At 72.0% G+C, this 57,671-nt stretch carries 42 protein-coding genes and 2 pseudogenes (1 of these 44 running past the window's edge); 25 read left to right on the top strand and 19 right to left on the bottom strand.

The features are described 5' to 3' along the window. Positions 1-588: 588 nt before the first annotated feature. The gene (locus tag P3T29_RS12135) at positions 589-1,473 is read right to left on the bottom strand and encodes an LLM class flavin-dependent oxidoreductase (protein ID WP_280716376.1); all 885 of its coding nucleotides are present in this window, start codon (positions 1,471-1,473) and stop codon (positions 589-591) included. Between the two features lie 401 nt (positions 1,474-1,874). Here P3T29_RS12135 and P3T29_RS12140 point away from each other — a divergent pair, with 401 nt between their 5' ends. The 3 genes from P3T29_RS12140 to P3T29_RS12150 all read left to right on the top strand — a co-directional run bounded on the left by P3T29_RS12140 (position 1,875) and on the right by P3T29_RS12150 (position 5,756). Then, on the top strand, positions 1,875-3,710 hold the full coding sequence (locus tag P3T29_RS12140; RefSeq protein ID WP_280716377.1) for a DUF1003 domain-containing protein: 1,836 nt from the start codon (positions 1,875-1,877) through the stop codon (positions 3,708-3,710). 154 nt (positions 3,711-3,864) lie between these two features. Continuing rightward, the gene (locus tag P3T29_RS12145; RefSeq protein ID WP_280716380.1) at positions 3,865-4,464 is read left to right on the top strand and encodes a cadmium resistance transporter; all 600 of its coding nucleotides are present in this window, start codon (positions 3,865-3,867) and stop codon (positions 4,462-4,464) included. Between the two features lie 104 nt (positions 4,465-4,568). After that, positions 4,569-5,756 (top strand): 8-amino-7-oxononanoate synthase, encoded by a 1,188-nt coding sequence (locus P3T29_RS12150; protein ID WP_280716381.1) that lies wholly within the window; start codon positions 4,569-4,571, stop codon positions 5,754-5,756. A 16-nt stretch (positions 5,757-5,772) separates the two neighbouring features. Here P3T29_RS12150 and P3T29_RS12155 read toward each other — a convergent pair whose 3' ends face one another. Both P3T29_RS12155 and ligD read right to left on the bottom strand, forming a co-directional pair. Then, positions 5,773-6,858 carry a PP2C family protein-serine/threonine phosphatase gene (locus P3T29_RS12155; protein WP_280716382.1) on the bottom strand — a complete coding sequence of 362 codons (1,086 nt, stop codon included), beginning with the start codon at positions 6,856-6,858 and terminating at the stop codon, positions 5,773-5,775. A 73-nt stretch (positions 6,859-6,931) separates the two neighbouring features. Further along, the gene (gene ligD / locus P3T29_RS12160; RefSeq protein ID WP_280716384.1) at positions 6,932-7,939 is read right to left on the bottom strand and encodes a non-homologous end-joining DNA ligase; all 1,008 of its coding nucleotides are present in this window, start codon (positions 7,937-7,939) and stop codon (positions 6,932-6,934) included. A 68-nt stretch (positions 7,940-8,007) separates the two neighbouring features. On the opposite strand from ligD, the gene P3T29_RS12165 reads away from it, so the two are divergent. The 5 genes from P3T29_RS12165 to P3T29_RS12185 all read left to right on the top strand — a co-directional run bounded on the left by P3T29_RS12165 (position 8,008) and on the right by P3T29_RS12185 (position 14,048). Beyond that, positions 8,008-9,069: an ATP-dependent DNA ligase gene (locus P3T29_RS12165; protein WP_280716385.1), complete on the top strand. Its 1,062-nt coding sequence runs from the start codon at positions 8,008-8,010 to the stop codon at positions 9,067-9,069. Positions 9,070-9,185: 116 nt separating this feature from the next. Further along, the gene (locus P3T29_RS12170) at positions 9,186-11,129 is read left to right on the top strand and encodes a Xaa-Pro dipeptidyl-peptidase (protein WP_280716386.1); all 1,944 of its coding nucleotides are present in this window, start codon (positions 9,186-9,188) and stop codon (positions 11,127-11,129) included. Between the two features lie 235 nt (positions 11,130-11,364). Next, on the top strand, positions 11,365-12,393 hold the full coding sequence (gene tdh / locus P3T29_RS12175) for an L-threonine 3-dehydrogenase (RefSeq protein WP_280716387.1): 1,029 nt from the start codon (positions 11,365-11,367) through the stop codon (positions 12,391-12,393). 125 nt (positions 12,394-12,518) lie between these two features. Next, on the top strand, positions 12,519-13,712 hold the full coding sequence (locus tag P3T29_RS12180) for a glycine C-acetyltransferase (RefSeq protein WP_280716388.1): 1,194 nt from the start codon (positions 12,519-12,521) through the stop codon (positions 13,710-13,712). A gap of 114 nt (positions 13,713-13,826) precedes the next feature. Beyond that, on the top strand, positions 13,827-14,048 hold the full coding sequence (locus tag P3T29_RS12185) for a hypothetical protein (protein ID WP_280716389.1): 222 nt from the start codon (positions 13,827-13,829) through the stop codon (positions 14,046-14,048). A 10-nt stretch (positions 14,049-14,058) separates the two neighbouring features. Here P3T29_RS12185 and P3T29_RS12190 read toward each other — a convergent pair whose 3' ends face one another. After that, positions 14,059-15,597, bottom strand: a complete 1,539-nt coding sequence (locus tag P3T29_RS12190; protein ID WP_280716390.1) for a DEAD/DEAH box helicase — start codon at positions 15,595-15,597, stop codon at positions 14,059-14,061. A gap of 287 nt (positions 15,598-15,884) precedes the next feature. Continuing rightward, entirely contained in the window at positions 15,885-16,088 is a 204-nt protein-coding gene (locus P3T29_RS12195) for a cold-shock protein (RefSeq protein WP_280716391.1), read from the bottom strand. A 216-nt stretch (positions 16,089-16,304) separates the two neighbouring features. On the opposite strand from P3T29_RS12195, the gene P3T29_RS12200 reads away from it, so the two are divergent. Further along, complete coding sequence (locus P3T29_RS12200; RefSeq protein WP_280716392.1) at positions 16,305-17,222, top strand: LysR family transcriptional regulator; 918 nt, start codon at positions 16,305-16,307, stop codon at positions 17,220-17,222. Between the two features lie 53 nt (positions 17,223-17,275). On the opposite strand, the gene P3T29_RS12205 is transcribed toward P3T29_RS12200, so the two are convergent. Further along, positions 17,276-17,560, bottom strand: a complete 285-nt coding sequence (locus tag P3T29_RS12205; RefSeq protein ID WP_280716393.1) for a DUF427 domain-containing protein — start codon at positions 17,558-17,560, stop codon at positions 17,276-17,278. Between the two features lie 213 nt (positions 17,561-17,773). Between P3T29_RS12205 and P3T29_RS12210 the strand changes: the two genes are divergently transcribed. Beyond that, positions 17,774-18,673, top strand: coding sequence for a Gfo/Idh/MocA family oxidoreductase (locus P3T29_RS12210; RefSeq protein ID WP_280716517.1), 900 nt, complete (start codon positions 17,774-17,776; stop codon positions 18,671-18,673). Here the strand turns inward: P3T29_RS12210 and P3T29_RS12215 are convergent. Next, complete coding sequence (locus tag P3T29_RS12215) at positions 18,661-19,674, bottom strand: phosphatase PAP2 family protein (RefSeq protein ID WP_280716394.1); 1,014 nt, start codon at positions 19,672-19,674, stop codon at positions 18,661-18,663. The genes P3T29_RS12210 and P3T29_RS12215 overlap by 13 nt on opposite strands. A 508-nt stretch (positions 19,675-20,182) precedes the next feature. Next, positions 20,183-20,425: a chaplin gene (locus tag P3T29_RS12220; RefSeq protein ID WP_280716395.1), complete on the bottom strand. Its 243-nt coding sequence runs from the start codon at positions 20,423-20,425 to the stop codon at positions 20,183-20,185. Positions 20,426-20,734: 309 nt separating this feature from the next. Between P3T29_RS12220 and P3T29_RS12225 the strand changes: the two genes are divergently transcribed. Further along, positions 20,735-22,303, top strand: coding sequence for an APC family permease (locus P3T29_RS12225; protein WP_280716396.1), 1,569 nt, complete (start codon positions 20,735-20,737; stop codon positions 22,301-22,303). 9 nt (positions 22,304-22,312) lie between these two features. Here P3T29_RS12225 and P3T29_RS12230 read toward each other — a convergent pair. After that, positions 22,313-22,540: pseudogene (locus P3T29_RS12230) on the bottom strand (antibiotic biosynthesis monooxygenase); the annotation flags it as partial. A 112-nt stretch (positions 22,541-22,652) separates the two neighbouring features. Beyond that, positions 22,653-22,790 (bottom strand): annotated as a pseudogene (locus tag P3T29_RS12235) (RNA-guided endonuclease TnpB family protein); the annotation flags it as partial. Between the two features lie 195 nt (positions 22,791-22,985). Between P3T29_RS12235 and P3T29_RS12240 the strand changes: the two are divergent. From P3T29_RS12240 to P3T29_RS12280, 9 genes are all read left to right on the top strand, one after another. Further along, positions 22,986-23,543, top strand: a complete 558-nt coding sequence (locus P3T29_RS12240) for a DUF1629 domain-containing protein (RefSeq protein WP_280716397.1) — start codon at positions 22,986-22,988, stop codon at positions 23,541-23,543. Between the two features lie 268 nt (positions 23,544-23,811). Next, the gene (locus tag P3T29_RS12245) at positions 23,812-31,992 is read left to right on the top strand and encodes a toxin glutamine deamidase domain-containing protein (protein WP_280716399.1); all 8,181 of its coding nucleotides are present in this window, start codon (positions 23,812-23,814) and stop codon (positions 31,990-31,992) included. A gap of 192 nt (positions 31,993-32,184) precedes the next feature. Next, complete coding sequence (locus tag P3T29_RS12250; protein WP_280716400.1) at positions 32,185-33,870, top strand: DUF1446 domain-containing protein; 1,686 nt, start codon at positions 32,185-32,187, stop codon at positions 33,868-33,870. Next, positions 33,867-35,465: a carboxyl transferase domain-containing protein gene (locus P3T29_RS12255; RefSeq protein WP_280716402.1), complete on the top strand. Its 1,599-nt coding sequence runs from the start codon at positions 33,867-33,869 to the stop codon at positions 35,463-35,465. The genes P3T29_RS12250 and P3T29_RS12255 overlap by 4 nt, the downstream gene beginning before the upstream one ends. A 27-nt stretch (positions 35,466-35,492) precedes the next feature. Next, a complete protein-coding gene (locus P3T29_RS12260; RefSeq protein ID WP_280716403.1) occupies positions 35,493-37,421 on the top strand; it encodes a biotin carboxylase N-terminal domain-containing protein in 1,929 nt (642 codons plus the stop codon). Positions 37,422-37,543: 122 nt separating this feature from the next. Beyond that, the gene (locus P3T29_RS12265; RefSeq protein ID WP_280716404.1) at positions 37,544-38,707 is read left to right on the top strand and encodes an acyl-CoA dehydrogenase; all 1,164 of its coding nucleotides are present in this window, start codon (positions 37,544-37,546) and stop codon (positions 38,705-38,707) included. An 86-nt stretch (positions 38,708-38,793) separates the two neighbouring features. Then, on the top strand, positions 38,794-40,374 hold the full coding sequence (locus tag P3T29_RS12270) for a 4-coumarate--CoA ligase family protein (RefSeq protein ID WP_280716405.1): 1,581 nt from the start codon (positions 38,794-38,796) through the stop codon (positions 40,372-40,374). Positions 40,375-40,453: 79 nt separating this feature from the next. After that, complete coding sequence (locus P3T29_RS12275; RefSeq protein ID WP_280716406.1) at positions 40,454-41,107, top strand: TetR/AcrR family transcriptional regulator; 654 nt, start codon at positions 40,454-40,456, stop codon at positions 41,105-41,107. 187 nt (positions 41,108-41,294) lie between these two features. Further along, the gene (locus P3T29_RS12280; protein ID WP_280716407.1) at positions 41,295-42,773 is read left to right on the top strand and encodes a selenium-binding protein SBP56-related protein; all 1,479 of its coding nucleotides are present in this window, start codon (positions 41,295-41,297) and stop codon (positions 42,771-42,773) included. Between the two features lie 16 nt (positions 42,774-42,789). Here the strand turns inward: P3T29_RS12280 and P3T29_RS12285 are convergent, their stop codons facing one another. Next, positions 42,790-43,584 carry a methyltransferase domain-containing protein gene (locus P3T29_RS12285; RefSeq protein WP_280716408.1) on the bottom strand — a complete coding sequence of 265 codons (795 nt, stop codon included), beginning with the start codon at positions 43,582-43,584 and terminating at the stop codon, positions 42,790-42,792. 206 nt (positions 43,585-43,790) lie between these two features. Between P3T29_RS12285 and P3T29_RS12290 the strand changes: the two genes are divergently transcribed. Then, complete coding sequence (locus P3T29_RS12290; RefSeq protein WP_280716409.1) at positions 43,791-46,349, top strand: SpoIIE family protein phosphatase; 2,559 nt, start codon at positions 43,791-43,793, stop codon at positions 46,347-46,349. Positions 46,350-46,384: 35 nt separating this feature from the next. On the opposite strand, the gene P3T29_RS12295 is transcribed toward P3T29_RS12290, so the two are convergent. The 6 genes from P3T29_RS12295 to P3T29_RS12320 all read right to left on the bottom strand — a co-directional run bounded on the left by P3T29_RS12295 (position 46,385) and on the right by P3T29_RS12320 (position 51,929). After that, complete coding sequence (locus P3T29_RS12295; RefSeq protein WP_280716410.1) at positions 46,385-47,911, bottom strand: MFS transporter; 1,527 nt, start codon at positions 47,909-47,911, stop codon at positions 46,385-46,387. Continuing rightward, positions 47,908-48,462 (bottom strand): helix-turn-helix domain-containing protein, encoded by a 555-nt coding sequence (locus tag P3T29_RS12300; RefSeq protein WP_280716411.1) that lies wholly within the window; start codon positions 48,460-48,462, stop codon positions 47,908-47,910. Before P3T29_RS12300 ends, P3T29_RS12295 begins: the two co-directional genes overlap by 4 nt. 167 nt (positions 48,463-48,629) lie before the next feature. Continuing rightward, on the bottom strand, positions 48,630-49,022 hold the full coding sequence (gene sepF, locus P3T29_RS12305; protein WP_280716412.1) for a cell division protein SepF: 393 nt from the start codon (positions 49,020-49,022) through the stop codon (positions 48,630-48,632). Positions 49,023-49,291: 269 nt separating this feature from the next. After that, positions 49,292-49,801, bottom strand: a complete 510-nt coding sequence (locus tag P3T29_RS12310) for a DinB family protein (protein WP_280716413.1) — start codon at positions 49,799-49,801, stop codon at positions 49,292-49,294. Positions 49,802-49,880: 79 nt separating this feature from the next. Further along, positions 49,881-51,191: an ABC transporter substrate-binding protein gene (locus tag P3T29_RS12315; RefSeq protein ID WP_280716414.1), complete on the bottom strand. Its 1,311-nt coding sequence runs from the start codon at positions 51,189-51,191 to the stop codon at positions 49,881-49,883. A 126-nt stretch (positions 51,192-51,317) separates the two neighbouring features. Further along, the gene (locus P3T29_RS12320) at positions 51,318-51,929 is read right to left on the bottom strand and encodes a hypothetical protein (RefSeq protein ID WP_280716415.1); all 612 of its coding nucleotides are present in this window, start codon (positions 51,927-51,929) and stop codon (positions 51,318-51,320) included. 186 nt (positions 51,930-52,115) lie between these two features. Here P3T29_RS12320 and P3T29_RS12325 point away from each other — a divergent pair, with 186 nt between their 5' ends. Genes P3T29_RS12325 through P3T29_RS12340 form a run of 4 tightly spaced genes read left to right on the top strand, consistent with a single transcriptional unit; the run spans position 52,116 to position 56,252 of the window. Further along, positions 52,116-52,697 carry a hypothetical protein gene (locus tag P3T29_RS12325; RefSeq protein WP_280716416.1) on the top strand — a complete coding sequence of 194 codons (582 nt, stop codon included), beginning with the start codon at positions 52,116-52,118 and terminating at the stop codon, positions 52,695-52,697. Positions 52,698-52,703: 6 nt separating this feature from the next. Then, on the top strand, positions 52,704-54,677 hold the full coding sequence (locus P3T29_RS12330; RefSeq protein ID WP_280716417.1) for an ABC transporter permease: 1,974 nt from the start codon (positions 52,704-52,706) through the stop codon (positions 54,675-54,677). After that, positions 54,674-55,441 carry an ATP-binding cassette domain-containing protein gene (locus tag P3T29_RS12335; protein ID WP_280716418.1) on the top strand — a complete coding sequence of 256 codons (768 nt, stop codon included), beginning with the start codon at positions 54,674-54,676 and terminating at the stop codon, positions 55,439-55,441. Before P3T29_RS12330 ends, P3T29_RS12335 begins: the two co-directional genes overlap by 4 nt. Beyond that, entirely contained in the window at positions 55,431-56,252 is an 822-nt protein-coding gene (locus P3T29_RS12340; protein WP_348532818.1) for an ATP-binding cassette domain-containing protein, read from the top strand. The genes P3T29_RS12335 and P3T29_RS12340 overlap by 11 nt, the downstream gene beginning before the upstream one ends. Here P3T29_RS12340 and P3T29_RS12345 read toward each other — a convergent pair. Both P3T29_RS12345 and P3T29_RS12350 read right to left on the bottom strand, forming a co-directional pair. Next, positions 56,151-56,825: a VTT domain-containing protein gene (locus tag P3T29_RS12345; RefSeq protein ID WP_280716419.1), complete on the bottom strand. Its 675-nt coding sequence runs from the start codon at positions 56,823-56,825 to the stop codon at positions 56,151-56,153. The genes P3T29_RS12340 and P3T29_RS12345 overlap by 102 nt on opposite strands. Positions 56,826-56,900: 75 nt before the next feature. After that, positions 56,901-57,671: the 3' portion of a deoxyribonuclease IV gene (locus P3T29_RS12350; RefSeq protein WP_280716420.1), read on the bottom strand. 171 nt of this gene lie beyond the right edge of the window; only the last 771 of its 942 coding nucleotides appear in the window; the start codon falls outside the window, past its right edge; the stop codon is at positions 56,901-56,903.

The following is a 57,671-nucleotide window of genomic DNA, read 5'->3' on the forward strand; positions in this document are numbered from 1 at the left end:
CGCGGCGATCCGTTCCGCGATCTCGGACTCCACCATGAACCGGATCGTAGGCGGCGACGAGCCCGCGACGCCGAGGAACCGGAGAAACCGACCCGACCCTCCCCGTCAGACGATCAAGGCCGCAGACTCCCGCCCACGGCCAGCACGAGCACCCCGGAGAACAGTCACACCAGCCCCTCTGACCAGCACGTTCGAAGATGGCGACGCTTCCATGTGCTCCTCCGGACCTCAAGTTCCACCCGGTTCCGACCAGCCGTGCGGGACAATCTACCGATCATGCTTCAAGAGGGTCAGAGCGGGCTGCCGTTGGCTTTCGCCGTTCGCCGTTCGCCGTTCGCCGTTCGCCGTTCGCCGGACAACGGGACGACTGATGGTTTGCGGCTGACTGGCAGTGAGGTGATCGGCTGGTAGTTGTCAGCGGCTTCGCGCCCGTGAGCTGCGGGGAAGTGAACCTCTTCCCGTCTGCCTCCTCGGGACAGCGTGTCGCCATGAGAGCGTCCTCCCCGAACGGTCCCGCCGTCTCGCCATAGGCGCCCGCCCGGTGGGCGAAGGCACCGGGCTGAGCGCCGGTGGTCTCCGGCGCTTGACTCAACCCAGCTGTGCCAGGCCCTCGGTGGCGATGCGTTCGAAGACGGTGAGGTCATTGGCGAAGACCGAGTCGGGGACCGGCCAGTGCAGGACGAGCTCGGTCATACCCAGTTCACGGTAGGTACCGGCCCAGTGGACGAAGGCGTCGAGGGAGGTGAGGGGGCGTTCGGCGGTGAAGCCCTGAACGAGGACCTTGGCGAGTGAGTCGGGGGTGCGGCCCTCGGATTCACAGGCGGTGTGGAGTCTCGCCAGCTGCGTAGCGATCACGGCCGACGCGCGCTCGGCGGGGACGTCGGGGTCGGCCGGATCGCCGCAGGTGACCCAGCCCTGGGCGTGGCGGGCCGCCACCCGCAGCCCCCGGGGGCCGGTTGCGGCGATGTGGAAGGGGACGCGCGGGCGTTGGATGCAGCCGGGGATGTTGCGGGCCTCGGCAGCCGTGTAGTGGTGACGCTGCTCCGTCGTCGCATCTTGGGTGAGGAGTCTGTCGAGGAGGGCGACGAACTCGGCGAAGCGGTCAGCCCGTTCCGTCGCAGACCACGCCTCCTGGCCCAGCACCGTCGTATCGAAGCCCGGCCCGCCGGCGCCGATGCCGGCCGTCAGGCGACCGCCCGAGATGTCGTCAAGGGTCAGCAACTCCTTGGCCAGGGTGACGGGGTGCCGGAAGTTCGGCGACGCGACCAGGGTGCCGAGGCGGATCCGCTCGGTCGCGGTCGCTGCGGCGGTCAGGGTGGGGATCGCGCCGAACCAGGTGCCGTCCCGGAAGGACCCCCAGGACAGGTGGTCGTAGGTGTACGCGGCGTGGAAGCCGAGCTCCTCGGCGCGCTGCCAGATCTTCTGCCCTTCGCTCCATCGGTGGATGGGAAGGATCACTGTGCTGAGGCGCATGCCGCCGACCTTATCCCGGCGAACCCCGCCGAACCCCGCCGAAGCCCTCGCCTAAGCCCCCGTCGATCCCCCGGCCCCGGCGGCGGAGCACTGGCTGCGAACAATGGGTTTTCCCAGTTGGAGGGCAGACAGGTCGGTCTGTGTCGCTGCCCATGGCCGATCCGATCAGGAGGGCAGATCCGCCTGGTGACCGCCCGGTGACCGACCGTCAGTTGCCGTGCGGACATTCTCGGGACTCAGGCATGGGAGTCTTCCGGAACCCCCGCCTCGGAAGTCCGCCGGTGTTAGGTTGCACGCTGACGACCCGTCCTCGCCGCCCGCGCCGACCCTACGGCCCGGGTGCAACCGGCCCCGGCTGCTGCCGCGTTCGGTGAACGGCGTGGACCTGCCCGAGGAGGAATGTGAGCAGCGCCGGCCAGGTGAGCGATCTGCCGCGACCGGTGACGGTCGTCGACGAGCAGGTCGGTGTGAACGGTGCCATCGCGGCCGCGCTGACCCGATGGGTGGGCTCGATGCCCGCACTGTACGCGGCACTTGTCGTCGTCGGCGGGTGGATGGCGCTGGCGACCTGGGGTCCGCTGCATCAGGCCGATCCGTATCCCTTTCCCTTCCTGCTCTTCCTGGACAACGTGGCGCAGCTCGTCCTGTGCCTGGTGATCCTGGTCGGCCAACGGGTGCTCGGCGCGGCCGCCGACAGCAGGGCGGTGCAGACCTACGAGAACGCGGAGGCGATCTTCGCGCAGGTGGCGGACCTGCAGGGGCACCTCGACCGGCACGACCGGGCGCTCAGCCGTGGGGTCAGCATGCTGGAGTCGAGCCCGCATCCGTGGATCGAGCGGCACCGGGTGCAGCCGCCACCCCAGGCCATCGACCACGCGGTGACCCTCAACGGCCGGATCGCCGCCTGGCTGACCCAGCGACTGGGCACCGTGTGGGCCTTCTACCTGGCCGCCGGGACCCAGGTGATCTGGATCGGCATGGCGCAGCTGGGCGTTCAGCGCTTCGACCCGTACCCGTTCGCCTTCATGTCGTTCCTGTCGACCCTGGCCCAGCTCATCTTCATGATCGTGATCATGGTCGGTCAGGACGTCCTGAGCCGCGCCGGCGACCGCCGCTCCGAGCAGACCTTCCTGGACGCCGAGGCCATCCTCCACGAGTGCCGGCGGATGAAGGCACGGCTGACGGCACAGGACCGGGTCATCGACAGCCTCACCGGCTACACCACCACCCAGGTCACCGAGCACCTCGCACGGGCCATCCACGAAACCTACGGCAGTGCCGTCGGCGAAGCCGGCGGGCAGGCCGCCGACGCCCACGGTCAGCTCCTGGCCAAGGGTCAGGTCCCGGACGGCGCCCGCCCGCCCGGTCCCTGGGACGAGCTGCCCGAGGAGTTCAAGGAGTCCAACCGCGCCCAGGCGCGGCAGATCGGCGAGAGGCTGGCCGTGATCGGCTGCCTCATGGTGCCGACCTTCAATCCGGAGCACTGCTTCACCTTCGACGACGACGAGGTGCGGCTGCTGGCCCGGCTGGAGCATGAGGACGGCATCGGCGGGCAGACATCAGGTGCGGTCGAGCGCGAGCCGGGAGCGGACGGGGGCACGATTGGGGTCCCCCCGGCCGAAGGCAGGGGGAGCGAACAGGCGACCTGGGAACAGCTGTCCGACGAGGCCCGGAGGGCGAACATGGAGGCCGTGCGGCGCATCCCGGCCGTGCTGGCCCGTGCGGGCTTCCAGGTGCTGCGCGACGGCAGCGGTGCGCAGGACGGCCCCAGGGAGGCTGACTTTCTCGCCGACGAATGGGACACCCTCCAGCGGGCGCTGATGGCCTCCGGCGTGCTGGTGGCGCTCGCGGAGGGCGTCATCGACCCCGAGGAGCTCTTCGCGCTGGTCAAGAAACTGCGGGAGACCAGCATCACGCATCCGCAGCGCTTCATCCGCGATCTCACTGCGGCCTCCGCCTTCGACACCGGCGCACCGGCCGGCATCCGGTACGCCGACTACCAGGGCCCGGCGCTGGAGGTGATCCGCTCCGCCACCGCCATCGTCGCCCGGGTCGCGCCGGCGCAGCTCGACGACTTCCGCACGCTGTTGAACGAGATCGCCGCGACAGTTGCCGACGCGAACAAGGAAGGCGGCTTCTTCGGCCTGGGTGCCCAACGCCGCTACGGCAACGAAGCCACCGCCATGGCCGCAGTCAGCAGGGCGACCGGGCTGGAGGACGCGGGGCGATCCGGTTGAGCGGGCCGCACAGCGGGATCGCCCCGCCGACCGTCGCCGGTTTCCGCACGGTCATGGGCAACAGGTGCCACGCCCGTCATCCCCGTCACGTCTGCCACACCTGTCACGCCTGCCACGCCCGCCACGTCTGGCACCGGGTCGGAGGGCCGGACATATGACGGCGTCCCTGCTCGCGGCCGCCGTGCTCGCCTTCCTCGGCACCACCGTCGACGACCTCATCGTCCTGACCGCGCTGTTCATGGCCCGCCGCAGCCGAGGCAGCCCGCGCGCCGTCGCGATCATCGCCGGCCAGTACGCCGGGTTCGGCGCCGTCCTCGGCCTCGCCCTGCTCGGCGCGGCCGGCCTGCGGATCCTGCCCGACCGATGGGTCGGGCTCCTCGGGCTGGTCCCGATCGGCTTCGGTGTCTGCGGGCTGTGGCGCCTACGCGGCGATCCCCAGCACATCCCGCCCGCCCCGGCCTCCACCGCGCCCCGGATCGCGATCATCGTGTTCGCCAACGGCGCCGACAACATCAGCGTGTTCACACCCCTCTTCCGCACCCTGCACGCGACCGGTTCCCTCCTGGCCACCGCGCTGTTCCTGGCACTCATCGGCCTCTGGTGCGGCGTCGGAGCGCTGCTGGGCGCCCACGGAGCGCTGGTGGCCGGCCTCGGCCGGGTCAGCCACTGGCTCATACCAGCCGTCTTCATCACCGTCGGCGCCCTCATCCTGATCCTCAGCGGCACCCTCAACGCCGCGAGCCGGCCGCTCTGACCAAGGGCGCGTCCCGGCCAGCCGTCCCCGCGCGGGTGTGCCCGTGCGGGGTGTGCCCGGGCGCACATTGCCCGGCCCGGGGGACGGGTGAGAGAGTGCGGACCATGGTCCAGCCCTCCGTGCTCCCGCCCGAGCAGACCCTCGGCCCCGCCGCCGTCTTCGACTGGCTCGACGAGGCGGCCGAGCTGCGCGCCGGCGCCGGGCTGACCCGGACTCTGCGCAGCCGTCCCGCCGACGACCCGGTCCTCGACCTGGCGAGCAACGACTACCTCGGGCTGGTCCACCACCCCGCCGTCACCCGGGCCGCCGCCGACGCCGCGCTGCGCTGGGGCGGCGGCGCCACCGGCTCCCGCCTGGTGACCGGTACCACCGCGCTGCACACCGAACTCGAAGTCGAGCTTGCCGAGTTCTGCGGGGTGGAGGCGGCGTTGGTCTTCTCCTCCGGCTATGCGGCCAACCTCGCCGCGCTCACCGCGCTCACCGACCCGGACACCCTGATCGTCTCGGACGCGTACAACCACGCCTCGCTGATCGACGGCTGCCGGCTCTCCCGCAGCGCCGTCCACCGCGCCCCGCACGACGACCCGGACGCCGTCCGCGCCGCCCTCGCCGGGCGCGTCCAGCCCCGGGCGCTGGTGGTCAGCGACACCGTCTTCTCGGTCGACGGCAACGCCGCCCGGCTGCCCGAGCTCTCCGCCGCTGCCCGGGCGTGCGGCGCCGCGCTGCTGGTGGACGACGCGCACGGCCTGGGCGTCCTCGGCCCCGGCGGCCGGGGCGCGCTCGCCGCCACCGGGCTGGCCGGGCAGCCCGACACCGTCGCCACGGTGACCCTCTCCAAGTCGCTCGGCTCGCAGGGCGGCGCCGTCCTCGGCCCTCGCCGGGTCATCAGCCACCTGGTCGAGACCGCCCGCACCTTCATCTTCGACACCGGCCTCGCGCCAGCCGCCGTCGGCGCGGCCCTCGGCGCGCTGCGCCTGCTGCGCGCCGAACCGCACCGGGCCGACCGTGCCCGCGAGGTCGCCCGGACGCTCGCCGCCGAGCTCACCGCCGCCGGCCTGCGGGCCAGCGAGCCGGACGCTGCCGTGGTCTCCGTCCGCGCCCCCGGCCCCGAGGCGGCCGTCGCCTGGGCGGCCGCCTGCCGCACCGCCGGTCTGGCCGTCGGCTGCTTCCGCCCGCCGTCCGTCCCGGACGGCATCTCGCGGCTGCGTCTGACGGCCCGTGGTGACCTGACGGACAGTCAGATCACCGACGCGGTAAGGATCATCGCGGCGACCGCACCCGCAGGAGCCTGACGCTGCGGGTGTCGGGTCAGCTCTCCCGCCGGACGGCGAGCAGCGCCGAGTCGTCGGTCGTGCTGCCGCCGGTGTACGCCCGGACATCGGCCAGCAGGTGGTCCAGCAGCGCCCCCGGGCCGAGTGCCGGGGCGTCGGCCAGCCGCTCGGCGAGCGGGTAGAAACGCCCGGCCGCGTCCCGGGACTCCGAGAGCCCGTCGGTGTAGAGCAGCAGCAGATCGCCGCGCCGGAGCGTCAGCGGCTCCGCGTGGTACGTGCCGCCGGTCAGGGCCAGCAGCCCGAGCGGCGGCGCGTACCCCGTCGGCTCCAGCGCGCTCACCCGGCCGGTGCGGCTCAGCAGCAGCGGCGCCGGATGCCCGCAGTTGACCAGTTCCGCGTCCGCGCCGCCCTCCGCCTTCGGAACCTTCGGAATGCCGACCAGCACCGCCGTCACGAACCTCTCGTTGTCCGGCCGGCGCGCCAGCGCGGCGTCCAGCCGTTCGGCGACCCGCGCGAGATCCGGTTCGGTGCGCGCGGCCTCCCGGAAGACCCCGAGGACGTCGGCGGCAGTGTCCACCGCGCTCAGGCCCTTGCCTTCCACGTCCCCCAGCAGCACGCGTACGCCGTACCGGGTCTCCAGCACCTCGTACAGGTCCCCGCCGATCCGGGCCTCCGCCGCTGCCGCCGCGTACCGGACGGCGATCCGCAGTGACCCGAGGCGCGGCGGGACGGGCCGCAGCAGCGCCTGCTGCGCGGCCTCCGCGACGGACCGGACCTGTCTCAGCTCGCGCTCCCGCGAGGTGACCACGACGACGTTGGCGGCACTGGCCAGCGTGACGGACACGATGGCCGCCAGGGCGGCGACGTGCACGGCGGTGGACACGTCGGGATTGACCAGCGCGAGCAGACCCGCAGCGAGCGCGGCCAGCACCCCGGCGACGAGCGGGACGCGCACGTTACGCGTCCCGGACCCGGCCAGCACCGGCACGCTCGCCAGCACGGGTGACACGGTCGTCTGCGGCCCGGTCAGCAGGTCCGCCAGGACGGCCGCCGTGAGCAACAGGTACGCGGCGAACAGCAGTCCGCGCGACCGCCGGGTCTCCCGGGGTGACTCGTTCTCCACGCTCCGGCCTCCTGCCTCCCCGCCCCCATCGTTGCGGGCACGGCGTACCACGGCGGCGTACGACGGTGGCCGGTCAGTGCTTGCGGGCCCGGCTCGGCTGGACGCGGGTCGGCTCGCCCGCCATCTTCGGGTGGTCCGGCGGGTACGGCAGATCGCTGACCCCGTCGTCCCGGGCCTGGCGTTCGCCCAGCTCCAGCAGGGTGTCCAGGCCGAAGGCGTGCTTCTCGAGGTCCGCGTGCACGTCGCCCAGCTCGGCGAACCGGGCGGGGACGGTCCGCAGGTCGAAGTCGGCCGGTACCACGTCGTCCAGCTCCTCCCAGCGCAGCGGCGTCGAGGCGGTGGCCTCCGGGCGGGCCCGCAGCGAGTAGGCCGAGGCGATGGTCCGGTCCCGGGCCATCTGGTTGTAGTCGACGAAGATCCGCTCGCCGCGCTCCTCCTTCCACCACGCGGTGGTGACCTTGCCGGGCATCCGCCGCTCCAGCTCCCGGCCGAGCGCGATCACCGCGTGCCGCCCGTCCGTGAAGGTCCAGCGCGGCTCCACCGGGACGTAGACGTGCAGCCCGCGCCCGCCGGAGGTCTTGGGCCAGCCGCGCAGCCCGTGCTCCGCCAGCACCTCGCGCAGCTCGTGCGCGACCTTGACGGCGTCGCGGAAGTCGGTGCCCGGCTGCGGGTCGAGGTCGATGCGCAGCTCGTCCGGGTGCTCGGTGTCGGCGCGGCGGACTGGCCAGGGGTGGAAGGTGAGGCAGCCGAGGTTCACCGCCCAGAGCACGGCGGCCTGCTCGTTCGGGCAGATCTCGTCCGCCGTCCGCCCGCTGGGGAAGGCGATCCGGGCGGTCGGCAGCCACTCCGGCAGGCCCTTGGGCGCGCGCTTCTGGTAGAACCACTCGCCGGTGATCCCGTCCGGGAAGCGCTGCAGCGTGGTCGGCCGGTCGCGCAGTCCGCGCAGGATGCCCGGCGCCACCGCGAGGTAGTACTCGGCGATGTCGCGCTTGGTGAATCCGCGCTCCGGGAAGTACAGCTTGTCCGGGTTGGACAGCCGCACCGCGCGCCCGTCCACCTCCAGCTCCACAGCTCCTGCCATGCCCCTCACGCTAGGCCGGGCGGGCGCCGTACGCGCGTTCTGCCCGCGCTCGGCCTAGCGTGAAAGCCATGGACCTTCCCGTCATGCCGCCCGTCGCACCCATGCTCGCCAAAGCGGTCCCCGAGATCCCGCCCGGCCTGCAGTACGAGGCGAAGTGGGACGGCTTCCGGGCGATCGTGTTCCGGGACGGTGACGAGGTCGAGATCGGCAGCCGGACGGGCAAACCGCTCACCCGGTACTTCCCGGAACTGGTCGCGGCCGCCCTCGCCGAACTGCCCGCCCGCTGCGTGGTGGACGGCGAGATCGTGATCGCCCACGACGGACGGCTGCACTTCGAGGAGCTGTTGGAGCGCATCCACCCGGCCGCCTCCCGGGTCAGGACCCTCGCCGAGCGGACCCCGGCCTCCTTCGTCGCCTTCGACCTGCTCGCGCTCGACCGCACCGACCTGTCCGGGCGGCCGCTGTCGGAGCGCCGGGTGGCCCTGCTGGAGGCGCTCGGCCCGGCCCGGCCGCCGGTGTACCTGGCCCCCGCCACCACCGACCTCGGGCTCGCCCGGACCTGGTTCTCGCGCTTCGAGGGCGCCGGCCTGGACGGCGTGGTCGCCAAACCGCTCGACCAGCCCTACCGACCGGGCCAGCGGACGATGTTCAAGGTCAAGCACGCGCGAACGGCGGACTGCGTGCTGGCCGGCTACCGCGAGCACAAGAGCGGACCGGTGGTCGGCTCGCTGCTGCTGGGCCTGTACGACAGCGCGGGACAGCTGCAGCATGTCGGCGTCTGCGCCTCCTTCCCGATGACCCGGCGCCGTGAACTCGCCGAAGAGCTCCAGCAGTTGCGCCTGGACGAGCTCAGCGGGCACCCCTGGTCGGCCTGGGCCGACGAGACCGCGCAGGCCACCAGCCGGCTCCCCGGTGCGCAGAGCCGCTGGACGGGCGGCAAGGACCTCTCCTGGGTGCCGCTGCGCCCCGAGCGGGTCTGCGAGGTGGCCTACGACCACATGGAGGGCACCCGCTTCCGCCACACCACCCAGTTCCGCCGCTGGCGCCCCGACCGCACCCCGGAGAGCTGCGGCTACCAGCAGCTGGAGGAGCCGGTGAACTACGACCTGGCCGAGCTGCTGCGCCCCTGAGCGGCCGCTGCCGGGCGGTGCAGCCGCCGGATCACGTCCCTTGATTTTCCTCCGATTTGTCGGCGATGCGTCAAAACCCTTCTATGGCGCGGCTGATCGAACTACCTTCAGCTGTTGTGACAATCCTTCGAATACGTTCGCTCGCCATCGTCGCCACTCTGCTGGCCGCGCTCACCGTGTCGCTGACCGGCCCCGCGTCCGCGTACGCCGCCGGTACCGCCGCCGGCCCGGTCCGGAACGGCGTCAGCCAACCCGTCTACTCCTACGCCAAGGCCGTCCGGGAGACGGTCTGGGTCGACACCGGCCTGGACGGTGCCGGCGACGGCCACACCGACCGGGTGGCGGCCGACATCATCCGGCCGAGCGAGCCGGCCGCCGCCGGGCTCAAGATCCCGGTCATCATGGACGCCAGCCCGTACTACGCCTGCTGCGGGCGCGGCAACGAGAGCCAGCTGAAGACGTACGACGCGCAGGGCAGGCCCGTACAGTTCCCGCTCTACTACGACAACTACTTCGTCCCGCGCGGCTACGCCGTGGTGCTGGTGGACCTGGCAGGCACCAACCGCTCCGACGGCTGCGTGGACGTCGGCGGACCGTCCGACGTCAACTCGGCCAAGGCGGTGGTCGACTGGCTGAACGGCCGGGCCACCGGGTACAGCGCCCGTACCGGCGGCGCCGCCGTCAAGGCCGGCTGGACGAACGGCTCGGTCGGCATGATCGGGAAGTCCTGGGACGGGACGATCGCCAACGGCGTCGCCGCGACCGGTGTGCGGGGCCTGAAGACCATCGTCCCCATCTCCGCCATCAGCTCCTGGTACGACTACTACCGCTCGGACGGCGCCCCGCTGTACAGCGGCACCCCCGCTGACCTCTCCGCCGTGGTGGAGACCCCCGCCACAGTGGCCCACTGCGCCACCGTCCAGCAGCAACTCGCCGCCGGGGCACCGTACAACGGTGACTGGACGGCGCTCTGGCAGCGCCGCGACTACGTCGCCTCGGCGGCGAACGTGCGGGCCAGCGTGTTCGTGGTGCACGGGATGCAGGACCTCAACGTCCGGGACATCAACTTCTCCCAGTGGTGGTCCGCGCTGGCCCGCACCGGCGTGGACCGCAAGATCTGGCTCTCCCAGACCGGCCATGTCGACCCCTTCGACTTCCGGCGCGGACCCTGGGTCGACACCCTGCACAGCTGGTTCGACCACTACCTGCTCGGCGTCGACAACGGTGTCCAGCGCGGACCGGTCGCCGACATCGAGCGGGCCCCCGACCAGTGGACCCAGGACCGGACCTGGCCCGCGCCGGGAACGGTGACCAGCACGCTGGGCCTGAAGCCCGGGGCGCTCACCACCGGTGCCGGCGGCGGCACCGCGAGCTTCACCGACAACCCGGCGCGCGGCGAGAGCGACTGGGCGGCCGACGTCGACCGCAGCACCCCGGACAAGACGGCCTTCACCACCGGCCCGCTCACCCGTGACCTGCGGATGTCGGGCGGCGGTTCGGTCACCCTGACGGTCACGCCGTCCACCCCGAGCGCGCACCTGAGCGCGGTGCTGGTCGACCTCGGACCGGCGGCCATCCGCAACTACCTGGGCACCGGCGAGGGCATCACCACCCTGACCACCCGCTCCTGCTGGGGCCAGAGCACGGCCGGTGACAGCGCCTGCTTCCTGGACACCGCCGCCGACAAGTCCCAGGTGGACTACACGGTCTTCAGCCGGGGCTGGGCCGACCTCGGGCACTACGCGGGGCTGGGCCGGACGGTCGCGCTCACCCCGGGCAAGGCGTACTCGATCACCTTCGACCTGGCCGGGACCGACCACGTGGTGCCCGCCGGACACCGGCTGGCCCTGATCGTGGCCGGGACGGACAACGGGCTGCTCGATCCGCCCGCCACCGACCCGACGGTGAGCATCGACCTGGCCCACTCCTGGGTACGGCTGCCCCTGGTCGGCGGACCTGGTCAGCTGCCGCAGCCGGTCCGCCGGAACCCGGCAGCGGTGTTGCGCGGGCCGGTGGCCGGCCGTCCCGGGACCGTCGCCCGACCTGACACTTTCCGGTAGCGCGCGGTACCGGATCCCCCGTACGGGTGGCCCACGGCACGGCGCGTGGGCCGCTCGGGCGCTGCTCGGGCAGGATCGTGAAGCCCAGCTGTTGGCGCCCTTAAGAATTCCTCGATGGACCGGACCGGGCATCACCAGGCAGATTGCAGGTGCCCGGTCCGGCAGGCGCCGCACGCCGGGTCACCTTGGCCTGCCCACACCAGGTCCGATCCACCATGTGTCAGGAGCCCACGCCGTGAAGGCACTCGTCAAGAAGAAGGCCGAGCCCGGGCTCTGGCTGATGGACGTCCCGAAGCCCGAGATCGGCCCCGGCGAGGTGCTGATCAAGGTGCTGCGCACCGGTATCTGCGGCACCGACCTGCACATCCGCAAGTGGGACGGCTGGGCGCAGCAGACCATCAAGACCCCGCTGACGCTCGGTCACGAGTTCGTCGGCGAGGTCGCCGAGATCGGCGCGGCCGTCGCGGACATCGCCGTCGGCGACCTGGTCAGCGGTGAGGGCCACCTGGTCTGCGGCAAGTGCCGCAACTGCCTGGCTGGCCGTCGCCACCTGTGCCGCAACACGATCGGCCTCGGGGTCGGCCGGGACGGCGCGTTCGCCGAGTTCGTCGCACTGCCCGCCTCGAACGTCTGGGTCCACCGGGTGCCCGTCGACCTCGACGTGGCCGCGATCTTCGACCCGTTCGGCAACGCGGTGCACACCGCGCTCTCCTTCCCGATGGTCGGCGAGGACGTGCTGATCACCGGCGCGGGCCCGATCGGCATCATGGCCGCCGCCGTCGCCAAGCACGCGGGCGCCCGGCACGTGATGATCACCGACGTCAGCGAGTACCGCCTCGACCTGGCCCGCCAGGTCGGCGTCTCGCTCGCCCTCAACGTTGCCGAGCACAGCATCGAGGAGGGCCAGCAGAAGCTGGGCCTGCGCGAGGGCTTCGACGTCGGCCTGGAGATGTCCGGCCGCCCCGAGGCGCTGCAGTCGATGATCGCCAACATGACCCACGGCGGCAAGATCGCCATGCTCGGCCTTCCCGCCGAGGACTTCCCGGTCGACTGGGCCCGCATCGTCACCTCGATGATCACCCTCAAGGGCATCTACGGGCGCGAGATGTTCGAGACCTGGTACGCGATGTCGGTGCTGCTGGAAGGCGGCCTGGACCTCAGCCCGGTGATCACCGGCCGCTACGCCGCCGACGACTTCGACGCCGCCTTCGACGAGGCCGCGAGCGGTCGCTGCGGCAAGATCATCCTCGACTGGACCGTCTGAGAGTGGGCAGCTGATCGGCCACGGCCGGGGGCGCGAGGCAGAAGCCTCGCGCCCCCGGCCGTGGCTGCCCGGCTGTCTCCGAAGCCCTCAAGCCGTTCGACCACTTCCTCAAGGAGCCTGCCGCGATGTTCGATTCTGTACGTGAAAGCGTTGCCGCCACCCTCGACGAGATCCGCGAGGCCGGCCTGTTCAAGCCCGAGCGTGTGATCGGCACCCCGCAGAGCGCCGCCGTCACCGTCACCGGCGGTGGTCGCCCCGGTGAGGTGCTGAACTTCTGCGCCAACAACTACCTCGGCCTCGCCGACCACCCCGAGGTGCTCGCCGCCGCGAAGGACGCGCTGGACCGCTGGGGCTACGGCATGGCCTCGGTCCGCTTCATCTGCGGCACCCAGGACGTCCACAAGCAGCTGGAGGACCGCCTGTCGGCCTTCCTGGGGCAGGAGGACACCATCCTGTACTCCTCCTGCTTCGATGCCAACGGCGGTGTCTTCGAGACCCTGCTGGACGAGCGGGACGCCGTCATCTCCGACGCGCTCAACCACGCGAGCATCATCGACGGCATCCGGCTCTCCAAGGCCCGCCGCCACCGCTACGCCAACCGCGACCTCGCCGACCTGGAGAAGCAGCTCCAGGACACCCAGGACGCCCGCCGCCGCCTGATCGTCACCGACGGCGTGTTCTCGATGGACGGCTACGTCGCCCCGTTGCGCGAGATCTGCGACCTGGCGGACCGGTACGACGCGATGGTGATGGTCGACGACTCGCACGCGGTCGGTTTCGTCGGCCCCGGCGGGCGCGGCACGCCCGAGCTGCACGGCGTGATGGACCGGGTCGACATCATCACCGGCACCCTCGGCAAGGCCCTCGGCGGCGCCTCCGGCGGCTACGTCGCGGCCCGCCGCGAGATCGTGGCGTTGCTGCGTCAGCGCTCGCGCCCGTACCTGTTCTCCAACTCGCTCGCCCCGGTGATCGCCGCCGCCTCGCTCAAGGTGCTCGACCTGGTCGAGGAGTCGACCGAGCTGCGCGAGAAGCTCACCGCCAACACGGCACTCTTCCGGTCGAAGATGACCGAGGCCGGATTCGAGATCCTGCCTGGTGACCACCCGATCGCCCCGGTCATGATCGGCGACGCGGCGAAGGCCGGGCGACTGGCCGAACTGTTGCTGGAGCGTGGCGTCTACGTGATCGGTTTCTCGTTCCCGGTGGTGCCGCACGGCGCGGCCCGGATCCGGGTCCAGCTGTCCGCCGCACACTCCACCGAGGATGTCGAGCGGGCCGTCGCGGCCTTCGTGGACGCCCGCGCCGCGCTCGGGGAATGACCTCCGGAATCGGCCCCCGCAGCCCTTGGATGATCAAGGTCTGAGGGGGCCGATGCCGAGTTGGTATCGGGAGCACCGGGCCCGCCGACGGCTTCGGGGCGCATACTGGAGTCAATGACCAGGACAGCCGCGGCCCGGCGCTCTCTGCCCACCAGTCCCTTCAAAGCCCAACCAGTTGCCCCGATCGAGAACTACGAAGTCGGGGACCGAGTGAATCACGACCGGTTCGGCCTCGGCCGGGTCATCGGTGTTGAGGAGGAGGTCGCCGTACTCGTCGACTTCGGTTCTCACCAGCAGCGATGCCGTAGCCCGTACGCCAAACTGGTCAAGCTCTGAGACCAGCAGATCAGGCAGCGTCCACCACAGGTGGGCGCTGCCTGTCGTTTGCCCCCTGCGTGGTCCGGCGTCCCTGACCGGCCCGACGCGGGTCCGTCGAGCGCCGCGCGTCGGTGCCGCGCCCCTCGCCGCCACGTCCTTCGGTGCCGCGTCGGGTGTCCATGACGCGCCGGGCGTCGTCCGTCCGGCGTCCCTGGCCCGCCCGGCGGCCGTAGTCGCCGCTGCCCCGGCGCGGGCGCTCGATCACCGGGTCCGGGATGGTGACCGGGATGCCGGAGGGCTCCTGGGCGCCCGTGATGCGGCTCAGCTCGTCGTCGGTGGAGTGCACCCGGGCCGAGTGCGGGGTGATGCCCGCCGTGGACATCAGGCGGGTCATCTCGCGGCGCTGGTTGGGCAGTACGAGCGTGACCACCGTGCCGGACTCGCCGGCCCGGGCGGTGCGCCCGCCACGGTGCAGGTAGTCCTTGTGGTCGGTCGGCGGGTCGACGTTCACCACCAGGTCCAGCCCGTCCACGTGGATGCCCCGGGCCGCGACGTTGGTCGCCACCAGCGCGGTGACCGTGCCGCTGCGGAACTGCTCCAGGGTGCGGGTGCGCTGCGGCTGGGACTTCCCGCCGTGCAGCGCGGCGGCCTTGACGCCGCTGGCCAGCAGGTCGGCGACGAGGCGGTCGGTGCCGTCCTTGGTGTCCAGGAACATGATCACCCGGCCGTCGCGGGCCGCGATCCGGGTCGCGGTGGCGGACTTGTCGCCGTTGGCCACGTGCAGCACGTGGTGCTCCAGAGTGGTGACCGCGCCCGCTGACGGGTCCACCGAATGGGTGACCGGGTCGGAGAGGTAGCCGCGCACCAGGCGGTCGATGTTGCGGTCCAGGGTCGCGGAGAACAGCATCCGCTGCCCGTCCCGGTCCACCTGGTCCAGCAGGGCCGTCACCTGCGGCATGAAGCCCATGTCGGCCATCTGGTCGGCCTCGTCCAGCACGGTGATCCGGACCGCGTCCAGCTGGCAGTCACCGCGCTCGATCAGGTCCGCCAGCCGCCCGGGGGTGGCCACCACGACCTCGGCGCCACGCCCGAGGGACTGCGCCTGCCGGCCGATCGACATCCCGCCGACCACCGTGGTGAGCCGCAGTCGCACCGAATGGGCGTACGGGGTCAGCGCGTCCGAGACCTGCTGGGCCAGCTCGCGGGTCGGCACCAGGATCAGGGCCAGCGGACGCCTCGGCTCGGCCCGCTCGCCGGCGATCCGGGTGAGCAGCGCCAACCCGAAGGCCAGGGTCTTGCCGGAGCCGGTCCGGCCGCGCCCGAGCACGTCCCGCCCGATCAGGGCGTTCGGCAGGGTGGCGGCCTGGATCGGGAACGGTGCGGTGAGGCCCTCGCGGGCCAGCAGGCGCAGTACGGGGGCGGGCAGGTCGAGTGCGTCGAAGGTCTCGACGGGCGGCAGGGCCGGGGTGGTGCTCACCGGCATGGCGAATTCGGTCTGCCGGGACGGGCCGGAGCGGCGCCCGGAGGAGAAACGTGAGTTCGAACGGAATGTGCGGTCGCGGTTCAATGGAACCCTTCCTCGAAGGCGGCACGTATCGAGGAGGACATTGCGGCGCTGGCCGCACCGAGGTCGACACATACGGGCCGTGAATTGATCGAAGCGTGGACGGAAAATGCCGTGCTGGATGCTTCGCTGGCGGCCCGGAAGAAGCTGCGAGGTGACAGCAGCGTGTGAGGACCGATGTGCGGGGTGTGCGGTATGACTAACCGCATGGTGTGACTAATGCGGTGAAAAGCGCGGGGCCCGCACCGAAATGAGGGCCCCGCAGCGCGTGGCCTACGCCACGCACACCATCAGATGATGGTGATGTTCTCGGCCTGCGGGCCCTTCTGGCCCTGCGTGACGTCGAACTCGACCTTCTGGCCCTCGGCGAGCTCGCGGAAGCCCTGGGCGTTGATGTTCGAGTAGTGGGCGAAGACGTCAGCGCCGCCACCGTCCTGCTCGATGAAGCCGAAGCCCTTCTCGCCGTTGAACCACTTCACGGTACCGGTAGCCATATTTTTCTCCTTCACAGGGGGGCAGTCACCCAGGTCCGGCAGAAAACCGGCTAAAACAGAAATGCGCCCGGACGGTTACAACCCGTCAGGCGCACATAGGTTCATGGGTACCAAAACTGCAACTAGTCAAATTCTAGCAGAGGCGCGAGGGAAGTGCGGGTATTGCCGAGGCGGGATCCTGGCCGCGAGTCCGTCGCGCGCTGGCACAATGGCCGGGTGATCGACGCCAGACGGTTGCGGACCCTGCGGGCCGTGGCCGACCACCGGACCGTGACGGCTGCCGCCGCCGCGTTGTACCTCACCCCCTCCGCCGTCTCCCAGCAGCTCGCCGCCCTGGAGCAGGAGACCGGGCACCATCTGCTCGCCCGCGACGGCCGGGGCGTGCGGCTGACGGCCGCCGGGGAGATCCTGCTCGGCCACGCCGACCTCGTCCTCGCCCAGCTGGAGCGGGCCGAGGCGGATCTCGCCGCGTACGGCTCCGGCGCGGCGGGCGAGGTCACGGTGGCGGCCTTCGCGACCGGCATCACGCTGGTACTGGCCCCCGCGATCACCGCGCTCGCCGGCTCGGCGCCCGGACTGCGGCTGAAGGTACTCGACGCGGAGGGGGACGCCAGCCTGCCGATGCTGCTCGACAGCCGGGCCGACCTCGCCGTCGCCGTCGAGTACCGGGGCGCGCCCCGGGCGGACGACCGGCGGCTCACCCGCGTCCCGCTCTACGCCGAGCCCTTCGACGCGGTGCTGCCGCTCCCGCACCCGCTGGCCGCCGGCACCGGGCCGATAGCGCTCGCCGAGTTGGCCGCCGAACCCTGGATCGGCCCCTACCCCGGCAACCCCTGCCACGATGTGGTCCTGCTGGCCTGCGAGCACGCGGGGTTCCAGCCCCGGCTGGTGCACTCCTCCGACGACTTCCGCGCGGTGGTCGCGCTGGCCTCGGCGGGCGCGGGCGTGGCGCTCGTCCCGCGCTCTGCCCTGCGCGGCGCCGACCTCACGGCCGTCTCGGTACGGCGGGTGGACAGCGAGCTCGCCACCCGCAAGGTCTTCGCCGCCGTACGCAGCGGGGCGGACCAGCACCCGCTGATCCGCCCCGTCCTCGCCGCGCTCACCGCCGCCGCGAGCGGCCTCTCGGAGAGCTGACAGACAGTCATGCTCGGACAACTGACGTCCAGTCAGCAGAAGCTGATGCAGCGTCAGTCCGTGATCTCCACGCCCTTCCAGAAGGCGACGTGGTCGGCGATGTGCGCCGCCTCGGGCAGCGGGTCGGGATAGAACCAGGCGGCGTCCGGGTTCTCCGCGCCCGCCACCTGGACGGTGTAGTAGGAGGCGTTGCCCTTCCACGGGCAGTGGGTCGTCGTCGCGGAGGGGCTCAGGAACGCCATCCGCACCGCCTCCGGGGGGAAGTAGTGGTTGCCCTCGACGATCGTGGTGTCCGGACTCTCGGCGAGGATCTCGCCGTTCCAACGCGCAGTGGCCATGGGCCTATTCTGCCCGAGCCCCCGGCATCCGGTCCGGTCTCTCGGCATCCTGACTGATCAGCATCCTTTCTGGCATATGCTGCTGACGCGGCTGGGTCCCGCAACGGTGCGGGGCGGCCACCGGACCCCGGCAGGAGCGCACCGATGAGCGACCATCACGACCCCGACCACCACGACCTCGAGCACGGCACCGACGGCCTCGGCGGCGAGACGATCCCGGTGGGCGTGATCGGGCTCGGCGACATCGCGCAGAAGGCGTACCTGCCGGTCCTCACCGCGATGCCCGGGCTGGACCTGCGCCTGATGACCCGCGACAAGGCCAAGCTGGACCGCCTCGGCGACCAGTACCGCATCGCGCACCGCTACACCGACCTCGGTGAGCTGATCGACAGCGGCCTGCGGGCCGCCTTCGTGCACGCCGCCACCGACCAGCACGTCCCGATCGTGGAGCGGCTGCTCGGCGCCGGGGTGGACGTGTACGTCGACAAGCCGCTCGACCACACCCTGGACGGCGCCCGCCGCGTCGTCGACCTCGCGGAGCGGACCGGCCGTTCGCTGATGGTCGGCTTCAACCGCCGCCACGCGCCCGGCTACCTGCTGGCCAAGGAGCGCCCCCGGGATCTCATCCTGCTGCAGAAGAACCGCGAGGGTGTCCCGGAGGCGCCGCGCACGGCGATCTTCGACGACTTCGTGCACGTGGTCGACACGCTCCGCTTCCTCGTCCCGGGCGAGATCGAGCACGTCGACGTCCGCTCGCGGACCCGGGGCGGTCTGCTGGAGCACCTGGTGCTCACCCTGGCCGGGGACGGCTTCACCGCGCTGGGCGTGATGAACCGGGTCAGCGGCTCCACCGAGGAGATCCTGGAGGTCTCCGGCAGCGACAGCAAGCGCGTGGTGCTCAACCTCGCCGAGGTGATCGACCACAAGGGCCAGCCGACCGTCCGCCGACGTGGCGACTGGGTCTCCGTCGCCCGCCAGCGCGGCATCGAGCAGGTGGTCCAGTCCTTCCTGGACTCCCTCCGGGCGGGCCGGGTGCTCCCCGCCCGCGACGCGCTGCGCACCCACGAACTGTGCGAGCACATCGTCGAACAGGTCGAGGCTCAGGCCCGCTGACGCTCCCTGGCCGGCCGGTCGTCCGGGAGCGGCCGGCTGCTCCCACCCCGGCGCCTGGCGGCCCGGCCGTTCAGGTACCGGTTGAGGAGGACGTGGATCACCACCGCGTACGCCCAGCCGGCCAGGATGTCGGTGACGAAGTGCTCGCCGAAGTAGACCAGGGTGAACCCCATCGCCAGCGGGTAGGCGGCGAGCAGGACGCGCAGCTTGCGGCCCGCCCTCGCCCAGAAGAAGAGCGCCAGCATCATCGGGTAGGCGGCGTGCAGCGAGGGCATGGCGGCGACGTCGTTGTCGAACCGGCTGCCGTTCTCGAAGAGCGAGCCCGCGCGCGGCAGGCCGCTGTAGCTGAAGACGTCCTGCACGATCCGGGTGACGGCCGGCATGTGCCCGTTCACGGCGGTCAGCCATGGCGGGTCGGCGGGGTAGAGCACGTAGGTCGCGAAGCCCAGGAACGTCACGGTGAGGTAGAGCGCCAGCAGCCGCCGGTAGCGCGGGTCCTGCCGCCGCCAGAGCACGGCGAGCAGTATGAACACCACGAAGAAGTGCGACATGTAGACCACGGTGCCCGCGTAGTCGTACCAGTGCGGGTGGGAGGGGGTCCAGAGCCAGTGCTGCAGCCGGACGGTCCAGGCCTGCCCCGCGCCGAGGAACCGGTCGATGTCCAGCTGCGGTCGGTACCGGACCGGCCAGGGAGTGTGGGCTCCGTAGCCCCGCAGCAGTGAGTACGTCCAGACGGCCGCCATCACCGGCAGCCAGTCCCGCAGTATTCGCACCCACCCGAGCCGGTGCCCGCTGTGCACCGCCGCCGCGATCAGTGCGCCGATCAGCCAGCAGAACACGATGTCGTTCGCGTACGGGAGCCCGTAGGTACGCAAGTACCAGACCAGGGCGGTCGCATACACGGGCCAGGCCAGCAGCCGCACGGGGGAGCGGCGGGGGGGCGCGGCCGTCCTGGGGAGCGGACGGCTCAGGGTGCGTTCGGCGTGGATCAGACGGCTCACTACGGGCGCTTCCTTCGCGTGGGGTCACGTAGGTTGGGCCGGGTCACCGTAGCAATCTCGTCCAGGAATCGTCTGCCTGTTCACCCGCGCAGAAATCGCCCGTACCAGCTGAAACCGGGTAAACGGCCCGGCGCGGTGGCCGAGTTGTCCCGGAGTTCCAGGGTGAGGCCGCGCGAGTCTTAATGAATAAATCATGGTCGGTGTCGCGAACCCGAAGCGTCGCGTGACGTGGGCCGCAGGCGCCCGCCGGTGCCTGCGGCCCACGAGAACCGGGGCGGAGCGGATGGGCGGTACGAAGCGGCGCGGTCTGCCGCACCGCATCGCACCGCTGGCGCATTCTTCGGCTTACCGCCGGGCCGTGGCAACGGGCTGAGCCGGTCTCGGACGTGCTCGGACATTCCCGGACGGGCCTGGACGACGGTTCGTCCCCGGGCAACGGAACGGGGCCGGCGCGCTGTGGTGAGCAGCGCCGGCCCCTCTCTGCCTGGCGTTCGAGTGTGAGGCGGGGTCAGCCCGCGTTGACGCAGGTGTTGCCGTACGCCGGGTTGAGTGCGGCGAGCACGTTGATGCTGTTGCCGCAGATGTTGATCGGGATGTGGACCGGGATCTGGATGACGTTGCCGGACAGGATGCCCGGTGAGCCGAAGGCGACGCCATTGGCGTTGGCGTCGGCACTGGCCACCCCGGCCGTACCGAGCACGAGCGCACCAGCGGCGCCGGCGAGTACGAGAGCCCTACGGATGTCCTTCATGAGTCTTCTCCATTCCAGAGGGGATGGTGCATAGTCATGAGCAGGCCGCCGCCGGCCGTGACGGCAGGGGCGGCCCCCGAGTCAGTCTTGGCGCTCGCGGCACCGCGCGCTCGCCGGGCGCACCGTGGGTTCACCCACCCGGGCGGTGCGCGGGTCCCGGGGCTCGGCCATCGGTGGGAAGCCGGTCCGGGCCGGGCGGTGCCGGACGGGACGCTCCGGGGTCCCGGCAGTAGCCTGAAAAACGTTTCACCCGTTCGTCCGTTGGTCCGTCCTGGCTTGCCGTCCGAGTGAGAGAGCGGGGTGGGCGCGATGTCCAGACCCTCCGGCAGTCCCGTACCGGCCGCACCGTCGGTCACCGGTTCCGGTGCGGGGGAGAAGGGGCTCAAGGGCGGCGCCCTCGGTCTGTTCTCCTCGGTGGCGATCGGTCTGGCGTCCACGGCTCCCGCCTACAGCCTGGCGGCGACGCTCGGGGTGATCGTGGCGGGGGTGGGGCTGCAGGCCCCGATCATCACGATCCTCGCGTTCATCCCGATGCTGCTGATCGCGTACGCCTACAAGGAACTCAACGCCTCCGACCCCGACTGCGGCACCACCTTCACCTGGGCGGCGCGGGCGTTCGGCCCCCGTACCGGGTGGATGGGCGGCTGGGGCATCATCGTCGCCGACATCATCGTGATGGCGAACCTGGCCCAGATCGCCGGGATCTACGGCTTCCGGCTGATCGGGCTGGATTCGCTCGCCGCCGACAAGGTGTGGACCACCCTGGCGGGGGTGGTCTGGATCATCGTGATGACGCTGATCTGCTACATCGGCATCGAGATCTCGGCCGCCCTGCAACGCTGGATGCTCTGCATCGAGATCGCGGTGCTGGTGCTGTTCTCCATCACCGCGCTGGTCAAGACCTACCGGAGCAACGCCCCGGCGACCGCCATCCATGTCTCCGGCTCCTGGTTCAACCCGTTCAACGTCTCCTCGGCGACCGCGCTGACGGCCGGGATCCTGGCCGCCGTCTTCATCTACTGGGGCTGGGACACGGCGCTCTCGGTCAACGAGGAGACCGCCGACAGCGCCCGCACCCCGGGCCGGGCCGCAGTCATCTCAACGGTGCTGCTGCTGGTGATCTACGCCCTGGTCGCCACCTCGGCGCAGGCCTTCGCGGGCGTCGGCAAGGACGGCATCGGGCTGGCGAACCCCGCCAACTCGGGGGACGTGCTCTCCGGCCTCGGCAACGCGGTCTTCGGCAGTACCGGGCTGGGCTGGTTCCTCACCAAGCTGCTGATCTTCATGGTGCTGACCTCCTCCGCCGCCTCCACCCAGACCACCATCCTGCCCACCGCCCGTACCACCTTCTCGATGGCCACCCACCGCGCGCTGCCCGAGCAGTTCGGCCGGGTGCACCACCGGTTCCTCACCCCGACCTGGTCCACGGTCGGCATGGGCCTGGTCTCCATCGCCTTCTACGTCCTGCTGACCGCGATCAGCGGCAACGTCCTGACCGACTCGATCGCCTCGGTGGGCCTCGGCATCGCGTTCTACTACGGCCTCACCGGCTTCGCCTGCGTCTGGTACTACCGCCGGGTGCTCACCCGCAGCGTGCGCGACTTCGTGTTCAAGGGGTTGTTCCCGGGGCTCGGTGGGCTGAGCCTGTTCTACTTCTTCTGCTACGGCGCCTTCGACGTCTACGCCAAGCCCGACTTCGGGGCGACCTCGATCAACCTGCCGATCTTCGGTCAGACCGGCGGCGTGACCGTGATCGGCATCGGTGCGCTGCTGCTGGGCGGGGTGTTGATGCTGATCCAGTGGGCGGTGCAGGGCTCCTGGTTCCGTAACCCGGACGTGCCGGTGAGCGCCGCCGACCCGGCCGACGCGCCGTACTGACGGCAGCCGTCAGCAGGTGGTGTTGGAGGCGACCTGCCGGTAGTCGGTGAAGACGACCGGCCCGCCGACCAGCTCAGGAGAGTAGACGGCCTCGAAGGCACGCACGGCGTCCGAGCTGCCGTGGGCGGCATGGGCCTGCTCGTCGGCGAAGATGAAGAGGTGGACGAACTTCGTCGGATCGTCCTCCTGCTGCCAGGCCGAGTACATCCTGGTACCGGGCTCGTTCGCTTCGACGTACCGGACGAGGTCTCGATCGCCGCCGCGACCTTGGCCACGGCGGACGGCTTCACCTGGTAGTGAGCAGTCTGTTGAAGTGCTCTCCCGGCTGGGGCCGGGAGATTCCTACTTGCCTTGCGGCAGTGGGTTTGACGTGCTTGGCGCGCCTGACGACTGCCCTTCCGGCAGCCGGGATGAGCACGTGGCCCATCCGGTACAGGTGCAGGATGTTCCGGGCTGCGTTGTGGTCGGCGTTGCCGGTCCAGCCGCAGCCGGTATTGCCGCCTCCTACGCTCGTGCGACCGGCCAACAGTTCCAACGTACGCCGCGCCCCCAGGCTTTGCCGGTCGGTCTAAGCTGCCGAGACCGGGCCGACGCCGTGTCAGGCCGTCGAACGGGGATGAACGCTTTGCACTTCGCGCTGGCATACCGGCAAGAGCCTCGCTGCCCCGTCTTCCTGAACGGGATGATCCACGAGGAGTTCTCGGACGACGGCTACGACAGGCCGATGCAGTACGACTGGCACTACGCCCCCGGCAACGCTCCGCTGGCGGACCTCCCGCCCGAGCTGTGGCTGATAGCGAAGAACCGCGCGTACGACTTCGACTTCCACTCGTCGTTCGGCGGGCAGGTCGTCAGCGGTGAGTTCCTGTCCCTGATGCGGTCCACCGAGACGGGCAGTTGGCAGGCCGCCAAGCTGCACGCGGTGTCCACGAAGGGCAGGCGGATCTCCGCGAAGGACTACTTCTTCGTGAAGTTCCCGCGCGCCGAGCTGTTGAAGGCCGAGGAGGTGGTCGACCTCGAGCGGTCGAGAATCGACTTCCGCAAGGACGGGCAGATAAAGAAGGTCTGGGAGCTGCGGTTCAGGAAGCCGGTGGAGCGCGACCTGTTCTTCGTCGACTGCCCCTCCCTCCTGGACATCGCGTTCTGCTCCGAGCGATTCGCCGACGCCGCCCGGCGGTTCGGGCCGAGGGGTATCGAGTTCGTCGGGCTGCCTGACGTCGGGGCAGTTCAGGGGGCGTGACCACCCGGCTGTCGGCTGCTCAGGGTCGGCCGGACATCAGCTGGTTCGGGCTGGCATTCGGCGTTCGCCGGTTGTTCACGCCCCTGCTGCCCAACTTCCTACGTGAGGTGTGGCGGGCTCGGGAGGATTGCCACTGCGGTCGCTTCTCTGTCGTGCGGCCGTACGGGGTGGACGCGGCGTGCTGAACGATCGGGTTCGGGCGGTCGGTTGGTGCCTGCCGCAGCCCTCACCTCCGAGCACGTGAACCAGAGTGGAAGGCACTGACCCGATGGCTGTCGAACTCCCCGAGCCGCTCCAATGGGTCCTGCTCCTTCTGGCCGGAACGCGTTGGCCGGAGGCGGACGAGGGCCAGTTGCGTGACATGGCCGACCACTGGCGGAAGGCCGCCGCCCAGTTGCAGGATGCCTCGCACGCGGCTGATGCCGCGATCAAGCAGGCGCTGGAGGGTCAGCAGGGCGTTGCGGCGGACGCGTTGGCCAAGCACTGGGCCGACTACTCCGTGGGTAAGGGGACCGAGCAGGACCCCGGTTATCTCCCCGGCACGATCGCCGCCTGCAACGGCATGGGCGACATGCTGGAGGGCATGGCGAATTCCGCCGAGACCGCGAAGATCCAGATCATCGCGCAACTCGGCATCCTGGCCTTCGAGTTGGCGACGGCGGAGGCGGAGGCGGTGCCGACGCTGGGGGCGTCGATGGCGGAGATCCCGGTGTTCGTGGGGATCACGCGTGAGGTGGTGCAGCAGTTCCTGAAGACGCTGCTGAAGGAGGCGCTGGAGCACGCGGTCAAGCAGGCCGTGCAGATGGCGGCGATCAACCTGCTGGCGCAGACCATCGAGCTGGCGCAGGGTCACCGCAAGAGCATCGACATGAAGGAGCTCGGCCAGAACGCGCTGGGCGGCGCGGTGGCCGGTGCGACCGGGCATCTGTTGGGCAAGGGCGTCGGCGCGGCCGGTGCCAAGATGGGCCTTGAGGGCGCCATGGGCTCCACGGTCGGCAAGATGGCCACCGGCGCGGCCGTGGGTGTCGGTACGGACGCTGCGACGCAGTTGATCACGACGGGTCACGTGGACGGCAGCAGTCTGCTGGGGTCGGGCCTCAGCGGCGCCGGCGGCGCGGGGCTCCACGCGGGTGCGGCGGCGGCGAAGGCGCACTTCAACGAGGCGCCAAAGCTGCCGCCCGAGGGGGCCCTCGGCGGCGCGGAGGGGGAGCACGGTGCTCCGGTGACATTCAAGTCCGGCACGGACAGTGGGGCGGGGACGGCTACCGACAGTTACCGAGGGCCCGGGGTGTCGGCGGGGGATGGCGAGGGTGGCGGTACGTCCGGCCTGGGGGGCTCCAACGGGCTGTCGGCGTTCGGATCCGGGCGTCCGGCGGGCTCCGAGCGTCCGTCTGCGCAGGAGTCGAGCCTCTCCGACGGCCGTACGCCCAGCGCTCACGACACCACGCCCGCCCCGGATCCGGCCCTGACCCGTGAGGAACCGCCGCTGCGCGACAGCAGCGAGGCACTGCAGCCCACCGCCGAGGCGACCCCGGCGGCGCGTGAGGTGCCGTTGACGGAGACGACTTCCGCTCAGGAGGTGCCGCTGCATCAGAGCGAGCCGCAGGCGCCCGTCGGCGAGGAGATTCCCGCACACGAGGCGGCGCCTGTCGCCGAGGCGACTCCGGTACAGCAGGAGCAGCACGTGCAGCAGGAGCAGTCCGGCGCTGCTCCGGTCCGGGACGTTGGGGCGCCTGATCTGCAGCAGGCGGGCCGGCCGGTCTCGTTCGCCGATCCGGGCGGGTCCGCGTCGGTGTCCCACGCGTCGCCGGAGCTGGGTTCGGAGGCCGGGCACCTCGGTGGTGCTGCTCCGCTACCGGACGTGCACACCTCCGGGCTGGACAACACCCACCTCGACGGCGTACGTATCGCCGGCAGCCCGGCACCGGTCCGTACGATGTCTGCGGACCGCACCGGCCCGTCGCCCGACGACGCCGCAACGCCGGCCGTTGCCGACAACCCGGCCGGGACGGCTCCGCTGAACCAGGCGTCCCCGCTGGGCGGGGGATTCGCACCCCCGCCGATGGGTGCGTCTGCGGGTGGTCACTCGACGTCGGCGTCCCGTCCGACCGAATCGAGCACCCCGTCGCCTCCGCCGCCCGCGAGTGCCCCCGTCCGCACCGGCCGGGTCGGGTCCTCCGGGGCGCCCGGAGCCGGGTTGGGCGCCCGCCCGAGCCGGGGGACCGGCGTCGGCGGCAACAAGCGGACGCGCGAGGACGAAGCGGGCCTGCAACTGGGGCGCGTCCAGCCGTCCCGACCGGCGGGCGAACTCCGTACGCCGACCGGGAAGAGGTCTCATGACGATGCGTTCGGCAGCGAGTCCGAGCGCCCGGCCACGCCCCTGCGGGAGCGACCGATCAGCACGCCCAGGAAGCTCCGGGACAGCGACGCGTCGAGTGGCCCGGTGCACGACACCGTCGCGTCGGGCGGCAAGCGCCCGCGTGCGGACGACCCGGCGGCCACGGGCGCACCCGCCCCGAAGCGGCAGCGCACACCCGCGTACGAGAACACCGAGGCCGTCCTGCGCGACCGTGGGCTCGAACCGCCCACCCGGGAGCAGCACCAGGCGCTGGTGGACCACCTCCACGAGAGCGAGAACGCGGGCGAGCGCTTCCCGCGCCCGTCCGAGGAGTTGCTGAAGCTGGTCAACCCGCACGAGACCAGCCTCGACGGCGGCAATCTGCACAGCTGCCTGGAGAACACCGAGGCGCTGCGGGACACCCACTACGGCCGTCCCCGCCCGGCGGCCTGGCCGCAGGAGGCCCGCGCGGAGGACGGCGCGGCGATGACGCTGCTGAAGCGTCACGGGATGCCCCGGGAGTTCGGATCGGACCAGCGCGGGATCGACTCCCTGCTGGACCAGGTGAAGAAGGCCGGACCGGGGACGTTCTCGACGGTCCTGTTCGGCCGGGGCGGGGAGGAGGGGCACGCGCTGGCCCTGATCCACGGCCCCGACGGGACACTCCGCTGGTCCGACCCGAGCATTCACCGGACCTGGGAGGCCGAGCCGGGCGCGGCGCCCGGTCGGTTCGCGGAGGGCCGGCAGGTCTGGGCGGCCACCTCCGGCCCGCACGAGCAGGATGTCGACGGCGGCACGGCCGACCACACCCTGCTGGAGCCGGGCGCGGCCCGCTTCGGCAGCCCGACGTCGGACGGCAAGAAGCCGGCGACCGGCTCCTCCTCGTCCGAGAACCACGACGACCCGACCACTTCCGGGATCGAGCTCGCTGACCTGCACCCGGCAGAACCGACGGCCGCCGAGTCCACGCTCGCGCCCAGGCCCGAGACCGAGACCGAGACCGAGCCCGCGCCCAGGCCCGAGCCCGTCCCGGACACCGTCATCCCCGAGATCCGGGTCACCCCGCCCTCCGAACTCTCGGGGCCGCATCCGTCGCTCCGGCCCACCGACTCCTCGCTCCGCTCCTCCGACGACGGAGCCGGGCTCGGCGGACCCACCGACCACCCCGGGACGCCGCGCCGCGACGACCCCGCCTTCGCCCCCACCACCCCGATCGACCCGGCCAGGGTGCTGACCGCGCCGTCCCGCGTGACCGCGTTCGAGACGCTGGGTGGCGGGGACCTGCTGGTCAGCCTGCACGAGGGCGACTCGGTGGTGCTCGACCGGATCACCGGCCTCTTCCAGGACACCTTCGGCCTGGACGCGCCCGCCGCCAGGACGATGGCCGAGGGCTTCTTCAGTGCGTCGACCCTGCGGCCCGAACTCTCCTCGCTCTCCCGGGGCAATGTCGTGGAGGCGCCGTTCAGCGGCAACGGCTGGGAGGGCAAGGTCGCCGTCACCGCCAGCGTCAAGCGGCTCGACCACATCAACACCGCCGACGCGATGGAGCAGGAGCACGGTTCCGAACAGCAGTCCGCGATCGGCTCGTTCGACGGCACACGCTGGCGTTCCACCACCGGTCTGCAGCTCGGGACCAAGGGCGCGGTGGGCTCCTACACCGTGCCGGCCGAGCACCTCCACGACTTGAACACGGACCGGGTCCGGATCGACGCCGACCGGGTGATCAGCCGCGCGAAGACCGTCGCGCCGGTCGGGCTGTTCGCCGGGACTCTCGAACTGAAGGTCGACTTCAGTCAGTTGAAGAAGAACGGCCGGCCGTTCGAGACGCCCACGGGCGCCCACGAGGAGAGCCTCGACATCGGCGCCACGGTTGGTATCCCGGCCCGGGACTGCCTGGACGCGGACGGGCTGCCGCAGCCGGTCGCGGACCACTTCCAGCTGCCGGAGCGGGTCGCCCAGGGCCAGGGCCTCGGCGCGGCCGTCGTGCTGGACGTCTGGTCCGGTCGCAACCCGGACAGCGGCCGGAACGGTATGACCGAGGTCGTGAGCGGAATCGACGGGCCGGGGCAGGAGTTCTTCGGCGGGCTCTGGAAGGACACCAAGGCCAAGCTGCTCGCGGAGGTCGACGTCACCCGGCTGCACCAGGAACTCCGGGGCATGATGGCCGGTCAGAAGATCCACCTCGAAGTCACCGACGGCACCGGTCTGGTGAAGGGTGCGGTGGAGATCAGCGCCGACCTGGACAGTGCCTGGCAGAAGGGTGTCACCCCGCCCAAGACCGAGTTCAACTTCGGTACGGGAGTTGCTCGTTCGAGCTCGAAGCAGGTGACCAGCAGCGACGCGGTCACGCTGCCCCTGACCGGCCAGGGAGCGTTGGCGGCTGCCAAGCCCGGTCTGCTGGCCGGCAGTTCGAGTGCGCAGTTCGCGCGTGACCGGGTGGGCATCACGGGCAACGGGTACGAGGTCACCTCGACGACCAAGACCAAGGAGCCAGGGGTCGTCTTCGACGGGGTCGCCGCCCTGAAGTTCGAGTTCACCAAGTCGACGCCGCTCGGCACCACGCACGGCGAGGCCGACTCCAGGATCGGCTTCAGCGCGCTCATCCCGCAGGCCGACGCCCGCCGGGTCGAAGCGCCGACCACCGAGGGCGGAACCCGTTCGTCGGACCCCACGCTGTTCGAGGCCGACCGGACCAAGGCGCCGACCCCGGCCGCGCCCAAGCAGTTCCCGGTCGGCGCCGACGTCCTCCGGCCACCGGCCGACGTCTGGCGGGGCGGGCTCAAGGACACCACCACCATCCGAGACCTGCGCGACATCAGGCCCCTGCACGCCGAGTTGAACGCCCACGGCGAGCGACTGCTCGGCAAGAGCGAGTGGGAGGGCGTCAAGCAGGACGTCCTGCAGGCCTTCAGCCATCCGAAGGTCTCGTCCCGGCTGGTCTCGATGACCCGTGACCTGCGCCTGGAGGCCCCGGAGCAGACCGTCGGACTGCTCCGGCACAAGGTCAAGGTCAGCGCCACCGCCCATGTGACGGAGATGGCGTACAACCGCACGGTCAAGGACGCCGAGCGGAACCCGGTCAGCGAGGTCACCACCTTCGAGGCGGACCGCTACCTGCTCTCGGACGCGAAGACCTTCCAGGGCCAGGCCGGCGGCGGCGGTCAGTTCGACGCCACGCACGGCCTCAGCGGCCAGGCGTCGGTCAGCCGGCAGGTGCGCGAGCGCGACGGCCTGCGCGCCGGCACCTCGGGGAAGACCTACTCGAACGGCAAGTACAGTGAGGCGCAAGGGCTTTACGAGTCGAAGGTCGGGGTCGACGTCACGGTCAGCGTCGACGGCAGGGACCACACCTTCACCGTCGAACTGCCCGCCGAACTCAGCCTGAACGCCCGGGACTGCCTGCCCGGCGAGGTGGGCGAGGACGGTCACGCGGTCTTCCGCCCGGGGGACGCCGAGCCCACCGAGGCCGCGCCGGCGCAGCACCTGCCGCCCGCCGAGGAGTACGGTGCGCCGCCCCGGCTCGCCAAGGGCCAGCTGTCGGCGTCCGACGTCGTGGACAGCCTCGGACGCGGGGACACCGAGGTGCTCCGCACCATCGAGGGGACTCTGACCAGGCACGCCGGTGCCATCCCGGACAAGGCGCTGATGGACCTCCGGGAGGCGTTCGACCCGTTCGCGCTCAAGCCCCGGCTGTCCGGGCTGACCCGTGGCGGCGAACTGGTCGAGGAGGTCTCGGTCAACGGCTGGCGGGGCCGGATCAAGGTCACGGCCGTGCTGGAGGACGACTTCAAGCACACCAACACCGTCAAGGCGTACGAGTTCCAGCAGGGCGTGCAGTCGCGGACGGCCTCCGGTGTGGCCGGTGACACTCAGACGACCACCACCGTCGGTGCGTCCGCCACCGCGAACCTGCCGCACGCCCAGGTCAGGGCGAACTACGCGCACAGCAGCGTCCACACGCAGGGTCACACCGTGGACCGGCGAGCCGGCACGGTCAACACCGGCAAGTCGGTCGAGCCGGCCGGGGAGTTCGCCGGCACGACGAAGTTCAAGGTCGAGTTCGACCTGCACAAGCTGGGCTCGTCGTTCCCCGAGCGGCATGCCGAGGTGCCGGTCGAGACGACGGTCGCGGTGCCCCTGCGGCACGCCCTGCCGCCCACCGTGCACGAGGGAGAAGTCCTGCCGCAGGAGGGCTCGCACGTCCCGGCCCGGGTCGAGACCACGCACCGGCTCGGGGACACCGACATCGTCCACAACGTGTTCCACCTGGAGCCTGGTCGGGACGGGCTGTCGGCGAAGGAACTGACGGTCCGTCAACTCAACGCGCCCGGGCGCAACGTGCTGGGCTCGGACTGGGGCGGGATGAAGAAGAAGGTCCTCGCGGCCCTGGAGCCCGACCGGTTGCAGCCGCAGCTGAAGTCGATGATGGCGGGCCAGGAGACGGTCATCAAGCACGGCCGCTCCACCGTCCGGATCTGGGCGTCGGTCGGCGAGCTGGAACACGTCGGGGACAGCGCCCAGGTCGAGTTCAACGCGGGCACCAACATGCAGCACTCCTTCGCGAGTTCGGACGGCGCGACCGCGTTCGGCAGGGGGAAGGGTGACACCGTCACGGTCACCGCGCTGGGCACCTCCAACCCCCTGCCGCACGGCCTGGCCGTCGTCGGTGGCGGCGGCGTGACCCACGGCCGGGGCACCGACGAGCAGGACGTACAGGCGCGTACGACGACCTCGGGGATGACCGGCAAGTCCAAGCAGGGCGGCTCCGACTTCACCGGCAAGGCCGTCCTGCACTACTACATGGAGCGGGCGCCACTGCTCCCGGTCGGCGGGCAGCACAAGGTGGCCCCGGCCGAGGAGCCGATCCGCGGCTCGCGCTGGAACCCGACCTCCTGGCCGGGTGCGGCCAAGCGCGGTATCAGACAACTGACCAGTCCCACCAGAGGTGTCGGCAAGACCGAGATCGGCTTCGACGCACTGGTCGAGACGGGCGCCACGGCCAGGTCCGACAGCCCCTGGCCGTTCACGGCCGACACCGCCGACCGGACGCCCCGGCGCTTCGACCTGGCGCCCGGCGAGGAGCAGCCGGTGCCCGTACGGGTCCCGCCGGCCCGGATCTGGGACGGTCCGCGCGACATCGACGTGATGCGCTGGGCGGGCGACGTCCATGGCGTGCAGGACGTGCTGCGGCTTCGCGGGCCCGAGTACTTCGGCGCGCGGAACTGGAAGCGGATGGAGAGCGCGGCGCGCAACACCCTCAGCCATTCGCAGCTCTCCGCCCGCTTCCCGGAGGAGATCACCACACCGGGCGCCGACCGCCGGAGGCTGGTGTCGAACGGCGGCGTGAAGGCGTCGATGGAACTCGTCAAGCTGGAGTACCGGGCCACGGACAAGAAGCTCGAACTCAGCCCGATCAACGAGTCGTCCACCTCCACCGCCCGGACCGACCTGGACTGGAAACTCTGGGGCGGACAGGCGCAGCTGGGCGTCACGGGCAGCCTGCCCGGCCTCGGGGAGGCCAGTGTGACGGCCAGCGCAGGCGTCCAGCGCCGCACCCGCCAGGGCGACTCAGCGGCGGACGGCGGGCGGGCGATGTCGCACGCCAAGTTCAACACGCCGGTCTCGGTGTTCGACGGCTACGCGAAGGTCACGCTGACCTTCTTCGACGGCAAGCGGGAGCCTCTCGTCGAGCACGGCCTGATCCCGGTCAGCATCGAGATACCGGACACCGAGTGCGCGCCCGCGACCGTGATGAGCGACCACTACCTCGCCTTCGACCCCGCCCACCAGACGGGCGAGGCCATCTCGCTCCGCCCGCCGGAGCCCGCCCCGGAAGCGACTGCCCCGGAAGCGTCCACCCCGGAAGCGTCCGCCCCGGCGGAGGTCGGCCCGGAGCCCGTGACCCCGACGGGCGTACTTCCGCTGACTCCGGCTTCGGTTCCCGCGATCGCGCCGCAGCCAGTCGTGCCGCCGGTGCCCGTCACCCTGGCGCAGCTCACCGACCCGCTGGCAGCGCTGAAGGAACCGGAGCCCACTGTGGAATTCCAGGGGCTCGCCGCCTCGATCGAGACGCACCTGCCGCGATCCGGTCGGTCCGACCACCGCGACTGAGCCACCGGGGTTCTGGCACAGAGCAACAGTCAAGAGTGGTGGGTGAGCCGAGTTCAACTCTTGTGCTGCTGCTTGAGGCTGGGCGGGGCGGGGCCTGAAAACAAGCATGCATGCTTGCTTTCTTTGTGGCGCGGTGCCAGGCTGCTCCCGAGGGCGGACGGTTGGGTGGCTTGGCGGCTGGGGAGGCTTGCGGTGCTGCGGATCGGCAATGCGTCAGGGTTCTACGGGGACAGGTTCGCCGCGTTCCGGGAGATGCTCACCGGGGGCCCGCTGGATGTCCTCACGGGTGACTACCTGGCCGAGCTGACGATGTTGATCCTCGCCCGGGATCGCCTGAAGGACCATCAACTCGGTTACGCCAAGACCTTTCTGCGGCAGCTGGAGGAGTGTCTCGGCCTCGCGGTGGACCGTGGTGTGCGGATCGTGGTGAACGCCGGTGGACTCAATCCGGGCCGACTCGCCGACGCGATCGGCGAGTTGGCGGACAAGCAGGGCATTGCCGTGCGGGTCGGCCACGTCACGGGCGACGATCTGTTGCCCCGAGCAGAGGCGTTGGGCCTGCCGAACGGGCTGCTCGCCGCCAACGCCTACCTCGGAGCCTGGGGTATCGCCGAGTGTCTGCGCGGTGGCGCCGACATCGTGGTGACGGGCCGGGTCACGGACGCGGCGCTGGTCGCCGGTCCGGCGGCCGCCCACTTCGGTTGGGGGCCGGGCGACTTGGACGCACTCGCGGGTGCGGTGGTCGCCGGACACGTGCTGGAGTGCGGTACCCAGGCGACCGGCGGCAACTACGCGTTCTTCCGCGAGCACGACGTGACCCGTCCCGGATTCCCGATCGCCGAGATCCACGCCGACGGTAGCAGCGTCATCACCAAGCACCCCGGCACCGGCGGCGCGGTCACCACCGAGACCGTCACCGCCCAACTGCTGTACGAGACCGGCGGTGCCCGCTACGCCGGGCCCGATGTGACGGCCCGCCTCGACACCGTCCGGATCGGCCAGGACGGGCCCGACCGGGTCCGGATCGACGGCGTACGCGGCGAAGCTCCGCCGCCGACCCTCAAGGTCGGTCTGAACCGGATCGGCGGCTGGCGCAACGAGGTGCTCTTCGTGCTCACCGGGCTGGACATCGAAGCCAAGGCCGAGTTGGTCCAGGAGCAGGTCGCCGCCGCCCTGGACCCGGCCCCCGCCGAGGTCCGCTGGACACTCGCCCGGACCGACCACCCCGACGCCGCCACCGAGGAGACGGCCTCCGTACTGCTCCGGCTGGCCGTCAAGGACCCTGACCAGAAGGCCGTCGGACGGGCCGTCGGCACGGCCGCGGTCGAACTCGGCCTGGCGAGCTACCCGGGGTTCCACCTCAGCGCACTGCCTGGTCCGGGCACGCCCTACGGCGTCTTCGAGTCCGGGTACGTGCACGCACACCTGGTCGAGCACACGGCCGTCCTACCCGACGGCACCACCGTCGTGCTCCCGCCGCCGACGGTCACCTGCGAGCTCGCCCCCGCCGAACAGCCGCCCCTGCCGGACCCGTTGGCCCCCGGGCCGACCCGGCGGGCCCCGCTCGGCCTGGTGGCCGGCGCCCGCAGCGGTGACAAGGGCGGCGATGCCAACCTCGGCGTCTGGGCCCGCACCGAACCCGGCTGGCGCTGGCTCGCCCACACCCTCACCGTCGACCTGCTCCGCGAACTCCTGCCGGAGGCAGCCGGGTTGGAGATCAGCCGACAGCTGCTCCCCAACCTCCGGGCGGTCAACTTCACCCTCACCGGACTGCTCGGCCAGGGCGTCGCCGCCCAGGAGCGCTTCGACCCGCAGGCCAAGGCGCTGGGGGAGTGGCTCCGCGCCCGGCACCTCGACATCCCGGAGGCCCTGCTGTGACCGTCCTGCCCACCCGCCTCGACCCGGCCGGCCCCGAGTACGCCGCCCACCGCGCCGCGATGCTCGCCAAGCTCGCCGACCTGGACACCGAGCACGCCAAGGCGCTGGCCGGTGGCGGCCCCAAGTACGTGGAACGGCACCGCAGTCGGGGCAAGTTGTTGGCGCGCGAGCGGATCGAGCTGCTGATCGACCCGGACTCGCCGTTCCTCGAACTCTCCCCGCTCGCCGCCTGGGGCAGCGACTACCCGGTCGGCGCGGCGCTGGTCACCGGGATCGGCGTGATCGAGGGCACCGAGTGTGTGATCACCGCCAACGACCCGACCGTGCGCGGTGGTGCCAGCAACCCGTGGACGCTCCGCAAGGCGCTGCGCGCGAACGAGATCGCGCTGCGCAACCGCCTTCCGCTGGTCAATCTGGTCGAGTCGGGCGGCGCCGACTTGCCCAGCCAGAAGGAGATCTTCATCCCCGGCGGGGCGCTCTTCCGCGACCTCACCCGGCTCTCCGCCGCCGGAATCCCCACGGTGGCCGTGGTGTTCGGCAACTCCACCGCCGGTGGCGCGTATGTGCCGGGGATGTCCGACCACACCGTGATGGTCAAGGAGCGGGCCAAGGTCTTCCTCGGCGGGCCGCCCCTGGTGAAGATGGCGACGGGCGAGGAGTCCGACGACGAGTCGCTCGGCGGCGCCGACATGCACGCCCGTACCTCGGGCCTGGCCGACCACCTCGCCCTGGACGAGCCGGACGCGCTGCGGATCGCCCGCCGGATCGTCCACCGCCTGCACTGGCGCAAGCCCGGACCTGACCCTGACCTCGCCGCCGCACCGCCGAAGTACGACGAGGACGAGCTGCTCGGCATCGTGCCCGGTGACCTCAAGGTGCCGTTCGACCCGCGCGAGGTGATCGCCCGGATCGTCGACGGCTCCGACTTCGACGAGTTCAAGCCGCGCTACGGCACCAGCCTGGCCACCGGCTGGGCGAACCTGCACGGGTACCCCGTCGGCATCCTGGCCAACGCGCAGGGCGTGCTGTTCAGTGCGGAGTCGCAGAAGGCGGCCCAGTTCATCCAGTTGGCCAACCAGCGTGACATCCCGTTGATCTTCCTGCACAACACCACCGGCTACATGGTCGGGCAGGCGTACGAGCAGGGCGGCATCATCAAGCACGGCGCGATGATGATCAACGCGGTCTCCAACAGCACCGTCCCGCACCTGTCCGTGCTGATGGGCGCCTCGTACGGCGCCGGGCACTACGGGATGTGCGGACGGGCGTACGACCCGCGCTTCCTGTTCGCCTGGCCGAGCGCCAAGTCAGCGGTGATGGGCCCGCAGCAGCTGGCCGGGGTGCTGTCGATCGTCGCGCGGCAGTCGGCGGCTGCGAAGGGGCAGCCGTACGACGAGGACGCCGACGCCGCGATCCGGGCGATGGTCGAGCAGCAGATCGAGGCGGAGTCGCTGCCGGTCTTCCTCTCCGGCCGGCTCTACGACGACGGGGTCATCGACCCCCGCGACACCCGCACGGTCTTGGGTATCTGCCTCTCCGCGATCCACAGTGCCCCGGTCGAGGGCGCGCACGGCTACGGCGTCTTCCGGATGTAGGGGCAGGAGAGGTAGGGGAACTGACACATGATCACAACACTGCTGGTCGCGAACCGGGGCGAGATCGCCCGCCGGGTCTTCCGCACCTGCCGCGACCTGGGCATCGCCACGGTCGCGGTGTACTCCGACCCGGACGCGGACTCCCCGCACGTCCACGAAGCGGACACCGCCGTCCGGCTGCCGGGTGCCGCCCCCGCCGACACCTACCTGCGCGCGGACCTGATCGTCCGGGCCGCGCTGGAGGCGGGCGCCGACGCCGTCCACCCGGGGTACGGATTCCTCTCCGAGAACGCCGAGTTCGCACGTGCCGTCGAGGCGGCCGGGCTGACCTGGATCGGTCCGCCGCCGGCCGCGATCGCCGCGATGGGCTCCAAGACCGAAGCCAAGCGGCTGATGGCCGCCGCAGGGGTCCCGGTGCTCAGCGTCGGGGGCGAGCCCACCGAGGCGGACCTTCCGCTGCTGGTCAAGGCGGCGGCGGGCGGCGGCGGACGTGGCATGCGAGTGGTCCGCGAACTTGTCGACCTGCCAACCGCGTTGGCCGCCGCGCGGGCCGAAGCGGAGAAGGCGTTCGGATCCGACGAGGTGTTCTGCGAGCCCTATCTGCCGACGGGCCGCCATGTCGAGGTCCAGCTGATGGCGGATCAGCACGGCACGGTCTGGGCGCTCGGCGAGCGGGACTGCTCGCTGCAGCGGCGCCACCAGAAGGTGATCGAGGAGGCCCCGGCGCCCGGGATCGGCGACGACCTGCGCGCCGAACTGTACAGCGCCGCCGTCGCGGCCGCCCGTGCCATCGGCTACACCGGCGCCGGCACGGCCGAGTTCCTGCTCGGGCCCGACGGGCGGTTCTTCTTCCTGGAGATGAACACCCGCCTCCAGGTCGAGCACCCCGTCACCGAATGCGTCACCGGGCTCGACCTGGTCGCGCTCCAACTCCGGGTCGCCGAAGGCGATCGGCTGCCTGCCGAGCGGCCCGGCCTCCGGGGCCACGCCATCGAGGCCCGCCTCTACGCCGAGGATCCGGCCCGGGGCTGGCAGCCGCAGACCGGCACCCTGCACCGACTCGAACTCGTCGGCCCTCAGGTGGAGTTCACCATCTCTGCACAGGACACCGGGCTGCGCCTCGACTCGGGGGTGCGCAGCGGCAGCACCGTGGGCATCCACTACGACGCCATGCTCGCCAAGGTGATCGCCTGGGCACCCACCCGTGCCGCCGCCGCCCGCCGCCTCGCCGACGCCCTCACCCGGGCCCGGATCCACGGCCTGGTCACCAACCGCGACCTGCTGGTTGCCGCGCTGCGCCACCCCGCCTTCCTGGACGCTCGTCTGCACACCGGCTTCCTCACCGAGCACGCCGCCGAACTGTCCGCCGACGCAGGCAAGCACGCCCCGATCGCGGCCCTCGCGGCCGCCCTCGCGGACGCCGCCGGCAGGCCCGGCGCCCTCCCCTCCGGCTGGCGGAACCTGCCCTCCCAGCCCCAGGTCAAGCGCTACCGCGACACCGACGGCACCGAGTACGAAGTCCGCTACCGCGTCACCCGGGACGGCCTGCGCGCCGACGGGCACCCCGGGACCGAGCTGCTCGCCGCGAGCCCGGGGCGAGTCACGCTACGGACCGCCGGTCTCACCCGCACCTTCGAAGTCGCCACCTACTCCGACGCGGTGTACGTCGACTCGCCGGCCGGGCCGGTCGCTCTCACGGTCGTCGAACGTTTCCCGGACCCGGCAGCCCAGACCGACCCCGGCGCGCTCCTCGCGCCGATGCCCGGCACCGTCGTCCGTACGGCGGTCGCCGTGGGTGACACCGTCACCGCAGGTCAGCCGCTGCTCTGGCTGGAGGCGATGAAGATGGAACACCAGGTCTGCGCCCCGACGGACGGCCTGCTCACCGAACTTCGCGTCGCACCGGGCCAACAGGTCGAACTCGGCGCCCTGCTGGCCGTCGTCCAGCCCGACTAGCCCAGGCCGAGTAACCCAGCCCGAGTAGCCCGGCCCAACTGGCCGGCTGAGTCGCTCCGGCTCGGCTGGACCAGCCCAACTGTCGCTCACCCGACCCTCGTTGCAAGGAAAGGACCACCCTCATGTCCAGCCCCTTGGTCGAATCCACCGAACGCCAGGCCCTCCGTCGAGCCGTCGGCGACCTCGCCCGGCGCTACGGCCCCGCGTACTTCCAGGCCAAGGCGCGGGCGGGGGAGGCCACCGACGAACTCTGGGTGGAGGCGGGCAAGCTCGGCTATCTCGGGGTCAACCTCCCCACGGAGTACGGCGGCGGGGGTGCGGGCATCGCCGAACTCTCCATCGTACTGGAGGAACTCGGCACCGCAGGCTGCCCGTTGCTGATGCTCATCGTCTCCCCGGCGATCTGCGGGACCGTGATAGCCCGCTTCGGCACGGCCGAGCAGAAGCGGCAGTGGCTGCCCGGGCTCGCCGACGGCACCCGGCGGATGGCCTTCGGCATCACCGAACCGGAGGCCGGCTCCAACTCGCACCGCATCACCACCATCGCCCGCCGCGATGGTGGCGACTGGCTGCTCTCCGGTCGCAAGGTCTTCATCTCCGGGGTGGACCGCGCCGACGCCGTCCTGTTCGTCGGACGGACCGAGGACGCGACCACCGGCAAGCTCAAGCCCGCCCTCTTCATCGTCCCGCGCGACACCCCGGGCTTCGAGTACCGGCCCATCCCGATGGAACTGGTCACCGCCGAGCGGCAGTTCCAGGTCTTCCTGGACGACGTCCGGCTGCCCGCCGACGCCCTGGTCGGCGACGAGAACGCGGGCCTGCTGCAGCTCTTCGCGGGGCTCAACCCCGAGCGCATCATGACCGCCGCCTTCTCCCTCGGCATCGCGCGGCAGGCGCTCAACACGGCCGTCGAGTACGCCAGGACCCGCACCGTCTGGGACACCCCGATCGGCGCGCACCAGGGCCTCGCCCACCCGCTCGCCCAGTGCGCGATCGAGGTCGAGCTCGCCAGGCTGATGATGCAGAAGGCCGCTCACCTCTACGACGCGGGCGACGACCTGGCCGCCGGGGAGGCCGCCAACATGGCCAAGTACGCTGCGGGCGAGGCGGCTTGCCGTAGCGTCGACCAGGCGGTCCAGACCCTCGGTGGCAACGGGCTGACCCAGGAGTACGGGCTGGCCGCGCTGTTGACCGCCACCCGGGTCGGCCGGGTCGCGCCGGTGAGCCGCGAGATGATCCTCAACTACGTTGCCCAGCACACCTTGGGCCTGCCCAGGTCGTACTGATTCGCGGTCTGTTCTCGGCGGTCCTGTTCAGCCACTCTTGGAGGATTCGTCCCACCCCGACCACCCCGACCGCCCCGGAGGCGTACATGGTGTTCCGTAGCGACTACCCCGACATCGAGCCGCTCGACCTGCCCATCCACGAGGCCGTGCTCGGCACCGCGTCCCAGCATCCGGACACCCCGGCGCTGATCGACGGCATCACCGGACAGGCCGTCAGTTATGCCGAACTCGAGGCGGGCAGCCGGAGGATCGCGGCGGGGCTGGCCGAGGCGGGTGTCCGCAAGGGTGACGTGATCGCGCTGCACAGCCCGAACACCATCGCGTACCCGATGGCCTTCTACGGCGCGACCCGTGCCGGCGCGACCGTCACCCCCGTCAGCTCCCTGGCCACCGCCGGGGAGCTGACCGGACAACTGCGCGACAGCCGGGCCCGCTGGATCATCACGATCTCGGCCTTCCTGCCGGTGGCCGCCGAGGCGGCCGAGACCCTTGCCTCGGAAGGCGGTCCGATCCAGGAGATCTTCGTCTGCGACGGCAGCGAGGGCCACCGCTCGCTCGCCGACCTGCTGGCCTGCACCGCGCCCGAACCCACCCCGGAGTTCGTCCCGGCGGACGACATCGCCGTCCTGCCGTACTCCAGCGGGACGACCGGGCTGCCCAAGGGTGTGATGCTCAGTCACCGCAACATAGCCAGCAACCTCCTGCAGACCGACTCCGTGCACCGCCCGGCGGTCGGTGAACGCATCCTGGCCGTGCTGCCGTTCTTCCACATCTACGGCCTCTCCGCCCTCCTGAACCAGCCTCTCCGGTCCGGTGCCACCATCGTGGTGCTGCCCCGCTTCGACCTCGAACAGTTCCTGCGCACCATCCAGGAACAGCGCATCGAGGGCGTCTTCGTCGCCCCGCCGATCGTGCTCGCGCTGGCCAAGCACCCGTTGGTGGACCAGTACGACCTGTCGTCCGTCCGCTACGTGCTGAGCGCCGCCGCGCCGCTGGACGCCGACCTCGCCGACGCCTGCGCCCGCCGGCTGGGGCTGCCGCGCGTGCACCAGGGCTACGGCATGACCGAACTCTCGCCCGCCACCCACGTCCTCCCGCTGGACGACCAGGACCCGCCGCGCGGGACGGTCGGCAGGATGGTCGCCTCGACGGAGCTGCGGGTGGTCTCGTTGGACGACCCGGGCAAGGACCTCGGTGTCGGTGAGCGCGGTGAACTGCTGTTCCACGGACCGCAGGTGATGAAGGGCTACTTCGCCCGGGAGTCCGAGACCGACGCCATGCTCGACCAGGACGGCTGGCTGCACACCGGCGACGTCGGTTACGTCGACGAGCGCGGGTACCTGTTCGTCGTGGACCGGGTGAAGGAACTGATCAAGTACAACGGCTACCAGGTCGCCCCCGCCGAGTTGGAGGCGCTGCTGCTGGCCCACCCGCAGATCGCCGACGCCGCCGTGATCGGGGTGACGGGGAGCGACGGCGTCGAGCGTCCCAAGGCGTACGTGGTGCGGGCGCCCGGGAGCGCGCTCACCGAGGAGGAGGTGACGGAGTTCGTCGCCGCCCAGGTCGCGCCGTACAAGAAGGTCCGGGCGGTGGAGTTCCTGGCGGCCGTGCCCAAGTCCGCGAGCGGCAAGATCCTGCGCCGCGAACTCCGCGACCGGGCCCGCTGACCAGGCATGCTCTGGTGTTCCGGTCCCCGGCATTCTGAGAGGATCGGCCCGAACCTCGTACCACCACCCGAAAGCAGCCATGACCACCCACGCCGCCTCCCGCACCCCGCAGCAGAGCCGAAGCCGTGCCACCCGTCGCAGGCTGCTGGAGGCGGCGGTGGAGTGCCTGGCCGAACTCGGCTGGAACGGCAGCACCGTCGCGGTGGTGGCCGAGCGCGCCGGGGTCACCCGGGGTGCGGCGCAGCACCACTTCCCGACCCGCGAGGACCTGTTCACCGCCGCCGTGGAGCACGTCACGGCCGAACGCCTCGCCGCCGTCCGGGCCGACACCGGCGAGCTGCCACCGGTCGGCCCGGCGCGCACGGCGGCGGTGGTCGAGCTGATCGTCCGCCTCTACACCGGCCCGCTGTTCCGGGCCGCGCTGCACCTCTGGGTGGCGGCCGCCACCGAGGAGCCGCTGCGTGAGCGGATCGTGGCGCTGGAGAACCACGTCGGCCGGGAGTCCCACCGGGCGGCCGTCGAGTTCCTCGGCGCAGACGAGTCCGCCCCGGGTGTCCGGGAGACCGTCCAGGCCACCATGGACATGGCCCGGGGCCTCGGCCTCGCCAATCTGCTCACCGACGACGGCCCGCGCCGCGCGGGCGTGGTCCGCCAGTGGGCCCGGATCCTGGACGCCGTGCTCGCCACGCCGACCGTAGCCGAGTACCCGGCGGCCCGTACGCCACTCGCGTAACCGCTCGGCCGAAACCTCCAACCATCCTGCGCAGCAGTCGCCTTGGCGCACAGCGGAGCGCATCGTGTCCCCCTGTGCGCCTCTTGGAACGCCCCTGGTCCTGTGCAATGCTCTCGAACCTTGGACGGCCCACCCGCAGCGGCGTCCACCACCGGTCACTGCATCCGCATCGAGCTGAGGAGTCGTCATGCGCCACATCGAGGAGCACGACCGGCAGCACGACAAGCACGCACATGAGCACGGCCAGGAGCCGGGCACCCCCCAGTCCCAGCAGCACACCGATCCGACCTTGTACCGCACTCCGGCCGAGGCGGTCGCCGCGCCGCCGGAGAAGCTCGCGTACGTCGCCGGTTTCGACCGCTCCGCGCAGCGTCCGGACGCCCTGATAACGGTCGACACCGACCCGGACTCCCCGACGTACGGCCGCGTGCTTAACCTGGCCGAGCTGCCCAATCTCGGCGACGAGCTCCACCACTTCGGCTGGAACGCCTGCTCCAGCGCGCTGGCGCACGCCGATCACCACCTGCCCGAGCGGCGCTTCCTGCTGCTGCCCGGCCTGCGGTCCTCGCGGCTGTACGTCATGGACACCCAACCCGACCCTGTCCGGCCGCAGTTGGCCAAGGTGATCGCCGCCGAGGAGCTGGCCGCCAAGGCCGGCTACTCCCGCCCGCACACGCTGCACTGCGGACCTGACGGCGTCTTCCTCTCCTGCCTGGGCGGCGCGAACGGCGCGGACGGCCCGGGCGGGGTGGCCCTGCTCGACCACACCAGCTTCGAGGTGCTGCGCGCCTGGGAGACCGACCGGGGGCCGCAGCACCTCGCCTACGACGTGTGGTGGCACCTGAACCACAACGTGGCGATCACCAGCGAGTGGGGCACCCCGTCGATGGTCGAGGACGGGGTCAACCCCGAGCTGCTGCTCGGCCGCAAGTACGGCCACGCGCTGCACTTCTGGGAGCTCGCCTCCGGCCGCCACCTCCAACGGGTGGACCTGGGCGACCAGTACCAGATGGCGCTGGAGCTGCGTCCCGCCCACGATCCGGAGCAGGAGTGGGGCTTCGTCGGTGTCGTGGTGAGCGTGGAGGACCTGTCCGCCTCGGTGTGGCTGTGGCACCGGGAGGGCACGGGGTTCGCCGTCCGCAAGGTGATCGACATCCCCGCCGAGCCCGCCAAGACCGAGGACCTGCCGCCGGCCCTGCAGCCCTTCGGCGCCGTACCGCCGCTCGTCACGGACATCAACCTCTCGGTGGACGACCGCTGGCTCTACGTCTCGGCCTGGGGCACCGGGGAGCTGCTCCAGTTCGACGTCAGCGACCCCTTCCACCCCCGGAAGACCGGCTCCGTCCGACTGGGCGGGATCACCGGGCGCACCCCGCACCCGGGCGCCCCCGGCACCCCGTTGACCGGCGGCCCGCAGATGGTGGAGCTGAGCCGGGACGGCAAGCGGGTCTACCTGACCAACTCCCTCTACGGCTCCTGGGACGACCAGTTCTACCCAGACGGGATCGACCCCTGGATGATCAAGCTCGACGCGGACACCTCGCGGGGCGGCCTCACCGTCGACAACCGCTTCTTCCCGCACGGCGACGAGTTCCAGGGCCTGCGCGTCCACCAGACGCACCTGCAGGGCGGCGACGCGTCCTCGGACTCGTACTGCTTCCGCTGACCGACCTCGGACCAGCTCAGGGGCGCCGACCCCAGGCGGAGATCAAGGGCGCGGTGGCGAGGTCGAGGTGGCCGGCGGCGACGTTGGTGAGGTGTTCCTCGATCTCGGCCTCCGTGGCCAGGCCCTGCGCGAGGAGTTCGGTGCGCAGCTGCCGGACGGTCGCGGCCTCCAGCGTGCGGCAGGCCGGGGAGGTGAGCGGGAAGAACGCGTCGGCCTGGACATCCAGCAGCTGCGCCTCGCGCAGCAGCCGGGGCAGGGTCCGGCCGTAGCCGAGATCGGCGCCCCGCTGGGCGAGCAGCGTGCGGAATCCGGCGCGGAGGCGGTTGGCGAGCCGTTCGGCGGGTCCGTGCTCGTCCGGGGCGCTGAGTGGTTGGAGCGCGGGGTCGGCGTCCTCCAGGAGCAGCCAGCCGCCCGGCCGCAGGGCGCTGACCAGATTCCGCAGCGCGGCGGCGCGGTCGGTCACGTGCACCAGGACCAGGCGGGCGTGCACGAGATCGAACGGACCGGCGGGCGGCACGTCCGCCGCCACGTCGTGGCGGGCCGTCTCGACCAGGGGTGCGATCACGCCGTCCAGCCAGCGGGTGTCCAGATCGGTGGCGAGCACCCGTCCGGTCGGCCCGACCCGTTCGGCCAGCCCGTTCGGGACGGACGGCCCGCCCGCGCCGACCTCCCAGCAGGACCAGCCCGCGCCGACCCCGAGCTGGTCGAGGTGCCGGAACGTCACCGGGTCGAACAGGGTGGAGATCGCGCCGAAGCGCTGCCCTGCTTCGTCCTGCTGGTTGTCGAGGAGGTAACGCGGGTCCGTGGCCATGGGTAGATCCTGCACCCGGACGGATGTCGCGCACGCACCGGGTGCGGCAGGCCCGCGCGGGCGGGGGGGGTGAAGCGGTCAGGTGGAATTGCTCACCGACCCGCCGGGGCGAGGAGTCGCCGTGGTGCGTGGGGCCGTGCAGTCTGGTGGGAGCCGGATTCGCCCGGCCGCGACCGGGAAGGTACCTGGCAGGTGATGTCCTGACCATGCACGGAATCGAGAGGTCCGACCACGACGGTGCCGGCCGCGAGGTGGCGGCCGGTGCCGCTTCGTCGCGTCTGGAAGGGCAGCCGCTGGAAGGACAGCCGCTGGGAGGACAGCCCTTGGAGGGGCAGTCGGTGGACGTCCAGTCGCTCGAAGGGCACCGCCTGGAGGGGCACCGCCTGGTGCCGCTGGCGACGGGACTGGTCGACGGCGAAGGCAGGATCCTGCACTGGAGTGAGGACGCCGAGGCCCTGACCGGTTACAGCGCCGCCGAGGCCGTCGGCACCCGGGTGGCGAAGCTGTTGGTACCCGAGCCGGAGCGGCCCGAGGTGCTGAAGCTGTTCGGGCGGATCATGGCGGGAAAGCCGTGGTCCGGGGTCTTCGCCGTCCGGCACCGGGACGGGCACCGGGTGGAGCTGGAGTTCCGGAGCTACCCGATCGCCGGCCCGGCCGGTGCGCGGCTGGTCCTCGGCACCGCCTCCGACGTGCGGGCACTGCGCGACGTGGAGGGGGATCTCGCCGTCCTGAACGGCTTCTTCACCCAGTCGCCGATCGGGATGGCGGTCTACGACACCGAGCTGCGCTACGTCCGGCTGAACAACGCCCTCGCCCGGATCAACGGCATCCCCGTCGCCGACCACCTCGGCCGCCGGATCAGCGCCGTGCTGCCCGGCATCAACAGCGCCGAGATCGAGGCGGTGATGCGGCAGGTACTGGCCACCGGCCGACCGGTCATGGACGCCCGCTCGCACGGCCGGACTCCGGGCGACCCGCGCCGGGACCGGGCCTGGTCGGCCTCGTACTTCCGGCTGGAGGACCCGAGCGGCCGGGTGCTCGGCGTCAGCTCCTCGATCATCGACGTCTCCGAACGCTTCCAGGCGGATGCCCGCGCCGCCCGCGCGCAGGAACGGCTCGCCCTGCTGGCCGAGGCGACCGCTGCCATCGGCACCACCCTGGACCTGCAGCGCACCGCCGAGGAGCTGATCGAGGCGGTCGTCCCGCGCTTCGCCGACTTCGCGACCGTCGATCTGCTGGAGCCGGTGCTGCGCGGCGAGGAGCCCGCCGAACTCGCGCCCGACCGAGGGGTCAAGCTGCGCGCGGTGGCGGTCGGCGAGGCTTACGAGGCGGGGCTGACGACGACCGCCGACGCGGTGGGGGAGACCTCCGAGTACGACTCGCGGCGGGTCTACACCGAGTGCCTGCGCAGCGGGCGTCCGCTGCTGCGGCCGCACGTGGACCGGACCATCCTCTCGGGTCTGCTCGCCGACGAGGAGCGGGTGGGGCCGGGGATCGAGGCCGGGATCCACTCCTACCTGATGGTGCCGATCCTGGCGCGCGGCATGGTGCTGGGCGGCGCGGAGTTCGTCCGGACCCGGAACCCCGACGCGTTCAACGCGGCGGACGTGGCGCTCGCCGAGGAGCTGGTGGCCCGCGCGGCGATCGCGCTGGACAACGCGCGGCTCTACCGGCGCGAGCGGGAGACCGCGCTGACCCTGCAACGCAGCCTGCTGCCGCAGGAGATCCACCGGACCCTCGGCCTGGAGATCGCCTACCGCTACCTGCCCAGCAGCGTGGTCAGCGAGGTCGGCGGCGACTGGTTCGACGTGGTGCCGCTCTCCTGCGGGCGGGTGGCGCTGGTGGTCGGCGACGTGATGGGCCACGGCATCCGGGCCGCCGCCACGATGGGACAGCTGCGGACGGTCGCCCGGACCCTGGCGACCCTGGACATGCCGCCCGAGCAGGTGCTGACCCGGCTGGACGAGACGGCGATGGGCATCGGCGAGGGACAGTTCGCGACCTGCATCTGCGCGGTGTACGACCCGGTCGACCGGACCTGTACGGTCGCCGCCGCCGGGCACCTGCCGCCGGTCTGGGTCGCCCCCGACGGCACCTCGCGGACGGTGGACATCCCGCCGGGCGTCCCGCTCGGGGTCGGCGGGGTCGCGTTCGAGAGCACCGAGTTCACCCTCCCTGAGGGCGGGATGGTGGTGCTCTACACCGACGGCCTGATCGAGCGCCGGGGCCGCGACCTCGACCACGGCATCGACCTGCTCCGCCGCACCCTCTCGGGCGCCACCCGGACGCTGGAGGAGAACTGTGACGCGGTGCTCGCCGAGCTGGTGACCGACGGCACCGAGGACGACATCGCCATGATCATGGCGCGGGCACTGCCCGTCCCCGAGGACCGGATCGCCACCCTCCCGCTCAACGGCGACGGCCCGCTGCCCGGCCTGGCCCGCAGGTTCACCCGGGCCACCCTGGCCGCGTGGGGCCTGTCCGGGCTCTCGGACTTCGCCGAGCTGATGGTCAGTGAGCTGGTCACCAACGCCCTGCTGCACGCGGAGGCGCCGCGCCGGCTGCGCCTGTTCCGCGACCGGACCCTGACCGTCGAGGTCGCCGACTCGGGCGGCCAGGCACCCCGGCTGCGCCCCTCGGCCGAACAGGACGAGGGCGGCCGGGGCATGCACCTGGTGAGCGAACTGGCCCACCGCTGGGGCGCGAGACCGACCAAGCACGGCAAGGTGGTCTGGGCGGAGCTGGAACTCCCACTCGGCCGCTGAGGTGTCAGCTACAACGAGGCCCCCGCAGGCGCGGCCTAGCGGCTGCGCCGCAGCAGGTACCAGGCCGACGCCGCAGAGGCGAACAGCAGCGCCGCCGCGAGGACGGCCGCGACGTTCATGCCGTGCACGAAGGCGTGCTTCGCACCGGCCAGCAGCGGGTCACCGAGCTGGGACGGGAGCGTACGGGCGGCCTCGACGGCGCCGCCGATCGACTCCTGGGCGCGGTCGGCGACGGCCGGGTCGGTCCCGGCGGGGACGGTCAGCGAACCGGCGTAGATCGCGGTGACCACCGAGCCGACCAGCGCGATGCCGAGGGCGGTGCCGAGTTCGTACGCCGTCTCCGACACCGCCGACGCGGCGCCGGCCTTGTCGGCGGGGGCGGCGGCGAGGACCAGGTCGGCGGAGAGCGTGTAGACCACGCCCTCGGCGGTGCCGACGGCCAGGAAGGCGACACCGAGCAGCAGGTACCCGCTGTCCTGGTGGACCCAGCCGAGCAGGGCGATACCGACACCCATCGTCAGCAGGCCACCGGTCAGGGTGACCCGGGCACCGGTGCGCCGCGCCAGCTGCGCCGTCAGCAGCCCGCCGACCACGGCGCCGACGAAGGCCGGCATCTCGGCGATCCCGGCGGCGAGCGGTGAGTAGCCGCGGACCAGCTGCAGGTACTGGGACATGAAGAACACCACGCCGGAGAGCCCGATCAGGGCGGTGAGCGAGCCGAGCGCAGCGGCCGTGAAGCGCGGGTTGCGGAACAGCCGGACGTCCAGCAGTGGGGCCGGCAGGCTCAGCTGGCGGCGGACGAAGGTGGTCAGGGCGGCGACGCCGATGACGAACGCGACCGGCACGTACCAGTGCGCGAGGCCGAAGCCGTTGGCGGCGGCCTCCTTGATCGCGTAGACCACGCCGGTCACCCCGGCCATCGACAGGGCCACGCTGCGCACGTCCCAGCTGCCGGGCTTCGGGTCCCTGGACTCGGGCAGCAGCCAGGCGCCGAGCACGAGCAGCAGGGCGAGCACCGGCAGGTTGAGCAGGAAGACCGAGCCCCACCAGAAGTGCTCCAGCAGCACCCCGCCCACCAGCGGGCCGAGGGCGGCGCCGGCGGTGGCGCCCGCGCCCCAGATGCCGATGGCGGTGGCCCGCTCGCGGTCGTCGGGGAAGAGGCTGCGGATCAGCGAGAGGGTGGACGGCATGATCGTCGCACCGGCGACGCCGAGCAGCGCGCGCGCCATGATCAACCAGCCCGGGCCGGGTGCGTACGCGGCCAGCAGGGAGGCGGCGCCGAACGCGGAGGAGCCGATCAGCAGCAGCTTCTTGCGGCCGATCCGGTCGCTGAGGGCGCCCATGCTGACCAGGAGCCCGGCCAGTACGAAGGAGTAGCTGTCACCGATCCAGAGCAGCTGGGTGCCGCTGGGGTGCAGGGTCTCGCTGATGGAGGGGATGGCGAGGGAGAGGACGGTCGCGTCGATGGCGACCAGGCTCACCGCCAGGACCAGGACGGCGAGACCGAGCCAGCGGCGGGGGTCGGCGGCAGTGGCGGGGCGGGCGGTGACGGCGGTGCTCATGGTTGGTCGGGGCTCCTGAGGGCGCCGCCGAGGAAGAGTTCGGCGAGCGAGTAGGCACTGTCACGCGGGGCGAGGCGGCCGTCCTGGACGGCCCAGCCGACACCGGCGACGAGGTCGAAGAAGGCTTCGCTCAGCCAGCCGGCGGAGAGCTCGATCCGGAACACGCCCTGTTGCTGGCCACGGAGGAAGAGCGCGCGGACCCTGGCGTCCTGGATCTCCCAGAGCTCGTTGATCTCGGGGTCGTCGTAGAGCTGGTTCTCGCCGGCCAGGAAGGCGCAGAGCGCGGCGTCCGGTACGAGCGCGTCGACCAGACGGCGCAGGGCGGCCTGGGCGTCGCCGGAATCGATCTCGGCGGTGTCGAGCGCGGCGGCGAACCTGCGCAGGCCGGTGGCGCCGACCTCGCGGATCAGGGCCTCGCGGCCCGGGAAGATCCGGTGCAGGGTGGCGCGGCTGATCCCCGCCGCGCGGGCGATCTCGTCCAGATGGGCGGTCGGGCGGCGGGAGAGCACGCCCACAGCGGCCTCGAGGACGGAGTCGCGGTCAGTAGCCATGCGGCAAGTGTAGATCAGATGAGACGTTGATGTCTCATTCTTTTCTTCGATGCCTCAGCTGGGACATTCGGCGGTGGCCTGTTGACAGCCTCTGTCACCGGTTCGAGGGCCTTCAGGGCAGCAAAAAGCCGGGGACGACGGTGTCGTCCCCGGCTCGCGGCTGCTGCTCAGCTCTGGTTGTAGAAGCCCGTCTCGTCGAGCGGCCGGTCGATGACCATCACCTCGACGTCGGCCGGGGTGAGCAGGAAGACCCGGCGGGCGATCCGCTCGATCCCGCCGCAGGTGCCGAAGATCAGCCCGGACGCGAAGTCGACCATCCGCTTGGCCTCGGCGCCGGTCATCTCGGTGAGGTCCATGACGACCGGGGTGCCGGAGCGGACGTGCTCGCCGACCGTGCGGGCCGCTTCGAAGCCGGTGGGCTTCAGGGAGGCGATCTTCGTGAGGGCCGGGATCGTCGGTGCCGATGCCTGCGTCGCCCACGGATCGTCCGGCACTGCGGCCGGGTAGTTTCCGGAGGGCATCAGCCACCCGTTGTGGTGCTCGTCGCGAAGTGCTCCCATGCCGCGCCTCCCTGCTTCGTCCCGTACTCGTCCCCCGGGTGTCCGCGCCCTTCTGACGCGCCATCCACTCGTCGGAACTGTCCGAGTATCGCATTGATCATCGCTTCGGTGCCCGCTCGCGACCGCCGTACGGGGTGTGGCGAGCAGGAAGTCCGGGGGTACCCGGCTACCTTTTGCGACGCCGCAGGCCGATGGAAGGTTGCGCGCGTAGACCTTATCGGCGCACATCCGGGAGTAGTTGACGATTAGTCAACAGTCGCGTAACGGATTCACTCCCCGGTGACGCCGTCGATGGTTTCCCGGAGCAGATCGGCGTGTCCGTTGTGGCGCGCGTACTCCTCGATCATGTGAACCAGGATCCAGCGCAGCGTCACCTCCTTGCCCCGGGCGGGCTTCTTGGCCACCGTCTCCAGCGGCAGACCCTCGGCCGCCTTCCGCGCCAGCGCGATCTGGGCCTGCCAGGTGCTGAAGGCCTCGGCCACCTCCGCGGTGTCGACCCCGTTGAAGTCGGCGTCCTCGTCGGCCTCCGACCAGTAGATCGCGGCGGCGTCCTCACCGGCGAGGCGGCTGACGAACCAGGCCTGCTCCACCTCGGCCATGTGCCGGACCAGCCCGAGCAGTGAGAGCGCGGAGGGCGCGACGGCGCGCGTCCGCAGCTGCTCGTCCGTCAGCCCCTCGCACTTGAGGGCCAGCGTGGCGCGGTGGAAGTCGAGCCACGCCGTCAGCATGGTCGTCTCGTCGGCGGCGATGGGGGGATCGATGCGCTCTGTTGTCGTCATACCGGCCATCTTGGCCCAGGGCGGCGACCGGCGGTACCGAATTCTTGGCGCAGCGTCAGCGGCGGCGCCGGCGAAGGTTTCAGGGGTGATAGGGGAGCTGCGGGACGTCGAAGCAGGTGGTGTTCATGTCCGTGACCTGGGTCGTCCAGCCGCCGTGGCCGCCGAAGGCCGAGTCCTGCCAGCGCGCGGCGTCCAGACAGGCGCGGGTGGGGCCGTTCGGCTGCGGGGCGGGGGTGAAGGAGGCGGGCAGGATGAGGCCGTGGGCGTCGTACGGCTGCGCGCGGTTCATGAACCGCTCGACGCAGGCCCGGGTCAGGGCCGTCCCGCAGGAGTCCATCGCGTCGGTCAGCCACTGGGCGCCGGCCCAGCCCTCCAGCTCCCAGGCGGACAGCAGGCTCTCGCGCTCCGGGTACCAGCGCGTCATGGCGTCCCGGAACTCCTTGACGGCGGGAAAGCCGACGTCCTCGTAGTTGCGGCTGGACGAGGTGGACCAGAGCGCGTTCCGGCAGCCGGGCGAGGACTGGTAGTCGGTACGGACGGCCTCCGACCAGTTCTGCACGTTGGTCACCTTGGCGGTCAGCCGCACCCCGGCGGCGTCCAGCGCCTGGCAGAGCGCCGAGTTGCCCCGGCTGTCCATGGCGTCGAAGACCAGCTGCGAGCCGTCGGCCTTCATGGCCGCCGCGACCGCCTGGAAGCCCGGCAGCGCGAAGTCGACGCTCTGGGACAGGACCCGGTAGCCCTCCGCCTCCAGGCCCTGCGTCAGCTGCGCCGCGTACCGGGCGGAGTCGGCCTGGTTGTAGGCGACCACCGCCGCGTTCCGCGCGCCGAGCCGCTCCTTGAAGAACCGGAAGACCTCGGTGCTCTGGTAGAGCGTGCCGTTCCAGCCCACCGTGCGGCCGTCGCGCGGCGCGTTGCTGCCGTAGATGCCGTAGAGGTGCGGCCAGCGGTCGTACGCCGTGCCGATCGGCTGGCCGCCCACGTCCGGGACGTCCTTGCCGCTGACGTACGGCGCGCCCGCGTAGTCCAGCACACTGCCGGAGGCGAACGCGAACACCTGGTCGTGGTCGATCAGCTGGTGGACGCAGTCCTGGTTGCCGATCCCGCTGCCACCGTCGTCGCAGGTCAGGACCTTGACGGTACGTCCGTGCAGGCCGCCCCGGTCGTTCAGCGAGCGGAAGAAGGCCTGCGCGCCGTAGAGCGGGCCGCTGAAGGTCTCGCTGCCGACCGGACTGGTCCGGGAGGTGACGATGCCGATCCGGATCTCGGTGGGCGTGACCCCGGTGTCGGTAGCGCCGCCGTTCCCGGGTGAGGCGGGCGAGGCGGTGGGGCCGGCGGGCCGGGTGGCGAAGGCGCTCTCCGGCAGGCGGCTGCCGCAGCCGGCGAGCAGCACGGTGCCGGCCAGCAGGAGGGCGGCGGAACTTCCCGGGCGCCTTCGGCCATCCGGAGGACAACGGCCCGGCCGCCCGCGCGGTGTCGCGCGGGCGGCCGGGCCCGATGGGTTCAGGCGCATCCCGGGTCAGGCGCAGCCGGGGAGGCCGGTGTTCCCGCTCTGGGTGACCAGACCGCACAGGGTCGAGCGGGACACCTTCCACGTCCCGTTGTCGAGGATCGCCGTCCCGGTCGCGGCCGGTTCCACCACGTTGCCCTGGAGGGAGAGCGCGTACGTGACGGTGGCGTTGGTGGGCGAGGTGAAGGCGACGTTGTTCACCTGCGCCTTGACCTGGCCGACCCTCGGGTCCTGGGCGAAGCCCTGGAGCAGGGGCATCAGCTGGTCGCCGTTCTCCAGCAGGGCGGCCTTGGCCGTCAGGGGGGTGGCCGGGTCGAAGAACTTCTCCCAGTTCGTCTTGACCGCCGCCGTGGCCGCCACCGGATCGGCGGGGGCGGTCCCGGTCGCGGAGGCGCCGGCGCTCGCTGAGCTGCTCGCGCCGGTGCTGGTCGAAGCACTGGACGAGGCGCTGGCGGAGGCGCTCGCCGAAGCCGAGGAGGCCGAGGACGTGCTCTTGCTGCTGCTGCAGGCGGCCGAGGTGGCGGTGAGCAGCAGGACGGCGAGCAGGGCGTTTGCGGCCCGCCGGCGGTTGCGCGGGTGGTGGTCGTGGTGGGTCCGGCTGTCGCTCTGCGTCGGATGCATGGGTTCCTCGCCGTCGGTTTCGGTTCGTCCAGCAGGGCGTCCGGCGGTTCTCCGGGGTGTTCCGCCCTGTCCGGCCGGTGTGTCCAGGGCCCTTGTCCAGGCTGTTCCTGGAAACGTCGCAGGTGACACCATGAAGGCGGATCTGTGGACGAATCGCAATTCGGGGGAGAGAACGGAGAAAACTCCGTGAACCGGGTGAAAGGGATGAAGGGGGCGCCGGCGAAGCGGGCGCCAGGGGCGGAGTTCGTCCGGGTGTTCGTCCGGGCGGTGCGCGAGCGGCCGGGCTGGTTCACGGCGGTGGTCGGCGCCCTGCTGTGCGTACTCGGGTGGTACGGGGTGTCCGGCGAGACCCTCACGGCCCGCCAGCTGCCGTACCTGGCCTCGGGCACGGTGCCGGGAGCCGCGCTGATCGTGGCCGGCGCCGTCCTGGTGGCCGCCCGGTCACCGGGGCGGGGCGGCGCACCGGAACTGACGGACCGCCGCGTCGAGGTGCTGTACACCCTGCTGGTCGAGCAGCCGGACGGGCCGGGGGCCGCTGAGCCGACCCGGGGCGAGGACGAGTCGGCGCTGCTGGCACTCCCCGAGGGGACGCTTTACCACCGCCCGGGCTGTCAACTGGTGGCCGGCAAGGAGCGGGCCGGGCCCGTGGCGGCGGCCGGGCTGCGCGAACGCGGCCTCACCCCCTGCCCGGTCTGCGACCCCGCACCGCCGCCCTCGGACGCCACACCGCCGGACGTCGGTCGGACGGACGCCGGTCGGAGGGACTGAGGCGGCATGGCCGACGGAGCCTCCCTCAGCCTCACCGTGGACCTGGCCCTCGCCGGGCTCACGGTCGGCAGTGCTGCCGCGCTGAGCGGCATCGGCCTGGTCGTCACACACCGGGCGACCGGGGTGCTCAACCTCGCCCAGGGCGCCCAGGCGATGGCCACCGCCTACCTGCTGCGCGAACTCGTCGTGGTCCAGCACTGGCCGACGGCGCTCGCGGCCGCCTTCTGCCTGCTGGTCGCGGCTCCGGCCCTCGGGCTCCTGCTGGACGCGCTCGTCTTCCGCCCCCTGCAACGGCGTGGCGCCGGGCCCGCCGAGACGATGGTGGCCTGCCTCGGGGTGTTCGTGCTGCTCATCGGCACGGTGGTGCTGCTCTGGGGCACGGCTCCGCTGGCCGACGCGCCGTCGCTCGTCCCGGCCACGCCGATCACCCTGCCCGGCGGGCACCTGCTGCGCCTGGACACCGCCGTCCAGCTCGGTGTCGTCCTGGGCCTCGCCCTGCTGGTCGGCGCCGTCACCCGCTTCACCGGCTTCGGCGCCCGGCTGCGCGCGGTGGTCGACAACCGGCGCCTCGCCGAACTCGCCGGGGTGGACGCCGACCGGGTCTCGGCCGCCGGGTGGGCGTTCGGCTCCTTCACCGCCGGGTTGGTCGGCGTGCTGCTGGCGCCGTTCCTGCTGCTGGACCCGTACGGGCTGCCGCTGCTGGTGATGGAGACCATGGCGGTCGCGGTGGTGGCCCGGCTCCGCAGCCTCCCGGTGGCCGTCGTCACCGGCCTGGCGCTCGGGATCGCGCAGAGCGAGCTGACCCGGCTCCGGCCCGGTGGGCAGCTGCTGCCGCTGGTCCAGTCGGTGCAGGTGAACCTCTTCGTGGTCGCGCTGCTGGTGGCGGCGCTCTGGGGCGCCGGTCGCACGGTCGGCGACGGGGGCCCGCAGGCGGTGCCCGGTGGCGGGCGCCCGGCGGCCAGCCTGGCCGGGCAGGCGGCGCGGGCGGCCGGTACGGTCCTGCTCCTGCTGCCGCTCGGCTTCCAGGGGGACGACCTGCGGCGGGCGCTGCTCGTGCCGGCGCTCGCGCTCGTCCTGCTCTCGGTGGTGGTGGTCACCGGGTACGGCGGGCAGATCTCGCTCGGGCAGGCCGGCTACGCCGGGCTCGGCTCGCTCGGGACGGCGCTGCTGATCTCCGGCCGGATCCCCGGGATCCCCGCGCTGCCACCCGTCGCCGCGCTGCTCGTCGCCGTCCTGGTGACGGCCCCGCTCGGGCTGCTCACCGGTTGGCCCGCGATCCGCCGCAGCGGGCTGGCGCTCGCCCTGGTGACCTTCGCCGTCGGTACGGCGATGAGCCGGTTCGTCTTCGAGCAGCCGTACGCCACCAACGGGCTCACCCTCGACCGGCCGGCCTTCCTGGCCGGTGACCGGGCGTTCTACACCGCCGAGTTGCTGCTGCTCGGGGCCGGGCTGCTGCTGGTGCGCAAGTTGCACGGCGGGCGGCTGGGCCGCGCCCTGACGGCGATGCGCGACCACCAGGCCGGTGCCGCTGCGGCGGGGGTGGACGTGCCGCGCCTCAAATTGCTCGCGTTCACCGCCGGAGCCGGACTGGCCGCGCTCGGCGGTGGGTTGATGGGGCTGGCCGGGCGGGCCTTCGACGCGTCCGCCTTCGATCCGGTCCAAGGGCTGGTCTGGTTCGCGACGGTGGTGGTCGTGGGGGCCGACAGCGCGGTGGGAGCGGTGCTGGCGGCCGCGCTGCTGGTCGGCCTGGACGCCGGTACCGCGCCCGGGATCTCGGCGGTGGTGGTCGGCGCGCTGGCGATGGCGCTGGGCCGGATGCCGGGCGGCCTCGCCGGGGTGGCCCGGCGGGCCGTCCGGTGGGGGGAGCCCCGGCCGGTCCCGGTCCCGGCGGAGCGGCTGAGCCCGGCGGGAGTACGCACGCGGGAGCGCCTCGCGGAGCGGCTTTCGGGCCGTCGGCGGGACGGGGTGGTGCGGCGGTGAACGGAGTGGCTCCCGGCAGGGCGGCGCGGCTGACGGTCCGTGGGGTGGTCCGGCGGTTCGGTGGGATCGCCGCCGTGGACGGCGTCGACCTGGTCGCGCCACCGGGCCGGATCACGGCGTTGATCGGCCCCAACGGAGCGGGAAAGAGCACCCTCTTCGACTGCCTGAGCGGCACCGCCCGCCCGGACGAGGGCCGCGTCCTGCTGGGCGGCCGCGACATCACCCGGCTGCCGGAACACGTCCGGGCCCGGCTGGGCCTGGCCCGGACCTTCCAGCGGATCGCGGTCTTCCCGACCCTCACGGTCGCGGAGAACGTCCGGGTCGGGGCCGAGCGGGCGGGCGGTGGGGGGTCGCGCGGGTCGTTCGGGTACGAGCGGGACGGGCTGAGGACCGAGCGGGCGCTCGCCCTGCTGGGCCTGACGGCCGTGGCGGAGCGGCCGGCCGCCGGGCTGCCCACCGGGACGCTGCGGATGCTGGAACTGGCGCGGGCGTTGGCGGGCGCGCCACGCGTGCTGCTGCTCGACGAACCGTCGGTCGGCCTCGACGCCGCCGAGACCGTACGGCTCGCCGCCGTACTGCGGGCGCTGGCGGCGGACGGCCTGGCGCTGCTGCTTGTGGAGCACGACACCGAGCTGGTGGCGGAGCTGGCCGACGCGGTCTACGCGATGGCGGCGGGCCGGGTGGTGGCCTGCGGCCCGGCGGCGCGGGTGCTCGCCGATCCACGGGTGGGCCTGACCTGGGGAGTGGCCGCCGATGACGGTTGAGGCCGAACTGCGCGGGGTGCGGGTCCGGTACGGTCCGGTGGAGGCCCTGCACGGTGTCGACCTGGCCTTTCCCGCCGGACGGGTCACCCTCCTGCTGGGGCGCAACGGCTCCGGCCGTACCAGCGCGCTGCACGTGCTGGCCGGGGTGGTGCGGCCCTCCGCCGGGCGGGTGCTGTGGCGGGGAACCGAGGTCGGCGGGCTCGACGCCCACCGCCGGGCCCGGCTCGGGCTGGCGCTGGTCCCCGCCGAACGGGCGGTGTTCGGGTCGTTGACGGTGGCGGAGAACCTCCGGCTCGCGGTGTCCGGCCCGCAGGCCGACGCCGTCGTGGAGCTGTTCCCGGAGTTGGCCGCGCTGCTCGGACGGCAGGCCGGGACGCTGTCGGGTGGCCAGCAGCAGCTGGTGGCGGTGACCAGGGCGCTGCTCGGACGGCCCCGGTTGCTGCTGCTGGACGAACCGGACCGGGGGCTCGCACCCGCAGTGGCCGCGCGGCTGCACGGGATCCTGCTCGACTCCGTCCGGGAGGGCCGGACGGTCGTCATCGCGGCGCAGTCCCTGCCCCGGCTGCCGGTCGCCGACTGCCTGGTTCACGTACTGCACCGGGGGCGGGTCGTGCTCTCGGGCGAACCGGCGGAGCTGGGTGAGCTGAGTGCGATGGGTGAGATGGGTGAGATGGGTGAGACGCCGCCCCCAATCGCCGGTCGGTCCACGTCAGGCGGCGGCCCGGGAGCGCTGGGAGGCCCGCCAGAGCGAGACCAGGCTGAACACGCCCATCGCGGCGATCACGGCGGCGGAGAGCAGGAAGGCCGGTGAACCGGGCGTACCCGCGCTGGCGCCCGCGACGACGTACGCGGCGGTGCCGGGCAGCACGCCCAGCGCGGTCGCGGAGAGGAACGGCGCGGTCCGCACCCCGGAGAACGCGGCGCCGTAGTTGGCGGCCTGGAACGGGATGCCCGGGATCAGCCTCAGCAGCAGGACGCTGCGGAAGCCCTGCTCGGTGAGCCGCCGGTCCAGGGCCGCCAGCACCTTCGCCTTGAGCAGCGGGCGCAGCGCGTCCCGCCCGAGCGAGCGGCCGAGGGCGAAGGCGAGTGCCGCGCCGAGGGTGGTGCCGAGCACGGCGAGCGGCAGCCCGACGGTCACGCCGAGCAGCAGGCCCGCAGCCGCGTTCAGCGCGGGTTTGGGGACGAAGGCGAGCGTGCCCAGTGCGTAGACCGCCAGGAAGACGGGCGCCCGCCAGAGCCCGGGGGTACGGGCCGCCAGCAGCTGCGTCGGGTCCCAGAGCAGCAGCGATCCGGCCGCCGCAGCGAGGATCAGCAGCAGCAGCGCCAGGCGCAGCCGGGGTGAGCGGCCGGGTCGGGTCGGGGTGGAGGCGGGGGCGTCGGGCACCCGGTGAGCCTAACCGGGCGCGGGCCGGCGACCGGACCGGTGCCCGGGCCGACTGCCCGGTCTTACTACCTGGTCCTACCTGGTCGCGCTCCGCAGCTTCTTGAGGTGGGAGATGTCGATGGCGTGGCGGGCGCCCTCGACGCGTGCGGGGTCGTGGCGCCCATCCGGGGTCTCGATGATCAGCGGGACGCCTTCGGTCGCCGGGTGCGCGAACAGCTCCCCGAACGGGTCGGCGCCGATGTGGCCGGCGCCGATGTTGGCGTGCCGGTCCTTGCGGGCACCGACCACGTCCATCGAGTCGTTGGCGTGGATCAGCCGCAGCCGGCCGGGGCCGACAGCCGCGACCAGGGTGTCGAGGGCGTCGGCCACCCCGCCTGGCGCCGCGAGGTCGTGACCGGCTGCGAAGGCGTGGCAGGTGTCCAGGCAGACGCCGACCTTCGGGTGGTGGTCCAGCGCGTCCGCGTACGCGGCGAGGTCCTCCATCCGGGAGCAGAGCGAGTTGCCCTGCCCGGCTGTCGGTTCGAGCAGCAGCCAGGGCGCGTCCTCACCGAGCGCGTCCAACTCGTCCAGCAGCGGCCGGACATCCTCCCGCACCTGGGCCATCGCGGCCGCGTACCGGGAGCCGCCACCGGGCGCCTGTCCCACCGCCGAACCCGTGTGCACGACGACCCCGAGCGCGCCGATCCGGTGTGCGCGCAGCAGTGAGTGGCGCAGCGATTCGGCGGAACGTTCCCGCGTCGCGGTGGAGTCCGAGCCGAAGTTGATCAGGTACGGCGCGTGGACGTACGCTGGGATGCCCTCCGCCGTGCACGCCTCGCGGAACTCCGCGTCCTTGGCGGCGTCACC

Source organism: Kitasatospora sp. MAP5-34 (assembly GCF_029894335.1).
In the GTDB taxonomy this organism is placed as follows: Bacteria; Actinomycetota; Actinomycetes; order Streptomycetales; family Streptomycetaceae; genus Kitasatospora.

What these genes read in the sequence shown, in the direction of transcription:
- P3T29_RS12135 (WP_280716376.1), bottom strand. Translation starts at nt 1,473, where the DNA reads ATGCGCCTCAGCACAGTGATCCTTCCCATCCACCGATGGAGCGAAGGG.
- P3T29_RS12145 (WP_280716380.1), top strand. Translation starts at nt 3,865, where the DNA reads ATGACGGCGTCCCTGCTCGCGGCCGCCGTGCTCGCCTTCCTCGGCACC.
- P3T29_RS12150 (WP_280716381.1), top strand. Translation starts at nt 4,569, where the DNA reads ATGGTCCAGCCCTCCGTGCTCCCGCCCGAGCAGACCCTCGGCCCCGCC.
- ligD (WP_280716384.1), bottom strand. Translation starts at nt 7,939, where the DNA reads ATGGCAGGAGCTGTGGAGCTGGAGGTGGACGGGCGCGCGGTGCGGCTG.
- P3T29_RS12165 (WP_280716385.1), top strand. Translation starts at nt 8,008, where the DNA reads ATGGACCTTCCCGTCATGCCGCCCGTCGCACCCATGCTCGCCAAAGCG.
- P3T29_RS12180 (WP_280716388.1), top strand. Translation starts at nt 12,519, where the DNA reads ATGTTCGATTCTGTACGTGAAAGCGTTGCCGCCACCCTCGACGAGATC.
- P3T29_RS12185 (WP_280716389.1), top strand. Translation starts at nt 13,827, where the DNA reads ATGACCAGGACAGCCGCGGCCCGGCGCTCTCTGCCCACCAGTCCCTTC.
- P3T29_RS12195 (WP_280716391.1), bottom strand. Translation starts at nt 16,088, where the DNA reads ATGGCTACCGGTACCGTGAAGTGGTTCAACGGCGAGAAGGGCTTCGGC.
- P3T29_RS12205 (WP_280716393.1), bottom strand. Translation starts at nt 17,560, where the DNA reads ATGGCCACTGCGCGTTGGAACGGCGAGATCCTCGCCGAGAGTCCGGAC.
- P3T29_RS12220 (WP_280716395.1), bottom strand. Translation starts at nt 20,425, where the DNA reads ATGAAGGACATCCGTAGGGCTCTCGTACTCGCCGGCGCCGCTGGTGCG.
- P3T29_RS12225 (WP_280716396.1), top strand. Translation starts at nt 20,735, where the DNA reads ATGTCCAGACCCTCCGGCAGTCCCGTACCGGCCGCACCGTCGGTCACC.
- P3T29_RS12240 (WP_280716397.1), top strand. Translation starts at nt 22,986, where the DNA reads ATGATCCACGAGGAGTTCTCGGACGACGGCTACGACAGGCCGATGCAG.
- P3T29_RS12245 (WP_280716399.1), top strand. Translation starts at nt 23,812, where the DNA reads ATGGCTGTCGAACTCCCCGAGCCGCTCCAATGGGTCCTGCTCCTTCTG.
- P3T29_RS12260 (WP_280716403.1), top strand. Translation starts at nt 35,493, where the DNA reads ATGATCACAACACTGCTGGTCGCGAACCGGGGCGAGATCGCCCGCCGG.
- P3T29_RS12265 (WP_280716404.1), top strand. Translation starts at nt 37,544, where the DNA reads ATGTCCAGCCCCTTGGTCGAATCCACCGAACGCCAGGCCCTCCGTCGA.
- P3T29_RS12270 (WP_280716405.1), top strand. Translation starts at nt 38,794, where the DNA reads ATGGTGTTCCGTAGCGACTACCCCGACATCGAGCCGCTCGACCTGCCC.
- P3T29_RS12275 (WP_280716406.1), top strand. Translation starts at nt 40,454, where the DNA reads ATGACCACCCACGCCGCCTCCCGCACCCCGCAGCAGAGCCGAAGCCGT.
- P3T29_RS12280 (WP_280716407.1), top strand. Translation starts at nt 41,295, where the DNA reads ATGCGCCACATCGAGGAGCACGACCGGCAGCACGACAAGCACGCACAT.
- P3T29_RS12285 (WP_280716408.1), bottom strand. Translation starts at nt 43,584, where the DNA reads ATGGCCACGGACCCGCGTTACCTCCTCGACAACCAGCAGGACGAAGCA.
- P3T29_RS12290 (WP_280716409.1), top strand. Translation starts at nt 43,791, where the DNA reads ATGCACGGAATCGAGAGGTCCGACCACGACGGTGCCGGCCGCGAGGTG.
- P3T29_RS12295 (WP_280716410.1), bottom strand. Translation starts at nt 47,911, where the DNA reads ATGAGCACCGCCGTCACCGCCCGCCCCGCCACTGCCGCCGACCCCCGC.
- P3T29_RS12300 (WP_280716411.1), bottom strand. Translation starts at nt 48,462, where the DNA reads ATGGCTACTGACCGCGACTCCGTCCTCGAGGCCGCTGTGGGCGTGCTC.
- sepF (WP_280716412.1), bottom strand. Translation starts at nt 49,022, where the DNA reads ATGGGAGCACTTCGCGACGAGCACCACAACGGGTGGCTGATGCCCTCC.
- P3T29_RS12310 (WP_280716413.1), bottom strand. Translation starts at nt 49,801, where the DNA reads ATGACGACAACAGAGCGCATCGATCCCCCCATCGCCGCCGACGAGACG.
- P3T29_RS12320 (WP_280716415.1), bottom strand. Translation starts at nt 51,929, where the DNA reads ATGCATCCGACGCAGAGCGACAGCCGGACCCACCACGACCACCACCCG.
- P3T29_RS12330 (WP_280716417.1), top strand. Translation starts at nt 52,704, where the DNA reads ATGGCCGACGGAGCCTCCCTCAGCCTCACCGTGGACCTGGCCCTCGCC.
- P3T29_RS12340 (WP_348532818.1), top strand. Translation starts at nt 55,431, where the DNA reads ATGACGGTTGAGGCCGAACTGCGCGGGGTGCGGGTCCGGTACGGTCCG.